At 68.6% G+C, this 50,307-nt stretch carries 40 protein-coding genes and 1 pseudogene; 14 read left to right on the top strand and 27 right to left on the bottom strand.

Features of this window, described 5'->3' with window-relative positions; genetic code table 11:
- Positions 1-65: 65 nt before the first annotated feature.
- The 5 genes from ACWIVK_RS10045 (at position 66) to menH (ending at position 5,167) form a co-directional block, all read left to right on the top strand.
- Complete coding sequence (locus tag ACWIVK_RS10045; RefSeq protein WP_448576537.1) at positions 66-314, top strand: hypothetical protein; 249 nt, start codon at positions 66-68, stop codon at positions 312-314.
- A gap of 229 nt (positions 315-543) precedes the next feature.
- Positions 544-1,194 (top strand): TetR/AcrR family transcriptional regulator, encoded by a 651-nt coding sequence (locus tag ACWIVK_RS10050; RefSeq protein WP_448576539.1) that lies wholly within the window; start codon positions 544-546, stop codon positions 1,192-1,194.
- A complete protein-coding gene (locus tag ACWIVK_RS10055) occupies positions 1,191-2,576 on the top strand; it encodes an isochorismate synthase (protein WP_448576540.1) in 1,386 nt (461 codons plus the stop codon). Before ACWIVK_RS10050 ends, ACWIVK_RS10055 begins: the two co-directional genes overlap by 4 nt.
- A gap of 3 nt (positions 2,577-2,579) precedes the next feature.
- Positions 2,580-4,331, top strand: a complete 1,752-nt coding sequence (menD, locus tag ACWIVK_RS10060; protein ID WP_448576541.1) for a 2-succinyl-5-enolpyruvyl-6-hydroxy-3-cyclohexene-1-carboxylic-acid synthase — start codon at positions 2,580-2,582, stop codon at positions 4,329-4,331.
- Entirely contained in the window at positions 4,328-5,167 is an 840-nt protein-coding gene (gene menH / locus ACWIVK_RS10065) for a 2-succinyl-6-hydroxy-2,4-cyclohexadiene-1-carboxylate synthase (RefSeq protein WP_448576542.1), read from the top strand. Before menD ends, menH begins: the two co-directional genes overlap by 4 nt.
- On the opposite strand, the gene ACWIVK_RS10070 is transcribed toward menH, so the two are convergent.
- The 4 genes from ACWIVK_RS10070 to ACWIVK_RS10085 all read right to left on the bottom strand — a co-directional run bounded on the left by ACWIVK_RS10070 (position 5,164) and on the right by ACWIVK_RS10085 (position 11,021).
- A complete protein-coding gene (locus ACWIVK_RS10070) occupies positions 5,164-6,444 on the bottom strand; it encodes a PQQ-binding-like beta-propeller repeat protein (RefSeq protein WP_448576543.1) in 1,281 nt (426 codons plus the stop codon). The two genes, menH and ACWIVK_RS10070, sit on opposite strands and share 4 nt — an antisense overlap.
- 146 nt (positions 6,445-6,590) lie before the next feature.
- The gene (locus ACWIVK_RS10075; RefSeq protein ID WP_448576544.1) at positions 6,591-7,436 is read right to left on the bottom strand and encodes an alpha/beta fold hydrolase; all 846 of its coding nucleotides are present in this window, start codon (positions 7,434-7,436) and stop codon (positions 6,591-6,593) included.
- Between the two features lie 20 nt (positions 7,437-7,456).
- Positions 7,457-8,368, bottom strand: a complete 912-nt coding sequence (locus ACWIVK_RS10080; RefSeq protein WP_448576545.1) for a GerMN domain-containing protein — start codon at positions 8,366-8,368, stop codon at positions 7,457-7,459.
- 1,297 nt (positions 8,369-9,665) lie between these two features.
- Positions 9,666-11,021, bottom strand: coding sequence for a bifunctional folylpolyglutamate synthase/dihydrofolate synthase (locus tag ACWIVK_RS10085; protein ID WP_448576546.1), 1,356 nt, complete (start codon positions 11,019-11,021; stop codon positions 9,666-9,668).
- Between the two features lie 142 nt (positions 11,022-11,163).
- Here ACWIVK_RS10085 and ACWIVK_RS10090 point away from each other — a divergent pair, with 142 nt between their 5' ends.
- Both ACWIVK_RS10090 and ACWIVK_RS10095 read left to right on the top strand, forming a co-directional pair.
- On the top strand, positions 11,164-11,841 hold the full coding sequence (locus ACWIVK_RS10090; RefSeq protein ID WP_448576547.1) for an orotate phosphoribosyltransferase: 678 nt from the start codon (positions 11,164-11,166) through the stop codon (positions 11,839-11,841).
- An 11-nt stretch (positions 11,842-11,852) separates the two neighbouring features.
- Entirely contained in the window at positions 11,853-12,314 is a 462-nt protein-coding gene (locus ACWIVK_RS10095) for a cyclase family protein (RefSeq protein ID WP_448576548.1), read from the top strand.
- Positions 12,315-12,664: 350 nt separating this feature from the next.
- Here ACWIVK_RS10095 and ACWIVK_RS10100 read toward each other — a convergent pair whose 3' ends face one another.
- The 6 genes from ACWIVK_RS10100 to ACWIVK_RS10125 all read right to left on the bottom strand — a co-directional run bounded on the left by ACWIVK_RS10100 (position 12,665) and on the right by ACWIVK_RS10125 (position 18,262).
- Entirely contained in the window at positions 12,665-13,480 is an 816-nt protein-coding gene (locus ACWIVK_RS10100; protein WP_448576549.1) for an ABC transporter permease, read from the bottom strand.
- Positions 13,477-14,676 carry an ABC transporter substrate-binding protein gene (locus tag ACWIVK_RS10105; RefSeq protein ID WP_448576583.1) on the bottom strand — a complete coding sequence of 400 codons (1,200 nt, stop codon included), beginning with the start codon at positions 14,674-14,676 and terminating at the stop codon, positions 13,477-13,479. The genes ACWIVK_RS10100 and ACWIVK_RS10105 overlap by 4 nt, the downstream gene beginning before the upstream one ends.
- A gap of 47 nt (positions 14,677-14,723) precedes the next feature.
- The gene (locus tag ACWIVK_RS10110) at positions 14,724-15,494 is read right to left on the bottom strand and encodes an ABC transporter ATP-binding protein (RefSeq protein WP_448576550.1); all 771 of its coding nucleotides are present in this window, start codon (positions 15,492-15,494) and stop codon (positions 14,724-14,726) included.
- Positions 15,461-16,564 (bottom strand): acyl-CoA dehydrogenase, encoded by a 1,104-nt coding sequence (locus ACWIVK_RS10115; protein ID WP_448576551.1) that lies wholly within the window; start codon positions 16,562-16,564, stop codon positions 15,461-15,463. Before ACWIVK_RS10115 ends, ACWIVK_RS10110 begins: the two co-directional genes overlap by 34 nt.
- Before the next feature lie 10 nt (positions 16,565-16,574).
- Positions 16,575-17,096, bottom strand: a complete 522-nt coding sequence (locus tag ACWIVK_RS10120) for a DUF4242 domain-containing protein (protein ID WP_448576553.1) — start codon at positions 17,094-17,096, stop codon at positions 16,575-16,577.
- 740 nt (positions 17,097-17,836) lie between these two features.
- Entirely contained in the window at positions 17,837-18,262 is a 426-nt protein-coding gene (locus tag ACWIVK_RS10125) for a cupin domain-containing protein (protein ID WP_448576554.1), read from the bottom strand.
- A 411-nt stretch (positions 18,263-18,673) separates the two neighbouring features.
- Between ACWIVK_RS10125 and ACWIVK_RS10130 the strand changes: the two genes are divergently transcribed.
- Positions 18,674-19,105 (top strand): TIGR03668 family PPOX class F420-dependent oxidoreductase, encoded by a 432-nt coding sequence (locus tag ACWIVK_RS10130; protein WP_448576556.1) that lies wholly within the window; start codon positions 18,674-18,676, stop codon positions 19,103-19,105.
- Between the two features lie 22 nt (positions 19,106-19,127).
- Here ACWIVK_RS10130 and ACWIVK_RS10135 read toward each other — a convergent pair whose 3' ends face one another.
- The 3 genes and pseudogenes from ACWIVK_RS10135 to ACWIVK_RS10145 form a co-directional block, all read right to left on the bottom strand.
- On the bottom strand, positions 19,128-19,418 hold the full coding sequence (locus tag ACWIVK_RS10135) for a hypothetical protein (protein ID WP_448576557.1): 291 nt from the start codon (positions 19,416-19,418) through the stop codon (positions 19,128-19,130).
- Positions 19,419-19,673: 255 nt separating this feature from the next.
- Positions 19,674-19,868: a hypothetical protein gene (locus ACWIVK_RS10140; RefSeq protein ID WP_448576558.1), complete on the bottom strand. Its 195-nt coding sequence runs from the start codon at positions 19,866-19,868 to the stop codon at positions 19,674-19,676.
- 193 nt (positions 19,869-20,061) lie between these two features.
- Positions 20,062-20,445 (bottom strand): annotated as a pseudogene (locus ACWIVK_RS10145) (HEPN domain-containing protein).
- 643 nt (positions 20,446-21,088) lie between these two features.
- On the opposite strand from ACWIVK_RS10145, the gene ACWIVK_RS10150 reads away from it, so the two are divergent.
- Positions 21,089-22,312, top strand: coding sequence for an Nramp family divalent metal transporter (locus ACWIVK_RS10150; protein WP_448576559.1), 1,224 nt, complete (start codon positions 21,089-21,091; stop codon positions 22,310-22,312).
- On the top strand, positions 22,309-23,235 hold the full coding sequence (locus ACWIVK_RS10155; RefSeq protein ID WP_448576560.1) for a universal stress protein: 927 nt from the start codon (positions 22,309-22,311) through the stop codon (positions 23,233-23,235). Before ACWIVK_RS10150 ends, ACWIVK_RS10155 begins: the two co-directional genes overlap by 4 nt.
- An 88-nt stretch (positions 23,236-23,323) precedes the next feature.
- Here the strand turns inward: ACWIVK_RS10155 and ACWIVK_RS10160 are convergent, their stop codons facing one another.
- The 5 genes from ACWIVK_RS10160 to ACWIVK_RS10180 form a co-directional block, all read right to left on the bottom strand.
- Positions 23,324-23,806 (bottom strand): Uma2 family endonuclease, encoded by a 483-nt coding sequence (locus ACWIVK_RS10160; protein WP_448576561.1) that lies wholly within the window; start codon positions 23,804-23,806, stop codon positions 23,324-23,326.
- A 1,636-nt stretch (positions 23,807-25,442) separates the two neighbouring features.
- Positions 25,443-26,360 carry a hypothetical protein gene (locus tag ACWIVK_RS10165; RefSeq protein WP_448576563.1) on the bottom strand — a complete coding sequence of 306 codons (918 nt, stop codon included), beginning with the start codon at positions 26,358-26,360 and terminating at the stop codon, positions 25,443-25,445.
- Positions 26,264-27,115, bottom strand: coding sequence for an ABC transporter permease (locus tag ACWIVK_RS10170; RefSeq protein WP_448576564.1), 852 nt, complete (start codon positions 27,113-27,115; stop codon positions 26,264-26,266). Before ACWIVK_RS10170 ends, ACWIVK_RS10165 begins: the two co-directional genes overlap by 97 nt.
- Positions 27,112-27,990 carry a molybdate ABC transporter substrate-binding protein gene (gene modA / locus ACWIVK_RS10175; RefSeq protein ID WP_448576565.1) on the bottom strand — a complete coding sequence of 293 codons (879 nt, stop codon included), beginning with the start codon at positions 27,988-27,990 and terminating at the stop codon, positions 27,112-27,114. Before modA ends, ACWIVK_RS10170 begins: the two co-directional genes overlap by 4 nt.
- A gap of 23 nt (positions 27,991-28,013) precedes the next feature.
- Entirely contained in the window at positions 28,014-29,126 is a 1,113-nt protein-coding gene (locus ACWIVK_RS10180; RefSeq protein ID WP_448576566.1) for a substrate-binding domain-containing protein, read from the bottom strand.
- Positions 29,127-30,464: 1,338 nt separating this feature from the next.
- Between ACWIVK_RS10180 and ACWIVK_RS10185 the strand changes: the two genes are divergently transcribed.
- The gene (locus ACWIVK_RS10185; RefSeq protein ID WP_448576567.1) at positions 30,465-31,280 is read left to right on the top strand and encodes an SDR family NAD(P)-dependent oxidoreductase; all 816 of its coding nucleotides are present in this window, start codon (positions 30,465-30,467) and stop codon (positions 31,278-31,280) included.
- A gap of 51 nt (positions 31,281-31,331) precedes the next feature.
- The gene (locus tag ACWIVK_RS10190; protein ID WP_448576568.1) at positions 31,332-32,153 is read left to right on the top strand and encodes an SDR family NAD(P)-dependent oxidoreductase; all 822 of its coding nucleotides are present in this window, start codon (positions 31,332-31,334) and stop codon (positions 32,151-32,153) included.
- Positions 32,154-32,242: 89 nt separating this feature from the next.
- Here ACWIVK_RS10190 and ACWIVK_RS10195 read toward each other — a convergent pair whose 3' ends face one another.
- Positions 32,243-33,802: a multicopper oxidase family protein gene (locus ACWIVK_RS10195; RefSeq protein WP_448576570.1), complete on the bottom strand. Its 1,560-nt coding sequence runs from the start codon at positions 33,800-33,802 to the stop codon at positions 32,243-32,245.
- A 1,303-nt stretch (positions 33,803-35,105) separates the two neighbouring features.
- On the opposite strand from ACWIVK_RS10195, the gene ACWIVK_RS10200 reads away from it, so the two are divergent.
- Positions 35,106-35,939 carry a hypothetical protein gene (locus tag ACWIVK_RS10200; RefSeq protein WP_448576571.1) on the top strand — a complete coding sequence of 278 codons (834 nt, stop codon included), beginning with the start codon at positions 35,106-35,108 and terminating at the stop codon, positions 35,937-35,939.
- Positions 35,940-35,955: 16 nt separating this feature from the next.
- Positions 35,956-36,720, top strand: a complete 765-nt coding sequence (locus ACWIVK_RS10205) for a hypothetical protein (RefSeq protein WP_448576572.1) — start codon at positions 35,956-35,958, stop codon at positions 36,718-36,720.
- Positions 36,721-37,933: 1,213 nt separating this feature from the next.
- Here ACWIVK_RS10205 and ACWIVK_RS10210 read toward each other — a convergent pair.
- The 8 genes from ACWIVK_RS10210 to ACWIVK_RS10245 all read right to left on the bottom strand — a co-directional run bounded on the left by ACWIVK_RS10210 (position 37,934) and on the right by ACWIVK_RS10245 (position 49,855).
- On the bottom strand, positions 37,934-38,602 hold the full coding sequence (locus ACWIVK_RS10210) for a sortase (RefSeq protein ID WP_448576573.1): 669 nt from the start codon (positions 38,600-38,602) through the stop codon (positions 37,934-37,936).
- Positions 38,603-38,605: 3 nt separating this feature from the next.
- Positions 38,606-38,971 carry a flagellar protein FliT gene (locus ACWIVK_RS10215; RefSeq protein ID WP_448576574.1) on the bottom strand — a complete coding sequence of 122 codons (366 nt, stop codon included), beginning with the start codon at positions 38,969-38,971 and terminating at the stop codon, positions 38,606-38,608.
- Positions 38,972-38,983: 12 nt separating this feature from the next.
- Positions 38,984-39,391, bottom strand: coding sequence for a flagellar export chaperone FliS (fliS, locus tag ACWIVK_RS10220; RefSeq protein WP_448576575.1), 408 nt, complete (start codon positions 39,389-39,391; stop codon positions 38,984-38,986).
- Between the two features lie 24 nt (positions 39,392-39,415).
- On the bottom strand, positions 39,416-41,392 hold the full coding sequence (fliD, locus tag ACWIVK_RS10225) for a flagellar filament capping protein FliD (protein ID WP_448576576.1): 1,977 nt from the start codon (positions 41,390-41,392) through the stop codon (positions 39,416-39,418).
- A gap of 47 nt (positions 41,393-41,439) precedes the next feature.
- Positions 41,440-41,811: a flagellar protein FlaG gene (locus tag ACWIVK_RS10230; RefSeq protein WP_448576578.1), complete on the bottom strand. Its 372-nt coding sequence runs from the start codon at positions 41,809-41,811 to the stop codon at positions 41,440-41,442.
- Between the two features lie 327 nt (positions 41,812-42,138).
- The gene (locus ACWIVK_RS10235; protein WP_448576580.1) at positions 42,139-44,115 is read right to left on the bottom strand and encodes a methyl-accepting chemotaxis protein; all 1,977 of its coding nucleotides are present in this window, start codon (positions 44,113-44,115) and stop codon (positions 42,139-42,141) included.
- Positions 44,116-44,681: 566 nt separating this feature from the next.
- Positions 44,682-47,729 (bottom strand): chemotaxis protein CheW, encoded by a 3,048-nt coding sequence (locus ACWIVK_RS10240; RefSeq protein ID WP_448576581.1) that lies wholly within the window; start codon positions 47,727-47,729, stop codon positions 44,682-44,684.
- A 32-nt stretch (positions 47,730-47,761) separates the two neighbouring features.
- Positions 47,762-49,855, bottom strand: a complete 2,094-nt coding sequence (locus ACWIVK_RS10245) for a methyl-accepting chemotaxis protein (RefSeq protein WP_448576582.1) — start codon at positions 49,853-49,855, stop codon at positions 47,762-47,764.
- Between the last annotated feature and the right edge of the window lie 452 nt (positions 49,856-50,307).

A 50,307-nucleotide genomic window follows, 5' to 3' on the forward strand; every position in this document is an offset into this window, starting at 1 on the left:
CAGCGAACCCGCAGCCACGCCGACCTTTTCCAGTGCGGGCGGCCGTGTTACCGAAAGGAAGCTCGATGACCTGGCTCCGCCGCTTCTTCACCGCACACACCGGCGCGCCCACCGCTTCTCCCTCTTCTTCCCCCACCCGCGTCGATCTCCCCGGCCGCGTCGTCGCCGTCGCCGCCCGCGGGGTCCACACCCTCGCCCGCACCGCCGACGGCACCCTCTCCGCCTGGGACTGGAACCGGTTCGGCCAGCTCGGCCTCGGCGACCAGGCCGACCGCTCGACCCCCACCCGCGTCGGCACATTCCTGGCCCGCTGAGGGCGCCGGCCGTCCGCTCACCCCGCCGCGGTCGCTTCACCGCACGACCGCTCCGCGCCGACCGACTCGGACGTCGTCCGCGACCATCGCGAGCCGAAGGCCAGCCGACGGACCATCCCGCCGGTGCTCGCGGGACCGCTGGTTCGCGCGGGAACTCTTCGGCACGTCACTTCGCTCCACGTGGTACACTAAATCCGACTGACGCGTCGGTCGGATTCGGGAGGCCGCCGTGGTACAGCCGACCAGTCAGCCCACCAGCCAGGCGCTCCAGTCGCGGGCACGCGAGCGCCGCGAGCGGATCCTCGATGCCGCCCTCGCCGTCTTCACTCGTCGCGGCTACCGCGAAGCCACGATGGACGAGGTGGCCGAAGCAGCTGCCACCTCCAAGGGCGGCGTCTACTTCCACTTCCCAGGCAAGGAAGCACTCTTCCTAGCCCTACTCGAGCGGAACGCGACGCTCCTCTTGCAGCGGACTCAGCAGGCGCTCCAGGCAGCCCCCGACCCCGCTGGCAAGCTGGATGCCGCGCTCGATGTCGTCCTCCGCCTCTTCGCGTCCCACCGCGACCTGGCCCGGCTCTTCCTGGTCGAAGCCTTGGCCGCTGGACCAGCCATCCAAGAAGCGCTGTTGACGATCCGGCGCCGCTTCGCCGCCCTGATCGCCAGCGAACTCGCCCGCGCCCGCCAGGACGGCCTGATCGGCCCGCTCGATCCGCAGCTGGCAGCCACCGCCTGTTTCGGGGCCATCTACGAGGTCGTCACCCAGTGGCTGTTGGCCGGCTCGCCGGCCGACCTCGCCGAAGTCGCCCCCGAACTCCGCCGCCTGCTCCATCGCCTGGTCGGCCTCCCCGACCGCTCACCGGACGAGGACCGAACGCCATGAGCTGCCGGCTACTCGACACTCCCCTCGCTGCCCTGTTGGATCGCTGGCCGCTCGCCGAGCGGCAGGCCCGCGCCTACGCTCGCCCGGTCGTCCTGAGCTGCTCGGAACCCTGCGAGCCGATCGACCCGGTCGCGCTCTTCGCCCGCACGACCAGTCTCCTCCCGCGTGTCCTCTGGCTCGTGCCCGAGCGAGCGGAAGCGCTGGTCGGGCTGGCCGGCCAGCGCCTACCGCTCCCCTCGGTGACGAGCGCCGATCGCTCCCTACCGGACCGTCTCGCCAGCGCCTGGCGGGTCCTGGCCCAGGACGTGCTGGCCGAGGGACCGCTCCCGCCGCTCGCTGTCACCGGGATCGCTTTCGATCCGGCGGACGAGCGACCCGATCCCTGGTGGCACCCGTTCGGTCGCGGACAGCTCCTGCTGCCGCGCCTGCTCTACCGGCAACGCGGGGCGCTCGCCTACCGAGCCGTCCAGGCAGCGGTGTTCCCCGGCGCACGCGAGCCGCGCCTCGTCCCCGACTGGCCAACGAGTCTGCCGCCAGCTTCGTCGACCGCGCCGCGCTCGCTCGTCCAGCACGAGCTGATCGAACTGGACGCCTGGCGGCACCTCATCCAGGACGCGCTCGCTGCGATCGCGGCCGGCAATCTCCACAAGGTCGTCCTGGCGCGTGTCCGCGAACTGGCGGCAGCCGATCCCTTCCCGCTCGAGCAGGCCCTGCGCACGCTGGCTGCCCGCTATCCCAGCTGTACCGTGTTCGCCATCGGGATCGGCGAGACGGTTTTCTTGGGAGCGAGCCCGGAGCGACTCGCTCGGGTCGCCCACGGCACCGTCGCCACGGTCGCCTTAGCCGGTTCGCGCCCCCGGGGGAACTCGCCGGAGCAGGACCGCTGCACGGCCGAGGAGCTGCGCCGGAGCGACAAGGACCGGCACGAGCACGCGCTGGTCGTCGAGGCGATCCGCGCGGCACTCGCCCCGCTCTGCACCAGCCTGCGGGTCCCCGAGGAACCGGCGATCGTCTCTATGGCCAACGTGCATCACCTGGCGACGCCGATCGACGGCGTGCTTCACGAAGGGGCCAGCGTGCTCGACGTGGTCGCACGCCTCCACCCGACGCCAGCCGTCGGCGGGACACCGCGCCCGGCCGCACTCGCCTTCATCCGCCAACACGAGCCGGTCCCCCGCGGCTGGTACGCCGGTGCGCTCGGCTGGGTCGAGGCGAGCGGTGACGGCGAACTCGTCGTCGGCCTGCGCTCCGGCCTGGTGCGCGGCCGGCAAGCACGACTCTACGCCGGGTGCGGCATCGTCGCTGATTCCGATCCCGCGGCGGAATGGGCGGAAGCCGAGGCGAAGTTCCGCCCGATGCTCGAGGCGCTGGCGGGAGGCTGAGCGATGGAGCACCGGACGGCGCTCGGTGCCACCGTCACCGCCTTCGTCAGCGCGCTGGCCGATGCCGGCCTCCGGCACGCCTGCTTCGCCCCCGGGTCGCGTTCCACGCCGCTCGTCCTCGGGCTGGCGCGCGAACCGCGCATCCGCCTTTGGGACCACCTGGACGAGCGCGCGGCCGGCTTCTTCGCTCTAGGACTCGCCCGAGCGCTCGACGAGCCGGTCGCGGTCGTGACCACCTCCGGGACGGCCGCCGCCAACCTGCTCCCCGCCGTCGTCGAGGCGAACTTGGCCCAGGTCCCGCTGATCGTACTGACCGCCGACCGACCGCCCGAGCTGCGCGACGCCGGGGCGCCGCAGACGATCGACCAGCTCCGGCTCTACGGGACACACGTCAAGTGGTTCGCCGAACTCCCGCCGCCTGAGGGGACAGTGCTCGTCCAGCGCGCTGCGGCGTCCGCTGCCCGCCGCGCCGTCGCGCTCGCCCGCGCCTTCCCGCCGGGACCCGTCCACCTGAACTTGCCCTACCGCGAGCCGCTCGTCCCCCACTTCGGACCGAGCCCCACCGCCCCGGCCGGCGCCGTCCTGAGCGGGACACCACAGCTGGACGAGAGCGAGCTCGCAGAGGTCGCAGCCTCGCTGGCTCGTCGCCGCCGCGGCATCGTGGTCGCCGGGCCACAGCCGGACCCCACGCTCGCCCCCGCGCTCGTCGCGTTGGCCAGCCTGCTCGGTTACCCGATCCTGGCCGACCCGCTGTCGCAGCTCCGGGCTGGCCCGCATCCGCGCGACCTCGTCCTGGATGCCTATGACGCCGTCCTGCGGGAGCCGGAGGCGCTCCCGGCGCTCCAGCCGGAACTCGTCCTGCGGGTCGGCGCGATCCCGACCTCGAAGCCGCTGCAGCTCGCGCTCGAGACCTGGGAGAACGCCGAGCAGATTCTGTTGGCTGCCGGGAACTGGCCGGACCCCACGCACCGAGCCGGTTGGATCCTTCACGGTGCGCTCCGGCCGGTCGTCCGCACCTTGACCGGAGCCATCGCCGCCGCCGCGCCACTGCCGGACACCGACTGGCTCGCCCGTTGGCGGGCAGTCGATCGCGCGGCCCGGGCAGCGCTCGAGGCTGCTCTCGCCGAACTCGACGAACTCTTCGAGGGACGCGTCTTCCGCGAACTGGCCGACCTCTTGCCGGACGGCGCAGCGCTCGTCGCCGGGAACAGCATGCCGGTCCGCGACCTGGACGCATTTTTCCCCTCCGTTCCGCAACGGGTGCACATCTTCGCGAACCGCGGGGCCAACGGGATCGACGGCGTCACTTCGACCGCACTCGGGATCGCCGCGGCCCATACGGGCCCGACCGTGCTGGTGACCGGCGATCTGTCCTTCTACCATGATCTCACCGGGCTCTTAGCGGCCGGCCGCCATCGCCTGCGCGCGACCATCGTGCTGCTCAACAACGACGGTGGCGGCATCTTCTCCTTCCTCCCCCAGGCTCACGAGGTACCGGAGCAGTTCGAGTTCCTGTTCGGCACGCCGCACGGTCTCGATTTCCAGCACGCTGCGGCTCTCTTCGGGCTGGCCTATGCTCGTCCCACCGACTGGTCGAGTGTCCGGTCTGCTCTGGCCGCGGCATTGACTGCCGACCGGACCAGCGTCGTCGAGCTGCGTACCGACCGGCAGCGCAATGTCCTGCTCCATCAGCAGCTCTGGACGCGAGCGCGTGCCGCGGTGCGGGACGCGCTGGCCGCGGGAGCTCGGCGATGAGCACGTGGGAGGAGCGGACGATCGCTGTCCGCGGCGTCACCTACCGCGTCTGTGCGGCTGGGCAGGGAGCGCCGCTGGTCCTCCTCCACGGGTTCGCAGGCTCGAGCGCACACTGGGCACCGCTCGTCCCCGAACTGGTCGCGCGCGGCTGGCGCGTCATCGTACCCGATCTCCTCGGCCACGGTCGGACCGAGGCACCGATCGCACCGGCCCGCTACGCGGCTGCCGAGCAGGTGGCCGACCTAGCGCACCTCTTCGGCGAGCTCGTGTCCGAACCGGTCAGGCTCCTCGGCTACTCGATGGGCGGGCGACTGGCGCTCCACCTGGCACTCGCTCACCCCGCGCGGATCGCGGCGCTCGTCCTGGAAAGCGCCTCACCAGGACTCGACGACCCAGCCGAACGTGCTGCCCGCCAGCGCGCCGACGAGGAACTCGCCACCGCGATCGAAGAGCGGGGCCTGGACTGGTTCGCCGACTATTGGGAGAGCCTCCCGCTCTTCGCCAGCCGGCAGCGGCTGAGCGCCGAACGACGCGCCGCACTGCGCGCCGAGTGGCTGGCGCAGCGCCCGCACGGGCTGGCTGCCTCCCTGCGCGGCTTCGGCACCGGCAGCATGCCACCGGTGTGGGACCGCTTATCCGAGCTGCGCTTGCCGGTCCTGGTGATCGCGGGAGCGCTCGATACCCGCTATGCCGCACTCGGGCGAGCGATGACGGCACGCATCCCAGGAAGCCAGCTGGTGGTCGTCCCCAAGGCCGGGCATACCGTCCATCTGGAGCAGCCTGCAGCCTTTCTCACCGCGCTCGAGCGCTTTTTCCGCCAGCTCCCGGACCGCTAGCGTCCGCTCGCTGCTCGCGCGTCCGGGGCCAATGGCCCGATCCAGCAGCAGTACCCGTAGTCCGTCAGGGTCGCCAGGACACGCTCGTCGCCGCGGCGGAGATCGCGCCGCACCACGGTCCGTGTCGGTGCACCAGTCGACTGCTCCGCCGCCGTTGCGACGAAGCGGTTCAGCACGACCGTCCTGTCGGGGAGAAAATCGACATCGCTCACGAAGCCTGGCAGGTCGACCACGCGCACCACGCTGCTCGCGCGTAGGTCGACCAACACCAGACGGAGACGATCCACCATTCCCTCCTCGTAGACGACGACCCACACGACGCGGTCGTCCGCGACGAGACGCAGAGCGAGGCCGAAAACGCGGCTGTCGTGTCCCGCCTCGCGCCCCACATCCAAGGCCTGTTGCACGCGTCCCGCCCGATCGAGCGCGACGAGTACGCCGTTGCGGAGGAGGAGCATGACCGAGCGGTCATCGGCCGCCGCGGCACCGACCGGTTCGTCACCGCGGAGATTGCCTGCCGCCAGTTCCGCGCGCGGAATCGGGAGTTGCGTCACCAGCGTCCCGTCCACCGGCTCGATCCCCAGGAGGCCACCAGCTGCACCAGCAGGCCGGATGCCTTCGCGCAGTTCCGCGGGGAGGACAGCACAGGTGATCGCGTACGAGGCGACCGGCGAGGGGAGCAGCAAGCAGTACCCTGGCAGTCGAAACGTCCACGAGCGCCACGACCGAACCTCTGCGTCATAGCTCGCCACCGCCCATTCGTCCGGATAGGGCAGCCCCTTCCGGAGCACGGCGAAGAGGACCCGGTTCTCGGGCCAACTGAGGACCGATACCGCCGACGCGAATGTCCCGTAGGGCAAGTTGCACCCGGTGAAGGACCACCCCGGTGGCGGATCGACGACGAGCACCTCCTCCGGCTGGACCGTCGGCACGAGCACGAGGCGCTCGGAAACCAGAGCGACCCACCGGCCGTCCGGTGAGGGAGACACGGCACACGCAAAATCGAGTGGCACCGCTGCCCGCCAGACCGCACGCCCGTCGCGCGGATCGAGCGCGACCAGCTGCCCCGGCTCGAAGAGATAGACGACCGCCGACGATGCTTCGGCGCGACGGCACCCGCTGCCCGCCACCAAAAGTGCGAGCGCGACGAGGAGCACGCCGCCGCGCAGCCAGCGTCCGGCGCAACGCGGCGAGCGTGCTCGCCCGCTGACGCGCGGCGAGAGACCACCAGCTCGGCTCGGCTGCGTGGCGAGAAGTCGTGCCCCGGTGGACAACACGATGCACCGCTGCTCCTGCGACGACTGTCTCGACGCGTTTTCCGCGTTCCCCGAACCGCGTCAGCGGGGAAGGCGCGGTCCGCTCCTGTGCCGCCGCGGGCTGGCTCGCTCGCAGGGGCGTGGCCGACCCAGCGTGGCGACGCCGATCAGCTCGCCGGGTGCTCGAGTCCGATATGCTCTCCCGACACGGGACGATCGAGCCGGGCCACGAACTCGTGCACCACCTCCACGAAATCGTCCGGACAGGTCCGGTGGATCGCGTGCCCACAGCCTGGCAGCGCGACGAGTTCACCTTGGCGCAACTGGGCGAGTGCCCGCTGAGCCGTCTCGTCGTCCAATACCCCACCGAACACCGGATCGGCCTGGAGAACGAGCACCGGTTGGCTCAGCCGCGGCAGGAGTTCCCACGGATCCGGTCGCCGCCCCTCGTCGAGGAGCGCCAGGATCGGTCCATCGGCCGTACTGCAGAGCCAAAGCGCGCTCCGCTGCCACTCTTCTGGCGTCCCGTCCGGATCGAGCTGGCGTGCCAGCTCGTAGGCCGCCTCGATCCCGGCCCGCTTGGCCTCGAGGAGCGCCCGTAGCCACAGTCGCGTCCCCTCGTCCGGCTCGACGAGCGGTGGGTCGACCAGCACCAGGGCACGGACCAGCTCCGGGTGCTCGGCAGCCAGCACGATCGCCACGAGCGCCCCCAGCGAGAAGCCGATCGCGACCACCGGTCGGCTCGGCCGCAGCCGCGCGAGCAGCCGGACGGCATCGTCGGCATAATCGCGCAGCGTGTACCCACCCGCCGGTTGCGAACTCCGCCCGTGCCCCCGCAAGTCGAACGCGATGACCCGGAAGCGCTCGGCGAGCGCCGGCACGACCGGTTCCCACGTTTCCCACCGGTCGTACAAGCCGTGCACCAACAGGAGCGGCGGTGCGTCGCTCGGGCCGGCCTCGGCGACCCAAAGCCACAGGTCACCGAGCACTTCCACCCGCTCACGAACCTCCATCCCTGGTCGCTCCTCCCCACTCATGGCGCCAGCCGCAACGGAATCTCGACGATGTTGACTTCCGAGCCATCCTTGGCCGAGTACTCCCAGAGCCGCAAGAGCCCATCCACCGGCTGCGACACCGCGAAGGGAATGGTCAGATCGAATGTTCCGCGTGTCCCGCTCCCGGAGGTCGCCATCGCTGGTTCCTCGTAGAGAGTCGCTCCTTCGGCCGTGCTGAGCCGCACCATGAACGTCGCCTCGAAGGTGTTGGCTGATCCCGCGACGCGGAGCGGGCTGGTGACCGTCTCGCCTGGCCCCGGCGTCTCCACGAAGATGATCGGCAGGAGATCCTCGAAGTCAGCCCGACCCGGTGGCGGCTCGACGACCACTCCTTCGCCACCGATCGCGCTTACCGGCTGCCCATCGAGTCGGAAACGCACCGCCCGCACCGATGAGAACTGAGTCAGCGTGAAGACGACCTGCGCGACGCGTGCCCGCATCGACAACGCTCCGCCGCCAGCCGCGAAATCGGCCGAGAGATCGACCGTAGCGATCCCATCGGCGATCGCCAGGTCGTTCAGTCGCGTGCCCGGTGGAATCTCCGTACTCAGACCCAAAGCGGTCTCTTGGTCAGTCGGACCAGCGAGCAGCGCCTGCAGGGCAGCCGTTCCGATCCGCGGCGTTTCGCCGACCGCACGCCGCGCCACCGCCAATTGCTCCTGGCGCAGGAAGTACAGCGCCACCGTGAGTGTCCGCTGTGCTGTCGGGGTCGGCTCCGGTGCCGCGGGCGGTGGTGTCGCGGTGGGTGTCGCCATCGCTCCTGGTGTACTCGCCTGGGTCGGTGACGCGGTCGGCATCGCGCCGCGGAGCGGTGTCGGTGTCGCCTCGCTGCGGCATGCTGCGGCGAGCGAGCCGAGAGCCAGCCAAATCGCGAAATCGCGACGTCGCACGGAACCGATCCTTTCTCCCGGACACAGCCAGCCGGCACCTCTCCAGCAGCGGTCCGGTAGCTCAAGCCTACCGCACGCTGCGCCTTCGCGGCGGGCCGAAGTGACGGGCGACCCCTGCGTCGATCGCGGGCCTGACTCCGCGCAGGACCGCCGCCCTGCTCGGCAGCGGGGCATCTCGGACCATACCGGCGAGGGAGGCTGCGGTGAGGCGACACGCCTCGCGCGGCTGAGCCAGTCGAGCCGAACCGAGCGCCTGCTGGGGCGCGAGCTCAGTGCGCATCGCATCCCCGGGCACCTCGCGTCAGTGCGGTGCTCGGCGCAACGCAGCGAGACGGCGCGCGCCCCCGGAGCACACGGCGGACGCGCTCCTTGCGGAGACCGCGCCAGGTCGTGGTCGTCGTGTCGCGTGCGCCGAGAGGCCAGTACCCGGGAACCGTCCATCCACTGGAGTCCGGGCACGAAAGAGAGGCGCTGACGTTCGGGCCCGAAAACGTGTCGTCGGCGATCGGCGCTGGCCGATCGATCACGATACCCTCGAGCAGATCGGCCGCCCGGACGCACCCGGCGACGTCGCTTGCAGCGAAGCGAAAGATGCGCACGGCACCGTTGGGCTCGACGGTGGCGAGCGGCAGGGATGGACCACGCGAACCGCTCGCTTCACCGGCTGCAGTGGCGGTCTCGATGCGATCCCATCCGCTACCTGACATCGCGCGTGGAATCGACCACCTGCCCGCCCGCTGGCCGACCGGATCGAGCGGCGACCGAATCACGGCATTCGCCAGCGGCAGGGCTCCTGCCTCGGCTCGCTCCGGTGTCGGAGCGAGCCCGACGAGCAGCCCGGTAACCGGCTGGCTGCCGTGTCACGCCGGACAGGCGGCCGATGGTGCTATCGGCACCGCCGAGCGGATCGTCGTCGGCATGCGCGGTCGCGCCACACGCCTGACGAGTGCTGACAGGCGTGGAGCTGGTGTCGCGAAAAGTTCGCGAGACGTCTCGTTCGCGGCCGATCCGGGTCGGACGAGGGATCGAGCTGCCCCGGCCACCAGCCGCCAGCATGTCAGCGACGAGCGTCACCGCCACGATCCGCCGAGTGGGCCACCACGGCCGCTAGCCGTCCGTCGATGCAGGCCCTTCCGGTGTTTTCTCCTGGGCAGGCGGCTCCGCCGTCCTCGCACCGCGAGAGGCTGACGGCCCTCAGCCTACCAGATGACCGCCCCCGGCATCGCGCCGTGATCCCGGTCGTATCTGCGACCCTGAGGTACTTTCCCATCGAGCGAGAGCCCTCGGCTCGCCTCGTTCAGCCCAAGAGCAGCTCGCGCTCGCGCGGGTCGCTCGCGGCCATCCCGAGCGCCTCGCGCGCTGCAGCCACCATGCTGAGCGAGCCGGTGACGAGGACGAGATCCGCGGGGTCAGCCTGCTCCAGTGCTGCCCGGAGCGCGTCCTCGACGGAGCGGTAGCTGGCAACCGGCTTCCCCATCGCGCTCGCTGCCCACGCTGCCAGCAGACGTTCAGCCGCTGCTGCGCGCGGTGCGAACCCCTCGACTGCGAACAACGCATCAGCCAGCGGTGCGAGTGCCGCTACGATCCGCTCGATCTCCTTGTCCCGCATGATCCCCAGGACGAGCCAGAGCCGTCGCCAGCGGAAGTTCTCGCGCACGGCCTCGGCCAGACGCTGAGCCGACTCGCGGTTGTGCGCTCCATCCGCGACCACCGCCGGGCTGTCGCGCAGGAGTTCGAGTCGGCCGGGCCAGACCGCGGTCGCCAGGCCTTGGCGGATCGCCGACTCCGGGACGACCACCCCGACGCGAGCCAGCCAGGGCAGACTCGCGAGCGCCACGCCAGCGTTTTCCACCTGGTGAGCACCGCGGAGCGCGAGCGCGAGGTCAGCCAGTTCCCGATCCGGAGCACGAAACGTGAAGCGGTACCACGGGCCCGCGACCTGCCAGTCTCGTCCGCCCAGCCAGAGTGGCGCTCCCCGCTCCTGCGCCACCGCTTCGATGACCCGCGCGGCTTCCGGCTCTTGCGGCGCCGAAACGACCGGACGCCCCGCCTTGATGACGCCCGCCTTTTCGCCGGCGATCGCCGCGAGCGTCGAGCCCAGGATCGCCATGTGGTCGTAGCCGATCCGGGTGATCAGTGCCACGTCGGGCAGAATCACGTTGGTGGCATCCAGGCGCCCACCGAGGCCGACCTCGATGACGGCCAGATCGACCGACCTGCGGGCGAAAGCCGCGAAGGCGAGCACGGTCACCAACTCGAACGCGGTCGCTGCCCCCCAGTCCGGATGCACACGCTGCAAGGCTGCATCGGCCTCCGCCAACTCGGCCATCAGCGCGCCGAACGTCTCCGGTGCGATCGGTCGACCATCGATCTGGATCCGCTCGCGCAAGGTGTGGAGGTGGGGGGAAGTGTACAGCCCCACCCGATACCCTGCGGCCTGCACCATCGACGCGAGCAGGACGGCAGTCGAGCCCTTGCCTTTCGTCCCCGCGATATGCACGCTCCGGTACCGTCGCTGGGGATCGCCCAGCGCCGAGCAGAGCCACGCCGTCCGTGCCAAGCCGATCCCCTCGTCAGCGAATGGATTGGCCACGAATCCACGGTCATAGCCAGCGCGATCGCGCAGGAAGCGGAGTGCCGCAAAGTAGTCCACGTCTGTCGCCTTTCTCGCTATACTACGAGAGACGTGTCAGGTCCGCCGGGCGGAGAGCGTGGCTTCGTCCCCACGACCAGTCGGACGACGAGCACACGGCACCGAGCCGATCATGTCGATTCGACGCAGGTCGACGCGGCCGGTGGAACTGAGACGAGATCTCGGCGGAGGTGGGAGAGACGTGCTCTTCGGTACTGAAACCAATCTCGACATCGCGCGCGCCTTGTTCGAACTCGGCGGCGTCCTGTTCGGCGAGTTCGATCTCGGTCCCACAGCTGGTCGTTCTCCGATCTACATCAACCCGCGCGTCTTGATCAGCGAACCGGCGCTCCTGCGGCGGATCGCCCATCTGATTCACCACGAAATTCAAGCTGACCAGGCCCGGCGACGACCACGTCTGGCCTCGTTCGCAGCCGTCGCTGGCGTCCCCATGGGCGGTCTTCACCTGGCCACCGCCTACGCCCTGGTCAGCGATACCCCGCTCATCTACGTGCGCCCCGACGCCCAGGAACCCGCGTTGGAAGGTCGCATCGTCCCCGGGCAAACAGTGCTGGTGATCGACGACCTGATGACCGGCGGCACCAGCTTGCTCCGCACCGCTCGCATCCTGGAAGACGCTGGGCTCACCGTGCGCGACTTCATCGTGCTGATCGATCGCGAGCAGGGAGGAGCCGAGCGGCTCCATGCTCACGGATACCATGTCATGCCGATCTTGCGCTTGCGCACGATGCTCACCTACTACTTCGAGAGCGGCATGATCGATAGCCAACGCTACCGCACTGCGATGGAGTATCTCGAGCGGACCAACCGTCGGGGGTGAGGGGGTCGCCGATGCCGGGGCGAGGCCAGTTCGCGGGACAGGACGTGCTGGTCTTCGATCTCGAACAGCCGCGCACCCCGGAGATGCCGATCTATCCTGCCCACCGACCAGGGTATTCCTATGCGCTCCATCGCCGGCACAGCGATCCACCAGCCGGTCCATCGGTTGGTCCGCGTTCCTCCGCCTCTGGCCTGCTCTTCCTCATGGAGCATACCGGAACTCACATCGATGCCCCGTGTCACCAGGCATGGCACGGGCGCTTGCATGGCGACATCGATGCCACCAGCGCCGCCGGACCGCGGGGCTTCACCCATCTCGGCGTCGAGACAGTGCCGCCGCTCGTCGTTCCGGGCGTCCTGCTCGACGTGGCAGCACTGCGCGGTCGCGAGGCGCTCCCTCCGGGCGAACTCGTGACCGCCGCTGATCTGGTAGCCTGCTGCACACGGGACAGCCTGGCACTCGAGCCGGGATAGGAACGGCGCTCCCCGGCGCAGTGCCGCGCAGCACTCGACCGGACGGAGGCACTGGCCGCACTTCTGTTACGGCGCATCACCGCCCGTATTCCAGATATCAGTGTCCCGGAGAGACAAGAAAGAACGACCGATCTCCGGGACGAGGCCGAGCAGCTTTGTCCCGAACGCGACTACTCGACCTGCGTGAGCGATCTGCTCACCCACGCTGCAACCGGCTCTCCGGTCATGCTTTGCGTTTCACCGATCGGTCAATGGACGCTCATCTCGCTCGCGGCTCCTGACCGGCCCGTTCCCTGTCTGGATGACTGGACCGTCGCGGGGCTGCTTCCCCGCGAACGGTCCAGCTGACCTCAGTTTCCCCGCTCGGCAACCGCGACCACGAGCGGCTCGCGTCGTCCTCGTGGGCGCCGGAGAGGCCGCTCGCGTAAGACCACCCGTGCCAGCCCATCCAGGGCGAGACCGCTCATTCCGATCACCACGAGCACAGCCATCAATTCACCATAGTCGAGCCGGTCCCGTGCGTCCAGGATGGCATAACCCAGGCCGGAATCGACACCCAACATTTCGGCTGGCACGAGGACGATCCAGGCCACACCGACTGCCAGACGCAAGCCGCCCAGGACACGCGGTCGTATTCCTGGCCAGACGATGGCGCGGAGCAGTTCCCACCGAGAAGCCCCCAGACTCCGTCCGACCAGCAACCAGCGAGGGTCCAGCCGCAGGACGCCATCGGCCGTGCTCGAGACGATCGGCCAGAGCGTCGCCATGACGATCAAGAACACGACCGAACGACTCCCCGCACCGAAAACGAGCAGCGCGAGCGGCATCCAGGCCAGCGGCGAGACCATGCGGATGAGCTGCAGGCTCGGACCGAGGAGCCGTGCGATCCAGGGGACACTTCCGATGACCACACCGAGCGGGATACCCAGGAGCGCGCTCAGCGCCAACCCAGCACCGACGCGCTGAGCGCTCGCCACCAGATGCGGCCAGAGCAGGCCGCTCGTCGCGAGTTCACCGAGCGCACGCCACGCGAACTCGGGGGCAAAGCGGCGAGCGAACGCCTCCGCCGGCGGGAGAAACGAGGTCGCTGCCCACCAGCACAGGACGAGCAGCGCGATACCGGCGAGTCCGAGGAGCGTCTCGCGGACATGGTGCCGTACCGTCATGGGTCGATCCGCTCCTCCCGCTCCAGCGATTCCGGTAACCCGAAGACAGCTGGCCCACCTTCCGCGGCGAGCGCCTGCCGGACGAATCGATCGTCGACGAGTTCCTCGTGGGCGCGCTGAGGATCGAGCTGCTGGAGGAAGCTGGCATCACCCTGGACACGCGTCCGTCGCAAATGCTCGATCAGCGCCGCCGTATACGATGGAAACGGATACGGACGGAAATCGATCCGTGCAACGCTCCACTCCGGATGACGGATGACTCCCTCTCGGACATACCGGTCGTGGTCATGGTCGAGCAGCACGCGCTCGATCGCTTCCAGCGGTTGTGGCAGGTACCCGCGATCCCCTCGCTTGGCGAGCAGCTGCGCCGCCTCGGCACGGTTCTCGCGGGCGAACCGCTGCGCTCGCACGATCGCCCGCACCACCGCCTGAGCCCAGTCCGGGTGCGACTCGCTGTCCTCCTCGTGCAGCATGACGACGCAGCAGGCATGATCCAGCCAGACGTCCCCACTGAAGCGCAGGATTTTCCCGGCTTTTTGGACTTCCGCGAGCGCATTGAACGGCTCAGCGACGATGTACCCAGCGATCGAGCCGTTCGCCAGTGCCGGGGCCATGTCCGCCGGTGCCATCACCACGAGTTTCACCGTCCGCTCGCTGGCCGAGGGCTGGCCTTCCAGAATCGGGCGCAGCCCCGCTCGCTCCAGCAGACGTTGGAGCAGCACGTTGTGGATCGAGTACCAGAAAGGGACCGCGACGGTCGCGCCGGCAAGATCTTCCAGGCGCTCGATCCGCTCCGCCACGGTGAGTGCCGAGCCGTTCACGTGATCCCAGGCCACCAGTTTGACGGGCACCCGCTGCCCAAAACGCATCCAGATGGCCAGTGGCATCAAGAGGTGAACCACGTCCACCTGCCGCGCCTGGAACGCCTCGGCAACCTGTGCCCAGCTCCGGAACATGGTCGGTTGGTCGACAGAGAGACCTTCTTCTCGATAGAACCCTTTGGCATGCGCGAGGAGCAACGGGGCCGCATCGGTGATGGGCAGGTAACCGATGCGGAGTTGCCCGCTCGCGGTTGCCGTGGGCGTCCGCCGGCTGGGTACCACGACCGTCGGGCTCCCCCCAGCGGCGCTCCTCGTTGCCGGAATTCCACGCTCTTCAGCACCACCGCACGCAGCGAGGAGCGGAGTGAGCGACATCATGGTCGCCGCTCGAAGCAAGAGAGTCCGTCGTGTCATTCCTCGCTTCACCGAAACCTCCCGACCGCGAACGGCTCGACCGATGCTGCCGAACCCTGCACCATCCCGTACCCGTTCAGCAGGGCACGCCGGAGTTCACCGGGCGCATGCTCGGCTACCTGCCACCTGCCGACGACGCTCGCCGGCCGGCCACCGAGCAGGATGAGCTGGTCTCCCACCGCCAATGCCTCCTCCAGGTCGTGGGTCACCAGCACGGCGGTGAGTCCGAGCTCGGAGACGAGTTCACGCAACCAGCGCTGCGATTCGCGTCGCGTCAAGGGATCCAGTGCCGCGAACGGCTCATCCAGCAGCACGAGGCGGGGCCGGGTAGCCAGTGCGCGCGCCAGATTGACACGCTGGGCCTGCCCACCGGAAAGCGTCTCCGGATACGCCTCGGCCAATTCGCTCAACCCCAAGCGGTCGAGCAACTCGGCCACGAGGCCAGGGCTCGCTCGTCCGCGGTTGAGCGCAAAGCGGAGCCCCAGCGTCACGTTCTCGGCGACCGTCAACCAGGGCAACAGGTTCGGCTCTTGAAAGACCAGTCGCACATCGCGGTGCGGCTCGATGCCCGCTCCATAGCGCACGATGCCAGTGGACGGTGCTTCGAGGCCCGCCAGCAGACGCAGCAGCGTCGATTTCCCCGCCCCGCTCGGTCCGAGCAGCACGGTGACCGCTCCGAGCGGGACCGTGCCGGACACGCCGGCGAGCACCGCGCGGGCTCGGCGTCCGTGTCCATAGGTCTTCGTTACGTCGACCAGTTCGATCGCTGCAGTTCCCACAGGAGTTGTCCTTCCGTCGGTGTCTGGATCGGGAGAAACAGCGACTCGCGGAGCCGCCGCGCTGTCCCGCTCTCCGCCCGATAGGCCTGCCCGCCTTTGGTCTTCGCTTCGAGCGCCACTGCTCGACAAGCCAGGCGCATCGTGGTCAACCGGAGCTGCAACGCTCGGCAGCGGAGTTCCTGATCCGCCGACCCGAGCGCCTGTGCCAGGAGGCTCCGCAGTGCCCTGGCTGTCGCGGTAAGCTCCGCTTCGGCCTCGCCGATTTCCGGTTCGAACACCACGTTGACTCCGCGGAGGTGTCCGCGTGCTTCGGCGAGCGCCCGGGCCGCCAATCCCCAGCAGAAGCTCGCTTGCAGCGCCAGAAAGGCTGGTTGCACGGCGCGCAGAAAGGCCGAGGCATCGCGCGCCAGCACGAACTCACTGGTGACCAGCGCGTTTTGAAAGCGCAGCGTCGTGCTGGCGGTCGCCTGGAGGGCGAGCAGCCGCGGGTACGGCTCGACGATCACCCCTGGTGTCTCGCTCGGTACCGCGAGCACCAGCGTCTCCGTGCCCGCTTGCACGGGTGTCACCACCAGATAGCGCGCCGTCAGGTTGGAAGCCCAGGGAACGAAACCGTTCAAGACGAACCCACCACTCGCCTGCCTACTCGCCTGCACCGGCAAGGGACGTCCGGTCTGGACGTGTCCGAGCGCCGTCGCCAGCGCTGTGCTTCCGTCGCGCTCGGCTCGGGTCAATTCGCCCAGCCACCGTACGCGGAGGACGGAACCAGGCTCTGCCCAGGCGAGGTACAGCATGGTCATCAGGTGGCACCAGAGCGAAAAAGCGCTGGCCAGATCGAACCAGGCCACGGTCGCCACCAGCTCCCCGGCCCGCCAGAGATCGAACGGCGCGGGAACGCGGGGGCTCTCCCACTCCACCGTCGGGAGCAGTCCTTCCGTCACCAGCACACGCACCGTCGACTGGGCAGTGAGCTCACCCGCGTCGACTTGGGGCGCGCGTTCTTCCAACGACGCGCCGAGTCGCTCCTGGATTGCCCTATCGATCAGCGTCGCCGCGAGCGTCTCGGCCATCGCCGCCTCCTCACGAGCAGACGCGCGTCAAACGATCGACCGGGGCGCTGACGACTTGGCGCGCCCGGCGCACCGCACCTTCGTCCGGTGCCGCATAGAGGCAGACGCACTTCGCCATGTCCTCGCGGACATAGGTGCGGAGGAAACGCACCTCCGGCACCTGGGCGTAGAGCGGCGACTTCTCAGCCTTGCGTTGGAGGTACGCCTCCATCGTGAGACCGGCCGGCAAGTCCCACTCGACCAGGTAATTGGCCGCACCACGCTGGGCCTTGACCTCGTCCACACTCTGGCCGACCAAGCGGACCGGCGCGAAATCCTGCGGGGCCACGCCAGCGCGCTCGAGCTCGCGACGGAGAACCTCGCCAGCAGCGTGCTCCAAGACCGCGTAGAGCACAGCCAGATCCTGGCCCACCTGAAACTCGATAACCTCGCCTCCTGCCTTCCGGGTCGTTCGATCGATCGCCGCAAAGAGCGGCTCCAGCTGCGCTCGATCGGTCACGTCGATGCGGTATTCCGCGAGAAACAACGGCATGAGAACACCCTCCCGTTGGCTCCAACAGGCACGACACAGTACACACTCGCTCAGCCGATGGGACGCAGTTCTCTACTGGTCACTCTGCAGGTGACCAGACTGCGCCGCGCTGGCTCGCGTGCTCAGACCCTTTGACCAGTGATGGGAAAACGTTCAGGAGCGACAGTCGCAGATCCGGGGCCAGTAGGAATAGACCCCGATCATCGTAGGGCAGGGTGGAACGACGCGGCAACGACCGCGCTGGCAAGCGCAGGTACCGCGCCAGCGGATCGCTCGACTCGCTCTCGTGCACGGTCGCGTCGCCACCATCCGTCCTCTCCCCGAGCGGTCCAGTGACCACCGCTGGGTGCCGCTGGGGAGTCTAGCCGAACGGTCGCGAACCGTCAAGCGGTGAAGCGTCGTCCGGTCCGATCGACCGGCGACCGCGCACGCCGCGCAGCGAGCCGTGCTGCTCCCCGCCGGAGCCGTTTATGCGACAGAGAGGAACAGCTCGACCGATGCATCGGTCGACCGTGACGTCCTCCCGAATCCGGGCTGCAGGCACCGCGAACGACCGTCAGCGCGGCGCGAGACAACCGGTACCAGATCGCCTGCGCTGGACAGGCAGGGACCGCCTTCCACCGGTAGCGATGCCTCGCGCTGCCTCACCGCCCGCTCATCGGCAGGACGGTCGAGCGAAGGCTGGAGGGGAAGTGCCGAACCTCCACCTGGCGAGCACCGTTGGGCACCGCGACTCGCGGCTAGTCGGTCCCAGCCGTATCGCCCTCGAAGACCTCGTACGGCGAGGGGGTCGGCCACTGCGGCAACAAGGGAACCAGCATGATTCCGGCCACCACGACGAGGCGGAGCGTTTCGCTGCCCGTATTGAATACCCGATGCATGACGTTCGGGCGGTTCAGAGCCGCGCAGCCTGGCCGCAGCGGGTAGCGCACCCCATCCGATTCCAACTCGCCCGTCCCTTGGACGACGTAGTAGACCTCTTCGCAGTTGTGCCGATGCAGGGGACTGTGGTGTCCGGGTTCGATCTCCACCACACCCAGACACAGCGTCATCGCTCGGAAACCCGTTTCCGGGTAGATGAGCTTGAGGTCACGCACCGAGCGATCTCGTTGCTGCATCGGTGCACCTTCCAGCATTTCCTCCGGATAGATGACCACCCGCTCCATCGTCGCGCTCCTTTCGCTCGAAGCTCTCTCTTCGAACGTGACATGACGAAGCTTCCTCGTCAATGGGCGATCGCCGTGCCGGCATCGAGTCGATGGATCCCTCGACTGTGCACGAGCGCGCCTTCCCGAGACCGGGCATGACACAACGCCTGGAACCGGCAATGAACCAAGCGCTCTCGAGCGACCGACCGAAGACGAGCGGAACCACACGAGACGCGAGCCTTGCTCCGGCCCCGGTCGGATGGGCGTGGCACGCACCCTCGCGACCGCTCGGATTCTCTTCCGCTAGCATTGCCCACAGGCGAACGTGTCGCGCGGTCCAACGGGGGACGACGCGCTCAGCGACGTAGCTTCTGAAGTCGGTGGAGCGAGCGATTGTCAGACTCTAAATCCGACACGAGGGATCCGGTCATGGCACTCATCTTGCCTCCTCTCGTGCGTGCCTTCCTCGAGCAGCAGCGGGTCGGGCATCTGGCAACAGTGAGTCGCGGCGGCGAACCGCACGTCGTCCCGATCTGCTATGCCGTAGCGGACGACACGATCTACACGCCGATCGACGAGAAGCCGAAGCAACCGAGTCGCACGCTCCGGCGGGTCCGCAACATCGAGGAAACCGGTCGCGCCGCTCTGGTCGTCGACCGGTACGACGAGGATTGGACGCAGCTCGGCTGGGTACTCCTGCGCGGGCGCGCCGAACTCCTCGCACCGGGATCACCGGAGCAGACGCGCGCGGTCGAGCTCCTGCGCCAGCGCTATCCGCAGTACCGCACGATGCGACTGGAAACGCAGCCGGTGGTCGCGCTTCGGATCGAACGCGTCAGCGTATGGGGCAAACTGGAGTGAGCCGAGCGGTCGCGCCTGGTGTTCAGCGGAGCACGTGCGCGAGCGTGTAGAGCCCCATCGCGATCATCGCTCCACCGGCGATGATCCCTGGCCATCCCCGGCGCGCCGCAGCGGTCCGCGCCCCCTGCACCGTGATGATCGCCGCCGCCGCACTGGAGAGAGCGATCATCACCGGACGGGCTTCATCGGCGAACGCGCTCCGCCGCACGAGCGTCGCTACCACGAAGAGAACAGCCAACACCGCTGCGCTCACGAGAGGGGCTAGCCACACGCTCCACTGGCTCTTGCGTCGGGAAACGACGGTCGATGTCACAGTCGCTCCTCCACCGTCCGTCTCGCTTGCCGTTCTGGTTGTAGCACACCCCGCACTCGCGCTGCTTCGATCGCACCCGGTCGCTGCCGAGCACTGCCAACCGGCAGTCCCGATCCACCTCTGCTGCCTCCAAGAGCCGACCGCCGAGTCCAGTGACGCGGTACTCGCCCTCCCGTCCATGGCTCACGTAGGAAGCGAGCTTCATCGCGCTCGGACTGCGTCGTCCTGTCACTGCGCGGACGGACCTAGGCTCGATCAGGCACACTCGTCGGCCCGTTGATCAGCGCGGCCCGGAGGGGGCAACGCTTCCTCCGGGCCGCTTCCTGCCAGCCGGTCTGGCCGCCCAAAGACCCACACTGCCTCGCACGCCGAGACTGCTGCGAAGTGCGGACTGGTCTCCGGCAAACGTGCCCATTCTTCCCGCGTGTAGACGATCGCTTCCGCTGGCACCGGCAGTTTCTCCAGTGGCAGATCGAGCGGCCGCTCGATCGGGAGCCGTGCCGACCGCTCGACGATGAGATCGACGTCGCTGCCGACTCCCCAATCCCCACACGCTTAGGAGCCGAAAACACCGACAGCGACCAACCCTGGCAACTCCGGTTCCCGCGCCCACAGCTCGACCGCCGCGAGCACCGCCGCGCGGTCAGGCCATCGCAGCACGGACGAAGTCGAGGATCGCACGGGCATGACGGATCGCCTCCTCGCTCTGCTGCGGGCCGAAGGAGCGTGCTGGTGGTCCCTCCGGAAAGGCATCCGGGTACCGTGGCGCGATGGAATAGGCATCCAGCCGCCGAGCCGCGTCGCGCAACTCCTCCGGAACGGTGAGTGGAAGCTCTTGCAGCAGTCGCGTCACGGCGTGTCCCCAGACAGCCTGTCCGAGCTGCCGATGGAGCGCCGCGAGCGCCTTTTCGGCTGCCTGCTAGGCGGCAAAGCAGGCCCATTCATGCCGACCGTGCTTCGCCGCCAACTCGGCGAGTTCGAGGTCGTGGGCTGCTTGCGCGAACCAGTCGCCTGCTCGGATCGCCATCCTGTCCCCGCTGCCGGCTCGTCAGCACGACCAGTATCCGGAGCGTACCACCGATCGTCCCGCCAGAAGCCTCTCCTCGATGCGATCTCCGCGGAAGACCCGCTGTAGACCCGCGAGCGAACTCGCGCTCCGACCGTAGCGACAGTCCATCCAGATGAGGAACACGATCCCGACCGTCGCTGGTCCCGAGCACCAGCGCCGCGGCGCGCCTCCGCCTGACCGCTCTTCTGGCGAGCCACGCTGCGCCCGATCGCCCCGAACGGGAGCACGACACCCCGCGGTCGTCGGCAAAGAGCTCGGGCGACGGCCCGGTCTCGGCGCGGATGTTGGGGACCAGCCACACGTGGCTCCCGCGTGATCCACCGGTGTTCGGCGCGAGCCAGGACTGCCCGCGGCGCCTCAGGAGAGCGATCGCTCGACGACGTCCAGGCAGCAGCTCCCTCGCCATCACCCTCGCCGCGCACCCGGAGCGCGCGGCCCGAACATCGAGCAGAACCGAAGAGCGAAGGAGCACACTCGGCGCGGCGAAAACGAGCGTCGTATCATTAGCACTGGCTAAAATCGGAAGGGGTATTGGGTGAACGAGCCGCCCAGCCAACCATCGTCCACCGCCCCGATCGCCCGCCGATCCAGGCAGCTTCGCGTGCGTGGACTCGCGAGCGCTCTCCCCTATCTCGGTCCAGCTTTCGTTGCCAGTGTGGCGTACATCGATCCCGGCAACTACGCGACCAATATCGAAAGCGGCGCTCGGTTCGGCTATACCCTCCTCTGGGTCATCCTCGCAGCCAACCTCGCTGCGATGCTGATCCAGTCCCTTTCCGCCAAGCTGGGTATCGCCACTGGCCACAACCTCGCCGAGCTCTGCCGGGAGCGCTTCCCCCGTCCCGTGGTCTGGCTCATGTGGATCGTTGCCGAACTGGTCGCCATGGCGACCGATCTCGCCGAGTTCCTCGGTGCCGCGCTCGGTTTCGCTCTCCTTTTCCACTTCCCGCTGCTGATCGGTGGCATCTTGACGGGATTCACGACGTTCGCCATCCTCGCGCTGGAGCGCTACGGACACCGGCCGATCGAGGCGGTGATCACGAGTCTCGTCGGTGTCATCGCCGCCTGCTATGTCGTGGAAACTGTCCTCGAGCGGCCGGACTGGAGCGCCATTACCCGCCATGCGCTCATCCCAGCGTTCGCTGGCCCGGAAAGCGTGCTCCTCGCCACCGGGATTCTCGGAGCGACCGTCATGCCGCATGTCATCTACTTGCACTCGGCACTCACCCAGCACCGGATCGTGCCGCGCACGCCGGCCGAAGCGCAGCGCATCTTCCGCTTCGAAGTGCTCGACGTCGTGCTCGCCATGGGCATCGCCGGACTCGTCAATGCTGCCATGCTCATCATGGCAGCCTCGACCTTTCACGCTCGCGGACTCTCCGACATCGGGACGATCGAGGAGGCCCACCGCACGCTGCAGCCATTGCTCGGACCACTGGCCAGCACTGCGTTCGCGCTCTCACTGCTCGCGTCGGGCCTTTCCTCCTCCACGGTCGGCACGATGGCCGGTCAAGTGGTGATGCAAGGCTTCCTTCATCGAACGATCCCCGTCTGGCTCCGCCGGGGAATCACCATGCTCCCGGCCCTCATCGTCATCGCGCTCGGCCTCGACCCCACACGCACGCTCGTGATCAGCCAGGTCGTCTTGAGCTTCGGCATCCCGTTCGCGCTCCTCCCACTCATTCTCTTCACCGCTGATCGGACACTCATGGGCGCACTGGTGAACCGGCGACCGACGACGCTGATGGCGAGCATCCTCGCTCTCCTCATCATCGGGCTCAACCTCTGGCTGCTCTGGACGACATTCACGGGAAGTGGCGCATGAGCGAGATCCCGCTGGCGCGCATCCTCGTTCCCCTCGACGGCTCACCGCTCGCCGAGCAGATCCTCCCCGTCGCAGCTGGACTCGTCCGTGCGTGCGGCCGCGAACTGATTCTCCTTCACGTCCTCGAACCGTCCCCACCCGAACGGATCCACGGTCAGCCGCACCTCGCGACGGCCGAAGCCGCCACCCGATATCTGGACCGGATCAGCCGGGAACTGGCCGACCAGCGTGTTCCCTGCCGCATCACGGTGATCTCTGCCGACCACGCCGCTGTCGCCACTGCGATCGCTGGTCAGGCCCGAGCCTTGGACGCTGACCTCATCGCGCTCACGACGCATGGACGCGGCGGCCTGCGCGGCTTGCTCTTCGGGCGAATCGCCCAGCAGGTCCTCCAACAGGCCGAGCGTCCCACTCTCGTCCTGCGTGCGACGGAGCGTTCCGTCTCGCTCCTCCCCGAGAGCCCCCAGCATCTCCTCGTCCCGCTCGACGGTTCGCCAGCGAGCGAGCATGTCTTTCCGTTCGCCTGGCAGCTGGCCGAATGCCTGGCCGCACCGGTGACCCTGGCTCGCATTGTGCCGACGCTCGAGCATCTCAGCCTCAGCGAGAGTGCTCCTGCCGTTTTTCTCCCAACGGCTACTGCTGCGCTCCTCGAACTCGAGCGCCAGCACGCCGAGCAGGATCTCCAGCGCCTGGCTGCCACTGCACCAGCTGGCCTCCCGGTCACGGTGGTCGTCCGGCAAGGCGATGTGATCGCAGAACTCGCTGCGCTCGCGACCGAGGTCGACCTCGTGGTCATGGCGACACACGGTCGAGCTGGACTCCCCGGTTGGCTGGCTGGGAGCGTGGCCGCCCGCCTCCTCCAGCGGGTCACCATTCCGCTCCTCCTCGTGCCGATCGGCAGGCAAGAGACATCCGCGATCTGACGCAGAGAGCGAACGACGCCGCGAGCACGCTCGGTGGGGACGCTCCGGTGACCGACTCTTGCCGAGAAGTACTCCTGCCTCGGCGCGATCATCCCCCGGACGCCTCTTCTGGGGAGACCGCGAAGAGCTCGCTGACCGTCATGTCGAAGCCGGGGAGCACGTCACCGCCGCTGACTTTCTCGTCCGGCCCGAGCTCGCGCGCCGTCCCGTCCGGCCAGTACACCGTCACCGTCCGGCTCTTCGGCCACAGCACCCAGACCAGCCGCACCCCTGCCCCGAGATAGTCCCGCACCCGCTCGTGCACCTCCTCCGCCCGGTCGTGCGGCGAGACGATTTCTACCGCCAGATCCGGCGCCCCCGGCCAGAACCCTTCCGGGATCCCCGTCGCCGGCACTCGCTCCCACCGCACTACCGAGACGTCCGGAATCCGCACCGTGTCCGGATTCCGCCGGAGGATGTAGCCGAGACCGTCCCCGAAAACGAGACCGATGCGCCGGCTGGTGACGAACTGGTGGAGCAGCAGGACGAGCCGCACGACGATCGCCGCAAGGATTCCCCCAGCGCCCGGCATCTCGACCAGCTTCCCTTCGTGCAGCTCGTATCGCACCCCCGGCCTGTTCGGGCAGCCCCTCGAGGTCCTCGGCTGTCAGAAGACGTTCCTGCTGTCCGATGGCCTGCATCGAGCCCACGCTCCACAGTGACGGTAGCGAACGATGATGTTCGTCCCGACTGATCCTGCCGCAAGTGAACGCGATCGTCCCCTGCCGCGCAAGTCGTTCGAAGGCCGAGCGATCCCCCGGTGCGCAGGCGACAGGGTCCGACTCGTCAGCAGCGCTGGTGTCCCCCACTCCGCCACGCCCCTCTCCGACAAGACGCGGACGCTCGTTCTCACCGTACCAGCGACGGTCATGGTCGCAGGCACGACGAGCAGCGGCGACCACTCGAGACAGGCACGCGCAGCCCGCTGCTTCGTCGCCGGGCCACCCACCGGCACCGACAGCGACCGAGCGGCCCGGCGCACCCGCCTCTCGAGCGGAACCGCTTGCTACGGAATCACCACTGCGGACGCGCGGCGATCGCGACGCCGGTCAGCGGCGTGGTGCGCTCGCCCAGCCATGACGCTGTTCCGGTCAGCCACGGACTCTTGTTCTCGGCCCTGGCCGGCCGGCGGGTCAGGCACCTCCTGACCCCGACACGACGGTGGGCGTCGGGTGCCCGATCAGCACCGCTGCGTTGGTGTGCATCGTCGTGGGACACGGTTCCAGGCGCAGGACGTGGTGCAGTACCCCTGTAGAGGCGAGGCGCTGCCTCGCCCGCGGTACGCACCAGCAGGCGGTGATGGAAAGGGCTCGTTGGGCGACCGGCGACGGGGGATGGCCTACCGGCCCTGGCCGGCCGGCGGGTCAGGCCCCGCCTGACCCCTACGAGACGGGGGCGGTCGCGTGACCCCGGCGCCGCAATCGCTGGTACCGGGGATGAACCGCCCTCGCAGAGGGGCGACGCGCTGCGTCGCCCGACCGCGCCGCAGGCGTGGGGAATGCACGGCACGGATGGGCGGGCGATGAGGGCCATGGCACACAGGCGGACGGGCACGGTGCGGTCTGCCGGCCCTGGCCGGCCGGCGGGTCAGGCACCGCCTGACCCCTACGGGGTGGGGGCGCGACCAGACCATCCGCGATCCGCACGTGCCTCACCGTGGGTGCGGTCCCCTCTGTAGGGGCGAGGCGCTGCCTCGCCCGCCGCGCGACAGCGCGGCAAAGATCCGCGACAACCACCTGTCCGGTCTTCACCATCCGGGATACCGTGACCAGCGCACAGCACTAGGATAGGCCCGCCCTGGCCGGCCGGCGGGTCAGGCCCCGACGAGACGGGAGCGATTGCGCCGAACCGTGGCAGGTCTTCAGCGCACCGCGGATGGATCGCCCAAGCTGTGTAGGGGCGAGGCGCTGCCTCGTCCGCCGCGCCGACCACCTGTCCGATCTTCACCATCTGGGATGCCGTGACCAGCGCACTGCGCCAGGATGGGCCGGCCCGCGAGGGCCGACGGATCGAGCACCGCCCGAGCCCGCTGAGTCGAGGCGCCTGCACCGGCCCACGAGCGCGGACAGTCCCGACCGGCAGTCGGAACATCTGCCCGTCGAGGCATCAGGGTGCCTCATCCGCCGTGCGCCATGAACTGTCGATCAGGATCGGCGGGATTCGAGTGGCTACCTCCTCCTCAGGGAAGTTTCCGCCGACCGGACAGCCGCGAGCACTCCTTCCGCGACCCGACGCGGCCGCTCGCCGATGCCCCGCCACTCGCCGCCGACACCGCGGGGATCGATCTCGAGCACCTTCGTCCCCTGCTCCACCGGTACACCGTCCCGGGTGAGCCCGCGGATCAGCCCAGCGATCGGCGCCACGACGACCACCTTCTCGCTCCTCGCCCCGACCAGACGCGCCACCGGCTCCCCGGCCGCGACCGATTCGCCGAGCTGCCGCTCCGTCCGCCAGAGACCGCTCATCGGCGCGTAGACGTACCGCCCGCGCTGCACCCCAGCGATCGCCCGCGGCTCACCCATCAGCGGCCGGTTCGACCCCTCCCAACGTACCCGGCCCAACTCCTCCCAACTCGTCTCGATCGCCACGTCGACCTGCTCACCAGCCACGAACCCGGGTCCCAAGCCGACCGTGAGTCGAGCGAGCCCGCGCAGGTGCGGCTGCACCGTAGCATGCTTGCGCATCCGCGCATCCACGAGGACCTGCGGAACGAGTTCCTCGACCGCCTCGAGCGGGTTTCGGCGCACCAGGATCGGGACGGCACCGCGCTCGTCCCAGAGCGCCTCCACCTCACCCTTCGTCTCGACCCGTCGGGCGACCACCCCCTCCAGGACCGTCTGGCCATCGAACACGGCATCGGCGAAGGCCATGCCGCGTCGGGTAACCGTCGGCCACGGCTCACTGACGATCGCGACCAGCGATCCTGCTGTCCACAACCGGTGCGCCACCGCTGAGGCCACATCGCCGATGCCGAGCACGACGCACCGCGTCAGGACAGCTGCCGCACGCTCGGCAGTCTCTCCACCAGCAGGAAGATGAGCAGACTGACGAGAAGCAGCAGAGCGGCGATCGCGACCGCCTCCCACAGATCCACCTCCATCGCCGTGAAGATCGCGAGCGACAAGGTCTGCGTCCGCCCACGGAAGTTCCCCGCGAAGAGCAACGTCGCCCCGAACTCCGAGACCGCTTTGGCCCAGCACAGGGTGATCCCACTGACGAGTGCCGGCAAGGCGAGCGGGAGGGTAACCGAGCGGAACGCTTGCAGCGAGCTGCACCCGTCCACCAAGGCTGCTTCCTCCAGGTGCGCCGGAACGCTGGCGAACCCCTCCAGTGCTGTCCGAATGTAGAAGGGGCTCGCCGTGAACAGTTGCGCCATCACCACCGCCAGCGTCGTGAACGGGATCTGGATCCCGAAGGTATCCAAGTACCGTCCGAGCAACCCCATGCGCCCGAACAGCATGAGCAACGCCACGCCTGCCACGACCGGCGGCAGTACGATCGGCAGACCGACCGCGACTTCGACCAGTCGGCGGCCAGGAAAGTTCCAGCGCGCCAGGATCCAGGCGACCGGTGTTCCGAAGAGGAGCGCGAGACCGACCGTGGCGAAACTGGTCAGGAGCGTGAGGCGGAGCGCATCGAGAAAGAACGGGTCGCGAGCGTACCGAACCACGTCGCCGAGACCGAACGCACGGACGAGCAGCGCCACGAGCGGCGCGATCGAGAAGCCGAGCGAGACAGCGACCGGGACTAGGAGAAGGAGACGGCCCGGATGCACCCAGCCTGCTGCACCACGCCGCACGGTGCCTCCACTCAGCCGAGCGGTCTCGACGACCCGCTTCATCCGCAACGCTCCGCACCGCTCGCGTCTGCGCTCACCGGCTCGAAACCGCGCTGGGCGAGGAGCTGTTGGCCCGTTTCCGCACGGACGAGCGCGATGAACGCTTCGGCCAGCGCTGGTCGCTGGCTCGCCGCTGCGACGGCGATCGGATAACAGGCGAGGACGTTCAGCTCGTCCGGGATCGCGAGAGCACGGACACTGCTCCCAGCAGCCTCGACATCGGTCACGTAGACGATCCCGGCATCTGCCTCGCCGAGCGCGACTTTGGCCAAGACCTGCTTGACGTTCACTTCCTGCGACACGACATTGGCGAGCACCCGTTGGGCGAAGTCCGGGCCGTAGTCAGGTCGCTGACTGGCGCGCGCCAGCAGCGTCCGCGCATACTTCCCGGCCGGGACATTCTCGTGCGCCAGGATTACCGTCACACCGGGGCGCGCCAGGTCCGCCAACCGCTCGATCCCGGCCGGGTTGCTCGCCGGTACGACGACCGCGAGCCGGTTCCGAGCGAAGACGACCGGCTCACCGCGGATCAGACCGGCTCCCTGCGCGCGCCGCATGTTCTCGAGATCAGCGAAAGCCACCACATCGGCGGGAGCACCCTGTTCCAGCTGTGCGACCAACTGAGCCGAGCCCGCGAAGTTGAAGGAGACCGCGACCGCTGGGTAACGAGACCGGAACGCTTCGCCGAGCTGTTGAAACGGCTCCAGCAACGAGGAGGCCGCGAAGACGACCAACTCTGTGCTCTCGCCTTCTGTCGAGTATAGGGTACCCGGCGGGCTGTCCGGCGAGGGAGTCGCCTGGTGGTCACAGCTCACCAGGCTGGCGAGGACGAGAGCGAGCACCAACGCCCGTCGTGCGCTCAACCGCTCTGACCGCACCGCTCCCCCTCGCCGGTTATCGCTCAACATTGACCGAACGTGGCGACGATCGTGCCGCTCTCCTGCACCGCGTAGCCGCTCGCCTCCAGCTCGCGCCGCACCGGACGCGCGGTCAGCAGCTCGAGGAGATCGCGCACCGGCGGCCAATCCAGGTAGTCCAACGGCACGACGAGGTCGTAGCGTTCCTCGAGCAACGGCACGAAATCCAGCCCGTGCACCCGCGCGACCGGATACACGATTGGCCCAGCATCAGCGAGCCCGCTCGCCACTGCTTCCGCCACTGCCCGGTGCCCAGGGAGCTCACGCTCGTAACCGCGCAGCATGGCTGGCTCGATCGCTTCCTGGGCCAGGAAGCGATCGAGCACGACACGACTGCCGGAGCCCAGCTCGCGATTCACGATCGTCACGTCCGGCGCGACGAGATCGCCCACCGAGCGAATCCGTTTCGGGTTACCCGGAGCGAGCCCCAGACCTTCCACCCAATGGGACAGCGTGACGACCGCGATCGGCCGAGCGACGAGATGACGTCGTACTTCCGAAAGGTTGAATTCCCCAGTCTCCGGATCCCAGAGATGCGTGCCCGCGATGTGCACCCACCCGCGTGCTAGGGCCTGGAGCGCCGCCCGACTCCCGAGCGGTACCCAGACGACCCGGAGATCTCGATGCCAGCGCCGGAGATGCGCAGCCAGCAGCGCCAGCGCCGGGTCGCAGCCAGCCAGGACGAGGCTGCGCTCCAACGTCGCCGGATCGAAGAGCGGCTCCACCGTGACGCGCTCACCCGCGCGCTCCCGAATCATTCCCTCGGCCTCACCGGTGTCGTCCCGGACTGGCCAGGCGACGAGCGTCTCGCCGACGCGCGCCAGGCGCACGCGCGAGGGGATCGGGACCGTCCAGCCTTCACCGCACGCGAGCTGCGCCTCGAGCAGCGGCGGTTCCGCGACGATGAAGAGCTCCTCGACCGCACAGCCGAGTGCGCGAGCCAGCCGCAGCGCGACGGCCACACTCGGCGTCAACCGACCCGCCTCGATCGCCACCAGCGTCTGCCGACTGATCCCCGCTCGCTCCGCCACCTGGTGCTGGCTGAGTCCACGGGCCCGTCGTCGCTCGCGGACACGGACGATCAGTTGTGTCCCCATACCAGCCCCCAGTGCTTTCCCTGCGATAGTAAATGATCTTCGACCCCCTGTCAACGATCGACGACAAACCGACACGCGTCCCTCTCCAGCGAACGCCACCGAACCAGGGACGAGCCGCGATGCCGCAGCGGACACGACGCTGCCGATACCTCGCCGCCAGCGTGGGCGGTAGTCGACCGCGATGCGGCGAGTCGCGTACGTTCGGCGATCATGCACCGATAGCCGGCGACAGCGCACCCGGCGAGCGAACCGACTCGCTCTGCTTCTCTTCCCATGGGCCACTGTCGCTGCACTGGACCCGACCGGTCACGTGCGAGCGCTCCACAGAACCGAGCAGGAACGGTCGAACACGACCGTTTGCGCGCGTCCAATTACGCTGGCGCCGACGGGCTGGTTCGTCGCCCGCCAGTGCCCACTCCAGGTGTCCGCCAGGCTCTTCGCTTCGACCTCCTGGCTGCCCACTGCCGAATCGGTCGTTGCGTCCTGCACCGCATCTCCTGACTGCAGCACTCGGCGATCGTCAGTTCCGAGCGATCTCTCGGACGGTCGCAGTCGCCCACGCTGCCCGCGCCCTCCTCGTGCCTGGGTTGAACGTTCCGTCGTCTTCGGGAAACGTCCTGCGGCTGTTCCCCCACCGCTCGACTGGGCACTCCATCCTTTTCGACGCGACACATTCGCGCGACCGGGGCCGGTTTCGCATCGACTCCGGCGTGATGCTGTCGCTCGCATGACGATTCTGCTCCCTCGCTCGCTGCCCCGGCACGGGATCGACTGCGAGCACCGCTCCGTCGTCGCTTCGAACGATCTCGGACTCGATCTTCGGCACTACATACCCTTGGGTAGGTGCCTGACCGCATCCGCGCCCACCATGTCGGCTCGCTTGCACCGCCGCCACTCCTACGGCTACACTTCAGGACGAAATTCATTGGCGGCGAACCAGCGCGTTCCCAGCGTAGGCACGTCAGGGCAGTCACCAGAAGAGCAGAAGCGGATGCTGCTCAGCTCGAGGCAAGGCAAGCGAGGGAACCCGATCCCGAGCCACTCGGCTGACCGCTCGCCAGCGATCTTTCCATACCCTGTCCTACCGACTCGGTGGCGCGGGCGCCTCCAAAGCTGCTCCGGCGCAACGGATCCAACCGGGGACATCGGGCGAAGAACGATGGAGCATCCTCTCCTGCGACCACGCCCACACACCCGGCAGGTTCCCGACCGCCTGGCGGGTCGAACGACCGACCGAATTCCCGCTGGCGGGCTGGACTCTCCACGCTGTCAACCGGGCACGAAGCACGCAAGGCCGATCGAGAACGCATCGGATCGAGAGAAAGGAGCAGGCGGATCATGGTCGAAGAACGATGGCTCGAAGGCATGGTCGCCCTCGTCACCGGAGCTGGACGCGGCGCGGAGGGCGGCGGAGGAGCCGGGATCGCCCGCCACCTCGCCCGGCGCGGTGCCCGCATCGCCGTCAACGACATTTCGGAAGAATTCGCCATGGCGACTGTCGAGCAGATTCGCCAACGAGGTGGCGAGGCGATCGCTGTCGTCGGCGATGTCTCCGACCCGCGCGACGCCGATCGGATGGTCGATGAAGTCGTCCGCCATTTCGGTCGGATCGACATCCTGGTCAACAACGCGGCGATCAGTGGTCTCATCCCAGCGGTCGAGCGCCTCCCCAACGAGATCTGGCACCACCAGCTCGCCGTCGATCTCGATGGCCCCTTCTACATGAGTCGCGCTGCGCTCCGTTCCATGATCCCCCAGCGCTTCGGCCGCATCGTCAACATTTCCTCCTTCGCCGCGGTCCGTACCGGCTTCGTCGGCGGCGTCACCTACACCACCGCGAAGACGGGCCTGCTCGGCCTCACCCGGCAGATGGCCTACGAGGTCGCCCAGTACGGCATCACGGTCAACGCGCTGATGCCGACCGGTCTCCTCAACCCCCGCGTCTTGCGTCTCCGCCCCGACTGGGTCCAGGGCGAAGGCCCACAGCGGGCGATCCACCCCGAGGAGGAACTGGGCTGGATCGTCGCCTATCTGTGCCACCCCAACATGACGGCGATTTCCGGTGCAGCGATCCCGGTCGATCGAGGTGTCTCCAACGGTATCGGCGACTTCGCTGAACTGAAGCGACGGAGCGGCAAGGATACCGGAGACTGACGTGTCGTCCAGCAGCGGGCACGACGAACTCTCGTGGGAAAGGAGTCGACGATGATGGCGCTCGGACAGCTGTGTGATCTCAGCGGGCTCGTCGCTCTGGTGACTGGTGCCGGCGGAGGGGAACGTGGCGGACTCGGCGCAGCGATCGCACGAGTCCTAGCACAAGCCGGCGCTCAGGTGGCAGTGAACGATCTCACACCGGAAGACGCGGAAGCGACGGCCAGCATGATCCGCGCCCTCGGCCTGGTTGCCGAAGCGATGCCAGCCGATGTCACCGATCCGGAGCAGGCCGAACAGCTCGTCACCCGCGTCATCGAACGTTTCGGTAAGATCGATATCCTCGTCAACAAAGCTGAGTATCATTCCCGTGCCTATCGTCCCGACGAAATCCCGACCGAAGAGTGGCAGCGGAGTGTCGCCGTCAACGTCCACGCACCCTTCTACCTCAGCCGAGCCGCTGTCCGCGACATGCGTCGGCGCAAGTTCGGGCGCATCATCAACGTGTCCAACATCGCTGCCATTCGCGCCAGCGTGCTGCACGGGACGCCGTATGTGGCCACCAAGGAAGCGCTCTATGGCTTTACCCGCCACCTGGCCACCGAAGTCGCCCAACACGGCATCACGGTCAACGCCATTCTGCCCGGCTTCGTCCTCACCCCCAAGCTGGCAGCTCTCTGGCCAGAGGAGCGGATCGCCAGGCTGGCCCCGACTATCCCCGCGCTGCGTGCTGGAACGCCGGAGGAGATCGCGAGTCTCGTGGTGTACCTTGCCAGTCCAGAGGCCGGGTACCTCACCGGTGCCGCGATCCCGATCGATGGCGCCGTCTCCATCGTTCCGGGAGGCCGCATGGATCCGGACAACTGCTTCGTTTGACGCGTGCCGGAACCTCGACAGCCGAACCTGCCAGCAGACGAGGAGGAACGAGCGGGGCCGGCGCGGGGATCCCGCGCCGGCCGTTCCGATCAGCTGACCTCGACGATCCGCATCATCCCAGTTTCCTGATGGTAGAGGTGATGGCAGTGGAACATCCACTTTCCTGGATTGTCGGCGATCCAATCCATGACCACTTCCTGCATCGGATCGACGAGCACCGTATCGCGCAACGGGGCTTGCGCGCTCTCGCCCACGCGGAAGAAGTGACCGTGCAGGTGCATGGGATGCGGCATCGTGGTCATGTTCTGCAGCCGGAAGCGTACCCGCTGGCCTCGCCGCACCCGGATCGGCTCCGCAGCAGGATAGGCTTGCCCATCGATCGTCCAGACGTACTGACCTGCCCCGCCACTGAGCACGATCGGCCGCTCGACATCGGGGACGAACAGCACCCCCTCCGAGCGCGCCCGGCAGCGCAACCCGTGCACGAGCTCCCCCGCCAATTCCCGCGGGCGCGTCACGCTCACCGGCACTCGGCCGCTCTCTCCCTCGTACCGCAGCACCGCCTGCGCTGCACGATCCGTGCCTTCGGCCCAGGCCACGAGCGGCCAGATGCCAGGGTTGTCCAAGCGGACGAGGAGATCGTACCGCTCGCCCATCCCGATCCGCAGAGCGTCCCCCTCGAGCGGCTCGATCGGCTGTCCATCGGCTTGCACGACGACGAGGCGATGGCCAGCGAGCGCGACGCGAAAGATGGTCGCTGATGCCGCGTTGACGAGCCGCAGCCGGAGGAGATCGCCGCGCTTGCCGACGAACTCGAAAGGATGCTCCGGGGGACGTCCGTTCACCAAGTAGAAGGGATAGACGAGATCCGGTTCGACCTCCGGCGGCTCACCGCTCGTTCCGACCATTCCGGGCATCGTTCCCATACCAGGCATGCTTCCACCCGGCATCGCCCCATGTCCCATGCCATGACCACCATGACCACCGTGACCGGCACCGACCAGCTGCCGCAACGCTTCCTCCGGTGTCCCAGCGATTCCATCCAGCCAGTCATCGAGGACCAGCACGACCTCGCGATCATAGGCGAGTTCCTCGCGTCCCGGCTCGACGATCAGTGCACCCACCAGCCCACGATCCAACTGCAGGCCGACATGGGTATGGTAAAAGTACGTCCCCGCCACCGGCACAGTGAACTCGTAGAGGAAGCGCTCCCCAGGCGAAACCGCTGGCTGCGTGACGTCCGGCACCCCGTCCATCGCATTGGGGACCGGGATCCCATGCCAGTGGATCGTCGTCGGCTCAGGCAGCCGGTTTTCCAGTAGGACGCGCAGCGTCTCCCCCTCTCGAACACGCAGCTCTGGCCCCGGCACTTGACCTCCATAGGTGAACGTGCGCACCCGCCGACCAGCGAGTTCGAGTTCCGCCTCCACCGTCTCGATGGTGTACTCCCGCACTGTACCGGCTGCTGATCCGCCTGATCGAGCCGGCATCACCGTGACCGTCGGCTCCGCAGCTGGTTGTGGACTCGGGACGGGTGTGACCGGTCGTCGGCCACAGGCCACCGCCAGGAGTGCACTCCCGGCCATCACCTGGATAAAGCCACGGCGGGTCCACCGTCGTGCCGGCACTGAGGATGCGAAAGGCATCATCGTTCGGGCTCCTCCCGCTCGATCGAACCACGCCCAAGAGAGACCGTCGCGACTGTCCGTGACGTCACAGCGGGAGGATCAATTGCGGAGGCAGCAGGAGGCGAACAGTGACCGAGCGTTCGGGAACCGATCCGGCGCGCGGGGTCTGCAGCACAGCACGGGCACGCGGTTACCGAGCGCGAAGACACGCACCGCGAGAACACGCCTCCACAGCCAGGCGAGAGGGACGCCGGCCACCGCGCACCACAGAACCAGAACCGTCATCCCTCCCATCGGGGAGGCGAACTCGTGCGGAGACCCGGGCCAATGCGTTTCCACCGGCGCATGGTTCCCGTGCGTCAAGAGATGCCTGTGCGCATCATGGACTGGCACCGCTTGGGTCACCAGCCAGCACGTCAAGAGACTCCAGCCCAAGGCGCCGGCGACGAGTATCGACCAGGTCCGCGATCGTCGAAGGCACTCGCTCACGAGGGTCTCCCTGCCGGGACATCCGCGACCGACCGCTCGCCGACCCGTCCCGCCTAATGATACCCGCGCTGTAACCAGCACGGGGATGCGAGCCAGGGACGACGTGCCCGCAACTCGGCCCAGCTCTTGCGACTCACCTCCCGCCGACGTTCATCCAGCGTGCCGTCCCGCACCGGCACGACGCCACTTCCGACCGCGGGGGGCCGTGCCTCCCGACACGGCGGGCGCCTCGTTGCGTCACCCCGACGAAGTAGGCGGGTTTTCGCGGTCGGGCACGTGCTTGCCGCGGTTCGGCCTGATGGTTCTGTCGTAGCGGGGTCAGGCAGTGCCTGGCCCGGCGGTTCGCCAGGACCGGTCATCTCCTCGTGACGCGCAGGCGATCGACTCCACGCGAGGCGGCAGAACGCCCCACTCTTCGGCACGGCAGAGCACCGCTCGAGCGGCGCACCGAGCCTCTGCGCCGGGTCGCTCGCCGATCTCCCGGATACCCGCCCACACTGCACGTATCGGTGCAGCAACGGAAACGCCCGCACTCGCGCTCCCGCGCGGCCGGAACACCGCGCGTCACCGACCTGGCCCGATCCCTCACGACCGGGTCGCCGAGCCCGACGAACGAGGGCTGGGCGTCCGCCCACCGGGCTGTTACCGTTCCGGCACGCCCCTCCGGCCTGTCGTCCGGTTTCCGGCAGAGCAGCTCCTTGACAGGCAAGCTACTCAGGCCGAAAATGAGGGTGAGTTGCCCTACCTTCCTTGCGCTGGTTCACTCTCGCACCGAGGGGCATGTCCAGTAACTGGCCGACGAGCACGGCAGGCAAGCCTGCTGAGGGAGTGGGCGATGGACGAGGAGCCGCATCTCACCGAAACTGATCGGCCGAACCGACCGCTCGTCTACTCGGTCGAGCGAGCCGGCGACAGCAGCGGCTCTCCCTGGCGGTGGGTCCTGATCGGCTGTGGCGGTGCACTGGTCCTCGCCTGCGTCTGCCTCGTCGCCGCCGTGGGGACATTCGCTTTCCTCACGATCACCCGCGCGACACCGACGCCCCAGGTCGCTATGACCACACCCGCTGCTCGACCAGCGCGCACCCCCGCCGTCGGTCCCGGTTCGCCCACCCCGGCCAGTTCGGCCCAACCCGCGCCACAACGCACGCCGTCACCCAGCCAGGGTCAGTCGAGCGGTGGGCTTCCAGCGGGCTGGCAGTGGTTCGACGACCCGTCCGGCCAGGTGCGCCTAGCGGTTCCCGGTGGCTGGAACTTCTTTTATGAAGAAAAGAACTGTTGCAACGTCACGCTCGTGACGTTCGATCCCGGCCAACTGCCGAGCGGACGGATCGCCTGGGCTCCGCCCGGATCGGGTGCCGAGCACGAGGTGCCGACTGGGGAAATGGTCGTCGATCTCTTCCTCGTCGCGCCCCCCTTCGCCGACCAGCCTCCGGACTTCGGTCGCCCACCCGATGGTGAAGACATCGTCGGCGGTCGGTATGCTGCCCAGCTTTACTTCAGCGCACCCTATACTGACTGGCCCATCGGGCACGTCATCACCTACCTCTACGAGGACGACCAGGGCCGGCAGTGGTGCCTGATCGCCTATTTCGGCACGCCGTTCGAGCAGGATACGGAGCACTTGGCCATGCTCGGGCAGATCATCGCCAGCATCCAGCATCCTGGTTGAACGTGGAGGGAGCACCGTGGAACGCCGTTCTTCGCCGGTGGTGATCATCGGTCTCGGTTGCCTGGCGCTGCTCCTCCTCGTCGCGGCCGGCGCACTCGGCGGCCTCCTCGGCTTCCTCGCTTTTCGCGCTCGGGAGTCCGCGGCACCGACGACCCTCACCCCGACCACGGTCGCGCAGCGCACACCCAGCGAGCAGCCGGAACCCTCCCCCGCACCACGCCCCACGCCGACCGTGCTGCGGACACCCGCTCCGCCGCCGACCCCAGAACCGACACCCGGCCCAGCCGTCATCCCGGACTGGCCGACCTACGAGGATCCGGGATACGTCCGCTTCCAGCACCCTCCGCTCTGGCTCGTCGTCACGACGCCGGAGGCACCAGAATACAATCTCCGTTCCTGCCACTGCTACTGGATCCTGATGAGCGAGCAGATGGTCCAAAACAGTCCGAGCCCTGAGTCGGTCGCTGACTGGTTCGACACGAAGAGCCTCGACGGTATCCCACCCGACGGGATCTGGATGGAAATCCTGCGCCTCGACTCCGAGTACGCACCACGCCCCGACTTCCTCGACAGCAAGCCTCAGGGCTCGATCGTCATCGGTAACCAGTACGAGGCCAAGGTCTACCAGCTCGACCCAACTGGCCGCATCCGCGCCTATCACTATCGGGACGGCCAGGGGCGTCCCTGGGTGATCGTCGTCCGCGCACCGGACGGCTTCGACCGCGCCAACCCGCAGGTTCAACGCTTGACCGGCGTGCTCGCGACGATCGACCACCGCTGAGCCAGGGGCTACCCCAACCGTCTGTCGCGCACTCTTCCCGGTCGAACACCCGGTCACCTCTCGAAGGCCCGTGACTGCGGTGACGCGCCGCGACCAGCTCGCCGCTCGACCACGCCCGATCGGCAACGTCGTACAGCAGTGGCGCGCCACGGAGCGGCGCCCGTCGCGCAACCGTCGCCCCAACGGGGCGGATCGGCTCGCCCCCGCTGCGGTGTATGCCGACCGCTCGAGGACATCCCTACACACCTGGAGGAGGCCGGCGCTGCCTGACCCGCCGGTTCGCAAGACCGGCAAGCCCGACGGCGGTCGGTCTCGTGCTGTGGTCGCCTGATCCAGGCGTGTGACGTTTGCCGCTGTCCATAGAGCCGCGCCTGCTGGCGCGGCGGGCGAGGCAGCGCCTCGCCCCTCCATGGTTCGGCGGTCTGGCACCGCAGGAACGGATGGCCGTCACCGGTCAGGTGATCGGCCCCGCCCTGTAGGGGTCAGGCGCTGCCTGACCCGCCGGCCCTCCCGGGCCGGCAGAGGCCACCGTCGCCGGCCGACCATGGTGGTGCCGTTGCGATGGCAACCGGGGTATCGGTCACCGGTGTTGCCGCGCCTTCCGGCGCGGCCGGGCGAGGCAGCGCCTCTCCCCTACAGCGGGGTACCGCGTCACGTCCCGGTGTGCATATCGCGTCCTGCGACGGATGCATACCACCGCCGCGGCGATCGACGCGTACGGGGGCGCTGCGCGACCCCCGTCCTGTAGGGGTCAGGCGCTGCCTGACCCGCCGACCCTCCCGGGCCGGCAATCCTGTGGCGGCGCGATGCCCTCGTGCCGTCCGGATCGCGGAGACGGCCGATCCGCGCCGCATGGCTGTGCCGCGCGTCGCGCGGCCGGGCGAGGCGCTGTCTCGCCCCTACATGGTTGGGCGGCGCATCCCCGGTCGGGTATTCGGGTGCGACGGGCGGATGCCACCCCCGTCCGGTAGGGGTCAGACGCTGCCGGACCCCTCGGCCTGCTGGGGCCGACAAACCCCACCGCGGTCAGTCCGGTGCCGTGGTCGCGTGATCTGCGCGGGGACGTTTGCCGCCGTCCACATGGGCGCGCTGCCCGGTGCGGCGCCTGTCGACTGCAGCAGGGCGTCCTTCTCGCCACGTGCGCTTCGGCCAATAGCGACAGCTTCCCCGTGCAGACTGCTGACCGCCTCGCCGCTCGGGGAGCCGCGCCGGCTCAACGGGTAGCGACCGCTGGCCGCACCGGCTCGGCGCGCACGACCAACCGCCGCTCGTACTGGCCATCGGGGAGACACGTGAGGAGCGTCAAGATCTCGCGGTCCGTCTGCCGCAGCACCGCGCGCTCGCTCTGCGCGACTGTCTGTACGTCCACCACCCGGTAGACGAAGGTTCCCGCCGCGCTCCAGACCCTGATCTCGTCACCGGGACGGATTTCCAGCAAGCGCCAAAAGATGCCGGGACCTCGTTCGGTATCGACGTGCCCGGTGATCGCGATGTTGCCCGGCTCGCCCGGATTGGCCGTCCCCATCAGGTGCGCAGCAGCATCCGGTGGCACGGGCCAGTACCAGCCCCGCTCGTCTACCGTCGAGGCCACCTCGACCACCGTCACCGCGATCCCCAGCCGCGCGATCTCGAGCGCGGTCGCCGGCGGCATGCGGTACCGGAACAGTGTCCGCCAGGCCCCCTCGCTCGCCGGCCTGCGCCGCTCGGCACGCGCCACCGGTGTCGGCTCGGTGACCTTCGCGTCACGTCGGCCGACCGTCGGGGTCGGCTGGGTGAGCTCGGGTGTTCGCGTTCGCTGGATTTCCACCCGGACGCAAGAGACGCCGACGAGGAGGCTCAGCACGACGATCGCGATCGAAACCGAGCCAGACCGGACGCCCATCGCTCATGCCTCGCGATCGACCAGTTCGCCCTCATCGGCCGTCCCGAGCGCCCGACGGTACCCGCGCGCCGCGGCATCGTTCCGTTCCACTGCCTGCTGTGCCTCCCGCGTCGCCCGGAGCGCTGTCTCCACCGTCTCGACGAGTTCTCGATCCAGTGCCTGCATCTCCTCGAGCAGCCCCACGATCGCCTCGCGGTCGGCCGCGCTCAGGTGAGCTGGGTCGGTTGCCTGAAGCTGGTGCACGAGCCTGCCGCGCTCCTCCAAGAGGGCCATCGCCTCGTCCCACTTCCCAGCCCGCGCGGCCTCCAGTTGCGCGGCAGTCAGATCGCGCAGGCGGGCCGCCAGTTCCAGCGCGCTCGCCTCGTCCACGTTCCGCTCCTCTCAGGCGTTGGCAGCGACGGGGACGGCAGGTCGGGTCACGCGCTCGCGGGCCGCTACTTCCTCCCAGGCCTCGAGCAGGCTGGACAGGAACGCGTGCACCTCAGCCACGATGGCCGGGTCCTTGCGCACGTTCGCCTCGACCAGTCGCCGCTGCAGATAGTCGTAGATCGCCAGGAGCTGCTGAGCCAGCTCGCCCGCCTCCAGGTTCAGGCTGGCCATGAGCTCGGCCACGATCTCCTGGGCGAAGACCAGACGAGCATGGGCGCGCGGAACGTCCCGACTGCCGATCGCCTCCTCGGCTTCAGCCAGCACCTGGATGGCCCGCCGGTAAAGCAGCACCATCAGCTCGGCCACCGAGGCCGTCTCCACCGTCACTTGCCGGTACCGCTGGTAAGGATTCGCCGGCATGACGCACCATCCCCTTCCCGTCCGTCACGAGTTCAGCATCTTGAGGATCTGCCCTTGGAGCTGCGTCCCCTGCGCTTGGATCTCCGCGAGCATGCGCTCCAACGTGGCGAATTGCCGCACCAACTGCGCCTTGCGATCGTCCAGCCGCTGCTGGTACCGATCGATCTGCTGGTCGATGCCGCGCAGCCGCTGCTCGTAGGCATCGCCGCGCGCACGCACCAGCCCGTCGCGGCCCAAGATACCGTTCAGGTAGCGAGCGAGCCGGGTCAGCACCCCTTCCTGCTGCGTCACCGCGATCTCGCTCGTTGCCCCGGTGAGCGTGTCGGCCGCGCTCAAGACCAGCCCGGGGATCAAGGTCGCGTTCGTCCCACCGGCCGCGATGGTGCCGCTCGCGCTCCAGAGCAGTTGATTCCCCGTATCGTAGAAAGCGGCCGTCAGGTTACCGGCGCCATCGGAACCGATGACGTAACGACCGCTGGCTGGCGGACGCGGCGTCCCCGACACGCGCACGATGTCGCCCGGCGTCGTCAGCGTCGCGCGGCTCGTCGCGCCGAGCAGCTCGAACACGGCATCCGGGTTCTCGCGCAAGGCAGCGCGGAGCTTGTTTTCGTCCACCTGGAGCTGGTTGGTCGTTCCCACAGCGGACCCGACTGTTCCGAAGCTGATCCCGATATCAGCCAGCGTGCGGTACCGCCCTCCGGCGTTGATCGCCGGGCTCGTCACCAACTGGCGCAGTGTCGACTCGATCGTCCGCACTGCGCTGTCGCCCATGAGCGTGCCGGCGGTCTTGCTCGTCGCATCGTAGGCAGTCTTATCGGCGATGAAGCTCAGCACACTGTTGAACTGGTCGACGAATCTCCGCACGGCCGCGACCGCTGCCTCGCTGTCCGGCTCGACCGTGAAGGTGTAGGGACTGGTGGTCGTGCGGGTGAGCGTCAAGGTGACGCCCGGAATCGCGTCGCTGATCGTGTTGCTGGTGCTGTACTGCCAGGTCGCACCACCGTCCAGGCTGTAGACCGCGTTCTGCCCGAGCTGGAGCTGACCACTCGCCAGCCCGAGCGCAGTGGCCAGGTTCCCCGTATCGCTGACGGTGATCGCCAGACTCCCCGTCGTCTTGGCCGTGAGCACGATGCGGTCAGTCGAGCTGTCGTAGCTCGCGGTGACACCGGCATTGGAGGCATTGATCCGGTTGAGGATCGTGCCCAGCGAGTCGGTAGCCGGATCGTAGGAGATCGCCACGCCATTGATCGTGAGCGTCCCCGACCCACTCACCGGCGTCGCCAGCATGGCTTGGCTCAGAGGGACCGTCGTCTTGACCGCGGTCAAACTGCGCGTCCCGACGACGGTATCGCCGCTGCGTGGTGCCGCGGCGAGCGACGTGACCGAGAGGAAGTTCGAGCTGTCGCCGATCGCTCCGACCTGGAGCGGTCCGCCTGGGGTATCGGCCGTGAGCGCGAGCCGTGTCCGGCCGTCCACCGTGACCAGGCTGGCGGTGACTCCGGCACCACTGGCATTGATCCGTGCGATCACGTCGTTCATGGTGTCGGTGGCGGGATCGACCGTGATCGCCACACCATTGATGGTGAAGGTACCAGCGGTGACGCTGGATCGGAAGTTCACGTCGGTCAGCGGCGCATCGGGATCGATGTCCGCACCGAGTGCGCTGCCGCTGCGGAGCGTCGTCGCGGTCGCGAGCTGCTGGATCTGGATCGAGTACGTGCCGGCGACCGCGCCGGGGCGGGCGCTCGCCGTGAAGGGGGCGTTCCCATCGCTCGGCCGCACCGCAAAGCCGACGATGGTCCCGCGCTGCGTCAGCGTGCCGAGCGCGCTCGCCAGGTTCTGCAGACGCGTCCCGAGGTCTTTCCAAGCATCCCGCTGCTTCTGGATCTCCTGCTTGCGCTGGTTGAGCCGCGTGATCGGCCGTTGCTCCAGCTGCAGGAGCTTGGAGATGATGTCCTGGGTGTTCAAGCCGGAAGCCAAGCCATCGAAGGTAATACTCATCGCCTGCTCCTTCCCGGCACGCCGGTGCCCAGCGCGTTCCCCCCGACTCACTCCGTTCGCTGCTGCTCGGCGAGCTCCTGGAGGAACTCCTTGAGGCCACCGGGCGGGATCTCGCGGATCACTTCTTGCGTCTCCCGGTCGATGAGTTGAACGACCCAGTTGCCGATGCCGGGCCGCACGTAATAGCGCAGATAGACGTCCCGCGGCATCTTGCGCACCAGCTGCGGATCGAGCGAGAGATCGACCCGGTGTGCTGGAATGGCGTCCCGCTTCCCCTCCGCTGCGGGGCCGCGATCGGCAGTGCCGGTAGTCGAGCCGCTCGCCTCCACCGGTTTGACCGGCTGCAGCGGCGCTGCCTCCTCGACCGGGCCTGGCTCGTTCGGACCGACTGGTGGTACCGGAAGGATCGGTGGGTTCATCGCGCTCCCTCGCGACGTCTCATCGGCGTTCCGTCCGCCCATCCTGAAGAAGATGATCGGCAGAACTGGCGAGGAACTTGAGAGAGTGTCGTCGATCTCGCACGACAGCGCTGTGGACGCTGGCAGCGCTGCCCTAGCCAGCCGGGAGCCGCAGTCTGCTTCCGCCACCGCCGGGCACACTGCGTCAGCCGAGCAGCGCGCGATGCCCACGGTCAGGCCACCCGGGCCACCGTTCTTCTCCCCAGCATCGCAGCCCACCCGGGCTCCCGGTCGGGAGCCGCTGGGCCAACGCGAGCACTCCAGCCGCAGACCGGTGGGCGACCATCCTCAGCGGACGAGATCGGGAATCGAGCTGCGGATGGAAGAATGGCCATCACCGACCGCAGGCCCTTCACCGCGCAAGCGGAAACGGCTGAGCAGCGCGCGCAGCGTGCCGGCCACCTGCCGCAAGACCCTGGCGGTCCGCGCCATCTCCTCGATCCGACTCCGCGCCGCGTTGACCGAACTCGCCATCGCCTCCGCCAGCGCGGCATTCTGCTGCGCGATGTCGGCGATCCGACTCATCGCGGCCCGCACGTCTCCGATTTGCGTACCCAGCTGCGTCGCCTCGCGCTGGTTCGCGTCGGCCAGCTGCGCCGTGCGCTCGAGCGTTTGTCCCACCGACCGCATCTGCTGCTGCAGCGACTCCAGTTCGAGGAGGAGCCGCGCATTCGCCTCCGCGATCTCCACTGCTGCCGACCGGATCTCGTCGAAGAGTCCGACCACGTGCTCCGTCTCGCGCACTGCTGCCGCGACGACCGTATCCCCCTCGGCGAGCGCGCGCGCTGCCTCCTCGACGGTGGCCACGATGCGCTGCACGATCTCCGTCACCTGACTCGCTGCCTCACTCGAGGACGCGGCGAGCTTCTGCACCTCTTCAGCGACGACGGCGAATCCTTTCCCAGCCTCCCCGGCCCGTGCTGCCTCGATCGCCGCATTCAGTGCCAAGAACGTCGTCTGCCGAGCTAACCCTTGGATCACGCCGACGAATCGATCGATCTCCCGAGCATGTCCGACCAAGGCCCGGATCGTCTCCCGCGTCGTCACCATCTGCTCCTGCACCGAGCGGCTCAGCTGGGTCGCCCGCTCGACGACCGCGCTTCCCTCGGTCGCGCGGCTCGTGTTCGCGCGCGCTCGGACCGTCACCTCCTGACTGCGTTCGTACACGTGCCGCCCGACATCCTCCGTCCGGTGGATGACCTCGGTCGCTGCCCGCAATTCCTCTGCCTGCTGGACAGCGATCTCCATGACTCGCCGCGCACGCTGCTCGCTGTCGTCGATCGCCTGCCCAGCCGCCCCGATCTGATCGGCCTGCGCGACCGACCCAGCAGCGACGCGCTCGGCCACCTGCGACAGTTCTTCCGCGAGTCTCGCCACCTCGCTGCTGAGCGCTTCCGTCACCTCACCGCTCGCCGACACCTGCGTCGCCGCCTCACGCACGCGGACGAGCGACTCGCTCAAATCGCTCACCGTACTCGTGTACGAGGTGCTGACCGCGCGGATCCGTTCCAGCATCTCGTTGAAAGCCCCCGCCATCTGAGCGAACTCGTCAGCACCGCGGACCGGGAGCGGTGCGGTCCGCACAGTGACCGTGCCAGTGAGATCACCCCCTGCCAACTGTCCCAGTGCACGCTCCAACTCGCTGATTTCTCCCCTCGCCAATCGCTCGGCCGTCCTCGCCAGCTCGCCGATCGTCCGCAGGGGAGGGCGCAGCGACCAGAACCAGCCGATCACGATGACCAGCGCCAGCGCGGCACAGGCCATGGCCATGCCCTGGAGCACCGAAAGCTGCAATGCGATGCTCCTGCCTCGCTCCACAGCGCCCAGCTGGGGCACCGCAGCAGCCTCGGTGACGCTCCCCCAGAACGCCGCGAACGCCTCCCGCACGGTGTCACTGTCCTCGGGAGAGGTGGTCAGGAGTCGCTCCACGGTAGCCCAGGCCGCGACCGCCCGCTCCACTGCTACACGCTCGCTGGCCGTCCCGCTGCTTCGCTGCAACGCGCTCAATTCGCTGGCGACGCGGCGTGCCTGGGCCGACCACTCCTCGGCCGTTCCCTGCCGAGCGCGCACGCGTTCCTCGAGTTCGCGTGCCTGCGTGCTGACGCGCGCGAGCGCGCTCGCCTGCTCGCCCTCAGCCGCCAACGTGCTCACCTGCGACCGCAGCGACGCGAGCCAGAGCGCCCCCACACTGCCGAGGCCGAGAAAGACGAACGCCGATGTCAAGAGCAAAGCCAGCAACTTCTGCCGGAATCCGAGTCGCACCACGCGACCTCCTTCGCTCTTGAGGAAGACTATCGGTCGAAGACGACATCCCCTGCAGGGGGAGGAGGAGAGCTAGGACCATCGGGCCAGCGCAGCGTCGGCAGCGCCGCGCCCCGACCCGCGTGCCCAGCAGGGCAGAGCGAGCCGCCACGACCGCTCCCCGGTCTCGTGCGACCAACCACCTCGAGCGGCGAGCACCCGCGCGACACCTCCGTCGCGCGCCCCTCCGTATCGCTGTACGCGGTCGTTCCGCAGGCCGACAGTCGATCGAGATGAACCCGTCGTCACCACGCTCGGCTGCTGCAACCGTGAAGTGGCGCGTTCGCGCCGTCTCGCACCCGAGGCGACTCTGCAGCCGGCGCGCCGCTCGTGAGCTCAGTCCAGCCGGATACCCACCCCGCCCTCGCCGCGCAGCGCAAACCGGCCACCCACCGCTCTCTCCGGCGTTCGCTCCGCCCGACCGAGCCAGCCTTCGGCCGGGCGGCAGCATCCGCAGTACCGGACGGGCAAAAAGAGCAGCTCGGCCGGGATCGCCCCAGCCGAGCCAGCCCAAGCACGTCTGCGCGTCTTCAGCCGCGTCGCCCCAGGCAGACGCTCGCCAGTTTCTCCAGCTCCACCACCTGCAGCAGACAGTCGGGCAAGGTAGCCACGTTCGGCACGATCTCCGCCAGTGGCCCGAGATTGCCGGTCGGTTCGCGGAGCTCGCTGACCGGCACGCGCACGGTGCCGCGGATGCTCTCCCCGCGCAGCACCATCGGCCCCAGACTCGTCAAGGTGACCACATCGACCGCCTCGCCGTTCGTGCGGACCGGGCGCCGCAGCACGCCGCCCAGGTCGAACACCGGCACGATCTCGCCGCGGATATTGGCCAGGCCGAGGAATCCGGCATCGTCGAGCGGCGTCGGTGTCACGCCGTCCAGCGTGGTGATCTCGCGCACCCGATCGATCGGCACACCATAGACCTCTGGCCCCAGATTGACCGCCAGGACGTGCACCATCTCCTCTTCGCGCGCGTACTGCGACTCGGCCGTCGCTTCCGCCTCGTCGTGCACCACCAGATGCCGGAACTGCTCGAGGAGTTCGCTCTGCTCCAGCTCGTCGAACTTGGCGTACACCGCGTTCGCTCCCGCTGCACGCAACCGCTCGCCCAACTCCGCGCTGTTCGGCTGATCGCTGAGATACTGCGAGAGCACGACGATCGGCACGTCGGCTCGCGCAGCGGTCTCTCCACCGCGCACGGCCTGGACCAGATCGAGCCCGCTCTTTCCCGGCAGGTTGTAGTCGGTGATGATCAGCGCCACATCGGGTACGCGCGCCAGGAACACCAGCGCTTCTTCCACGCTCCCCACTGCGCTCACGGCATAGCCGACCCGCTTGAGCACCGCCTCCAGCGCGTCCCGGTAGAAGACACTGTCCTCGACGATGAGCGCCTTCTTCCCCCGCACCGAGCGCGCTTCCTGCCGCGCCTCGTAGAGTCGACGCAACTCAGCATGGACGACAGTCGGGACGTCCACCAGGAGATACACCCCGTCCGTTAAGTTGAGCAGGCCGGTCACGCCATGCCGGTCGGACGGCTCCGGCTCCACCCCCACCCGGCCGATCCGCACGACTTGCGACGCGACGAAACCGCACTCGAGGTTATCGGCCCGCAAGAGGACCGCGATCCCACCCTGCTCGGCACCGCCCTCGCCCATCCGGAGCGCCCGGTCGAGATCGATCAGCGGGATCAGCGCCTGCTCCGTCCGGTAGTAGATCCGCTCGCCGAAGATCGCCAGTTCCTCCGGTGTGAAGCGGACGATGCGGGAGACGAGTCGCACCGGCACAGCATACCGGTGCTCGCCGTACCCCTTGAGGAGCACGAGCCGCTCGCCCAGATCGTCCTCGCTCGCCTGGTGCTCGTGAACGAGGCCCAGCTGGGCCTGCTCGGCCTGGATCTTGGCCATCGCCAGTCCGGCATCGGCCAGGATCTTCTCCGGTTCGAGAATCAGGACGATCTCGCCTGTCCCCAGCGTAGCCAGTCCGCTCACACTCTCCACGCCGCGCAACAGGTTCCCGACCGGCTTGACGATCAGCTCTTCGAAGCGCGCGATCCCGTCGCAGAGCAGCCCCGCGAGTGTCCCCTCGCCCCGCAGCACGAGCACGTAGTGCTTGCCCGCCTGCTTCTTGGCTCCCTCGCTCCGTTCCGGCCAGCTGGACAGCGTGAAGAGCGGCACCAGTTGGTCACGCAACCGGAAGACGTCCTGCTCGCCATAGTGCTCGATGTCGCGGTCGGTGATGAGCACGATCTCCTGCACCACGTTGTAGGGGATGCCCAAGAGATAGCCGCGTGCCGTGAAGACCAGCGTATTCATCACCGAGACGGAGGTCGGCACCACCAGTCGGATCGTCGTCCCCTGCCCGGGCACCGACGAGATGCTCAGGCTTCCACCCAGTTCCTGCATCCGCACAGCGACGACGTCCAAGCCCACGCCGCGTCCCGAGAGCTCGGTCGCCCGGTCGCGCGTCGAGAAGCCGGGACGCAACAGGAGCGCGTTGAGTTCGGCCTCGGTGAGCGTGGCGGCCTCGCGGGCGCTCACGAAGCCGCGCTCCACCGCCTTCTGCCGCACTGCCTCGTAGTCGATCCCTTTGCCATCGTCGCTCACCTCGATGACCAGGTTCGACCCCTCGCGCATCGCCCGCAGCGTGATCCTTCCCCGCGACGGCTTGCCGAAGGCGATCCGCCGCTCCGGCGACTCGATCCCGTGGTCGACCGCATTGCGCAGGAGATGCACCAGGGGATCGCGCAACTCCTGCAGGATCCGCCGGTCCACCTCCAACCGTCCACCGTCGATCACCAGATCGACCTCTTTCCCGGTCGCGCGCGCCGCATCCCGCACCACGCGCGGCATCTGGGAGAACAGCGACGAGATCGGCTGCAAGCGGGTCAGGGCGGCGATATCCTGCAGCTCGGAGACCATCACCGAGAGCTTCTTGGAGGCTCCGACCAGTTCCCCGTCCTGCAAGTTGGCCGCCAGCGCGGTGATCCGGTTGCGCGTGACCAGCATCTCTTCGGCCAGCCGCCCCAAGCGATCGAGCACGTGAACCGGCACCCGCACCGTCGAGCTGGTCAGCTCGGTCTCGCTGGCACGCTGCTCGTCCGGGCGAGTCTCCCCCTCGCTCGTCGGCCCGCTGGTCGCTGGCGTCGCGTCGCCGGCCCCGGCGTCCACTGCCGCGCGCGGGCGCTCGAGCGCTCGCTCGGCTGCCTGTTGCAGGCGTTGGGTGAGTGCCGGCAGTCCCTCGGGCTGCTCGGTCTGCCCGGCCAGAAAGGCCAAGTACCCCCGCACCGACGAGACCGTTTGCAGCAAAAGATCGACATGCTCGGGCTGCACCGGTGCACCCTTGCGCAGGACGTCGGCCAGATGCTCGGCCGCATGCACCAGCGCCACCAGATCGCTCAGGTTCAAGTACCCCGCGCTACCCTTCGTCGAGTGGAGATGACGGAACACCTCGTTCAGGAGCCGCTCCTTCTCGGCTGCCGACTCCGCCCGCTCCAGTTCGACCAGAGCCGGCTCGATCGACTCGAGCCGCTCGCGCGTCTCCTCGATGAACATCTCGATCAGCTCGCGGTCCTCACCCATCGCTCCGGTTCCTCTCCGCCGCTACACCCACGTCACCACGCCCGACGACCGTTCCCGTTCGCACTGACTCCCGCCGGCACCCGCGACGCTGCCGGCTGCTCCGCCCAACCTCGCCCGTTCGCCTCGACCGGCCCAAACGCCTGTTGCTCGGTCGCGGTCCGGAACCGCTCGACCAGCCGAGCCAACTGTCCCGCCAGGCCGACCAGGTGTTCCGCTGCCGCCTGGATCTCGCCGACCTGGGTCGCCATCTGCTCGGTCGCTGCCGAGACCTCCTCGGCCGCCGCGGCGTTCTGCTCGGCCACGCTGGTCACCCGGCGGATCGAGCCGCGCACTTGCTCGGCCGTCGCGGAGAGCTCGCTGGCGGAGGCGGCATTCTCCTCGGCGATCGCCGCAGTGTCCTCCATCGTCGCCCGCAGTTCCGAACTCCGCTTGGCGATCTCCTCGAGCGAGGCCAAGAGTTCGCGGTTCCGCTCAGCCACTTCCTCGGCAGCCTGGCGGATGGCCGCGAACACCTCGGCGACCTCGCGCGCCTCGCTGCTCACCTGCGTCACCGAGCCGGCGCTCTCCGCCATCGCCGCGACGGCTTGCTCCACCGTGCGCTGGATCCCCTGCACCATCTGGGCGATCTCCTGCGTCGAAGCAGCCGAGCGCTCGGCCAGCTTGCGCACCTCCTCGGCCACGACGGCGAAGCCCTTCCCCGCCTCGCCGGCGCGAGCTGCCTCGATGGCGGCGTTCAGCGCCAGGAGATTGGTCTGCTCGGTCAAGTCGGTGATCACCTGGACGATCTGGCCGATCTGCTTGGAGCGCTCGCCCAGTTCCTGGATGGCCCGGGCCGTCTCCTCCACCTGGGCGCGCACGCGCTCCATCGCGCTGAGCGTCCGCTGTACCACCGCCCCACCGCTCTCGGCCTGCTCGCGGTTGCGTCCCGCCCGCTCGGTCACGCCCCGCGCGAGTTCGCCCACCCGCTGGTTGCGGTCGGCCATCTGCTGGACCAGCTCGGTCGCCCGCTGCAGCGCCCGCCCCTGCTCCTGGGCCGCCTTGGCCACTGCCTGGATCGTCTGGCTCATCTCGTCGACGGCGGTCGAGGCACTGCTCACCTGCTCCGCCTGCGTCGCCGACCCCTGCGCCACGTCCTGGATCGTCCGCGCGACCGCGTTGGACGCCTCGGCGATCTGCGCCGAGAGTGCCTGGGCCTGCGCGCCCGCCTCGCTCACCTGGCGCACCGCCAGCCGCACCTGCCCCACGAGCTGGGCAAGGTCATCCAGCGCGCTCCCGAAGGCGCTCCCCACTGCCCGCAATCGCTCCAGCATCCGGTTGAACGACTGCGCCATGCGCGCCAGCTCGTCGCGCCCGCGCACCGGCAGCGGCTCCATCGTCACCGCGAAGCGCGCGGTGAGATCCCCGGCCGCCAACTTGCCGAGCGCCGCTTCCAGCGCGGCCAGCTCCTGCTCCGCCAGCTGCTGGCTGACCCCCGCGATCTCGGTCACCGTGCGCAAGGCAGGTCGCAGCACTAACAACCCGGCCAGGAAGGCGACGACCGCCAGGCCGGCCGCACCCAGCATGGCGAAGCGCAGCATGGTGAGCTGTCCTTCGGCCCGGTTCGCTGTCACCTGGGCGTCCGCCGCCGAGACCGCCTCGAGACTGCGGATCGCGTCCAACAGCGCGGCGAACTTCTGCGCCGCATCGCCGGTCATGTTCTGCTGCGCAGCCACGAGGTCGTACTTGCGCGAGAGCTGGAGCGTCCGCTCGGCCGACGCCCGATAGGTGGTCCAGGCCTCGCGCACAGCTGCGACACTCGCTTGTTCCTGTGAGGTATGCGCCAGCGCCTGAAGCTGGTCCAAACCCTGGGCGATCTGGGTGTCGAGCTCGGCGATCCGCTCGTCGAGTTGCCGACGGTAATCGGCATTGGTCGTGGCACCCACGTGGGCCACGACGCTCGCGCGGACCTCCGCCATGCGCCGCGAGGTCTGCCCGAGCACGATCAGCGCCTCGTTCATCTCGTTCACTCGATGCACCGCGCTGCGGCTCTGGCCCAGCCAGAACCAGCCGACCGCGCCGAGGAGTACGAAGATCGCGGCCATCGCCGCGAGAATGCCGAGCACCTTTTCCTTGAAACCGATGGTCATGGCTACCCCCGTCCACTCTCCGTCGCTCCTGTTGGAAGCTTTCGGCAGGGGACCAGCCAGACTTGAGCGGCGCGAGCTGGACCAGGACTTTTCGGGGATACCCGGCAACAACCTGGCGGCCCTCTGGGCCGGCGGGTCAGGCACCGCCTGACCCCTACCGGACGGGGGTTGCATCCGCCCGTCGCACCCAAAGGCCCGACCGGGGATGTGGCGCGCAACCATGTAGGGACGAGGCGCTGCCTCGCCCGCCGCGCGACAGCGCGGCAACACGCAGCGCGGCAGGCAGCACCGCCGTCACGTTTTCGCGCACCACGGCCGACGCATCCCCACCGACATGGGCCGGCCCTCTGGGCCGGCGGGTCAGGCACCGCCTGACCCCTACAACACCTGGCCGACCGCCTCGCTGGTGCCGTGCATGCGTTGCGGTGATACCGGTCCGCACACCCTGGTAG

Source organism: Thermomicrobium sp. (assembly GCF_053493975.1).

Bases quoted from the DNA above. Each gene is read 5' to 3' on its own strand.
- ACWIVK_RS10045 (WP_448576537.1), top strand. From the start codon at position 66: ATGACCTGGCTCCGCCGCTTCTTCACCGCACACACCGGCGCGCCCACC.
- ACWIVK_RS10055 (WP_448576540.1), top strand. From the start codon at position 1,191: ATGAGCTGCCGGCTACTCGACACTCCCCTCGCTGCCCTGTTGGATCGC.
- menD (WP_448576541.1), top strand. From the start codon at position 2,580: ATGGAGCACCGGACGGCGCTCGGTGCCACCGTCACCGCCTTCGTCAGC.
- menH (WP_448576542.1), top strand. From the start codon at position 4,328: ATGAGCACGTGGGAGGAGCGGACGATCGCTGTCCGCGGCGTCACCTAC.
- ACWIVK_RS10075 (WP_448576544.1), bottom strand. From the start codon at position 7,436: ATGGAGGTTCGTGAGCGGGTGGAAGTGCTCGGTGACCTGTGGCTTTGG.
- ACWIVK_RS10095 (WP_448576548.1), top strand. From the start codon at position 11,853: ATGCCGGGGCGAGGCCAGTTCGCGGGACAGGACGTGCTGGTCTTCGAT.
- ACWIVK_RS10100 (WP_448576549.1), bottom strand. From the start codon at position 13,480: ATGACGGTACGGCACCATGTCCGCGAGACGCTCCTCGGACTCGCCGGT.
- ACWIVK_RS10105 (WP_448576583.1), bottom strand. From the start codon at position 14,676: ATGTCGCTCACTCCGCTCCTCGCTGCGTGCGGTGGTGCTGAAGAGCGT.
- ACWIVK_RS10115 (WP_448576551.1), bottom strand. From the start codon at position 16,564: ATGGCCGAGACGCTCGCGGCGACGCTGATCGATAGGGCAATCCAGGAG.
- ACWIVK_RS10120 (WP_448576553.1), bottom strand. From the start codon at position 17,096: ATGCCGTTGTTTCTCGCGGAATACCGCATCGACGTGACCGATCGAGCG.
- ACWIVK_RS10125 (WP_448576554.1), bottom strand. From the start codon at position 18,262: ATGGAGCGGGTGGTCATCTATCCGGAGGAAATGCTGGAAGGTGCACCG.
- ACWIVK_RS10130 (WP_448576556.1), top strand. From the start codon at position 18,674: ATGGCACTCATCTTGCCTCCTCTCGTGCGTGCCTTCCTCGAGCAGCAG.
- ACWIVK_RS10155 (WP_448576560.1), top strand. From the start codon at position 22,309: ATGAGCGAGATCCCGCTGGCGCGCATCCTCGTTCCCCTCGACGGCTCA.
- ACWIVK_RS10160 (WP_448576561.1), bottom strand. From the start codon at position 23,806: ATGCCGGGCGCTGGGGGAATCCTTGCGGCGATCGTCGTGCGGCTCGTC.
- ACWIVK_RS10170 (WP_448576564.1), bottom strand. From the start codon at position 27,115: ATGAAGCGGGTCGTCGAGACCGCTCGGCTGAGTGGAGGCACCGTGCGG.
- ACWIVK_RS10180 (WP_448576566.1), bottom strand. From the start codon at position 29,126: ATGGGGACACAACTGATCGTCCGTGTCCGCGAGCGACGACGGGCCCGT.
- ACWIVK_RS10185 (WP_448576567.1), top strand. From the start codon at position 30,465: ATGGTCGAAGAACGATGGCTCGAAGGCATGGTCGCCCTCGTCACCGGA.
- ACWIVK_RS10190 (WP_448576568.1), top strand. From the start codon at position 31,332: ATGATGGCGCTCGGACAGCTGTGTGATCTCAGCGGGCTCGTCGCTCTG.
- ACWIVK_RS10195 (WP_448576570.1), bottom strand. From the start codon at position 33,802: ATGATGCCTTTCGCATCCTCAGTGCCGGCACGACGGTGGACCCGCCGT.
- ACWIVK_RS10200 (WP_448576571.1), top strand. From the start codon at position 35,106: ATGGACGAGGAGCCGCATCTCACCGAAACTGATCGGCCGAACCGACCG.
- ACWIVK_RS10210 (WP_448576573.1), bottom strand. From the start codon at position 38,602: ATGGGCGTCCGGTCTGGCTCGGTTTCGATCGCGATCGTCGTGCTGAGC.
- fliS (WP_448576575.1), bottom strand. From the start codon at position 39,391: ATGCCGGCGAATCCTTACCAGCGGTACCGGCAAGTGACGGTGGAGACG.
- fliD (WP_448576576.1), bottom strand. From the start codon at position 41,392: ATGAGTATTACCTTCGATGGCTTGGCTTCCGGCTTGAACACCCAGGAC.
- ACWIVK_RS10230 (WP_448576578.1), bottom strand. From the start codon at position 41,811: ATGAACCCACCGATCCTTCCGGTACCACCAGTCGGTCCGAACGAGCCA.
- ACWIVK_RS10240 (WP_448576581.1), bottom strand. From the start codon at position 47,729: ATGGGTGAGGACCGCGAGCTGATCGAGATGTTCATCGAGGAGACGCGC.
- ACWIVK_RS10245 (WP_448576582.1), bottom strand. From the start codon at position 49,855: ATGACCATCGGTTTCAAGGAAAAGGTGCTCGGCATTCTCGCGGCGATG.